This is a genomic window from uncultured Jannaschia sp. (assembly GCF_947494055.1).
In the GTDB taxonomy this organism is placed as follows: Bacteria; Pseudomonadota; Alphaproteobacteria; order Rhodobacterales; family Rhodobacteraceae; genus Jannaschia.
Genome location: NZ_CANLTR010000029.1, coordinates 1 through 43,651 on the forward strand (window position 1 = coordinate 1; position 43,651 = coordinate 43,651).

Genomic DNA, 43,651 nt, shown 5'->3' on the forward strand with positions numbered 1-43,651 from the left:
GGCCGGTGCCCTTCGTCGGGCGATCCTTCCACTGGAAGGCTCGCTGATCCTCCTCAGTCTCGACGCTGTCTTGGCGGTAAAAGATGCTGGCCGTGCAACTGCCCCACCGCGGCAGCGGCGGCCCGCTGCATCTGCTGATCCCCCTCTCGGGACATTGCTTCGCAATGCCCTGCCGGGCAGTGGACAGGACCGATATCAAGGTGCGCGGTGAGGGCGAATGGCACGCTCGCAAACATGGTGGGGCGCGCAGGCGGGTTTGGCGCAAGGTCCACCTTGCCGTCGACGAGAGCACGCTCGAGGTTCGTGCAGTCGAGATCACCGGCAGCGGCGCGGGCCCCCTTTCAGCAGATTGCTTCGCAATCGCCTGTCGGGCAATGGATGCTTCCGTGCTTCCGTGCTTCCGTGCTTCCGTGCTTCCGTGCTTCCGTGCTTCCGGACCTGCTTGGCCAAGTCCCTGAGAGCGAGCCGATCGCCTCGGTCACCGCCCCTCTCGGGATCATGCGTCGCATGACCCTGCCGGGCAGTGGACGGCGCCTACGACACCCGCGCCTGCCGCGACGCCATCGCGAACCGCGGCGCGGACGCTGTCATCCCGCCCCGGCGAAACGCCAAACCCTGGAAGAGGGACAGCCCTGGCGCAGGAGCGAGGAACGAGGCTCTGCGCACCATCAAGCGCCTCGGCCGCACCGACTGGCGACGATGGAGCGGCTATCACCGCCGCAGCCGCGCAGCGACGAAGCCTCTCGGGACATTGCTTCGCAATGCCCTGCCGGCCAATGGATGAACTGCATGAAGCTGCTCGGCCAGAAGCACATGGCCCGAGACTTCGACCGCCAGACAGCCGAACTCCAGATCCGCATCGCCATCCTGAACCGCTTCACTGCCCTCGGCACCCCCGCCACTCAACCCGTCGTCTGACCTCGGCCGGGAAAAGGGGGAGCTCGGCCTTCAGACGTCCCGTGCAACAGAGCCGGCCGAGACCTTACGGATGCTGGTCGAAAAGATCGTGCTCACTCCGGGGCAGGAACGCGGCGAAATCTGCGCGACACTGCATGGAGAATTGCGCACCATCCTTGAATGGACGGAACGGCAAAGATTGCCCAGTCCAGCCCCTCGGCGACGAGCGCCCGACCGACATCTATACAAATCACCCCGATGCAGACGGAGACCAACCGATCGTAGGCATCGACGGACTGGACCTCGACAAACTCAAAGCCCTGCAGAAGGACGTGAACAAGGCGGTCGAGGAGTACGACGAACGCCGCAAGAAGGAAGCCCGCGCCGAAGTCGAGGCCAAGGCCCGTGAACTAGGCTTCTCGTTGTCCGAACTCGCCGACGGGACCGGTAAGGCCGGGAAGAAGGCGCGGACGCCGCAGCCGGCCAATTACCGTCATCCCGAGAACGCGTCCCTGACCTGGAGCGGCCGCGGCCATCAGCCCGGGTGGATCAAGGAGGCGCTCGCGAACGGCACCTCGCTCGACGAGTTTCTGATCGAGCCGAAGAGCTCGTCCTGACGAAGCATCAGGCGACGAACCTCATGGAAGGGCAGGCCGACGGATGCCGCCGACCGACGACCAGCAGGAGGTGTTTCCGACGCGGCTGAAGCTCCGGCGGATCGACCCGGCGCGCAACATGCGGCGCTTCTATCTCATGCAGGTTTAGCCAGACCTGTTCGGCGGCGTGAGCCTGATCCGGGAATGGGGCCGGATCGGCTCGGGCGGGCGGACCCTCGTCGAGCATCATGCCGACGAGGGAGCGGCGATCACCTCGCTGCTGAAGATGGCCAAGACGAAGGCGCGTTGCGGATACGACGACCACTGGTGACCGTCGCAATCTGTGTCGGGATCGCCGTACAAGTTCCGGGCAGATCGTCAGACGTATGAGACGTATTGCAATCCAGAATGGAACGGGCCTTCGGCCCGTTCAAGATCGTTTTAACACGAATTACGGATAATGTTCAAAAGTGGTAAAGGATTTCGAGGTAACCTTCATCGTGGGTGAAAGTTCGTTCCGTGACTGCGCTCCGCAGATCAAACCTCCTATAATTTTACGCGGTAGGCTGCGTGTCCGTTGTCATCATAGGCGTCCGAGTTGCCATGGAAACGAAGCGAGTTCCGTCAGCGATGCGATCACCTGATCGGCGTCCACGAGATGACCCATATCAGGCGAACGTCGTAAGCCGATCGCCACGAATCCGCCTGCGCGGGCGGCGGCGAGACCGGACACGGAATCCTCGATCACGAGACAGGCTTCCGGGGGCAGCCCGAGATGCCGCGCTGCAAGCAGAAACGCGTCCGGCGCGGGTTTGCCGCACGCCACGTCGTTCCCGCCGACGATGACCACGAAGCGCGATTCGAGGCCCGCGAGACCGAGGATGTGCGACGCGAGAGAACTGCTCGACGCGACGGCCATCGGCACGCCCTGCCGACCGAGACGCTCCACGACGTCGCGGGCATCGGGAAACACCTCGAACCGTCCGGCATCCACACAATCGCGGTAGAGCCGCTCCTTCATCTTCACCACGTCGTCGATGTCCTTGTCCGTCGCCGTCGGCATCACCGCGCGCGCGCCGTCCCGGGCAAGCCTGCCGTCGACGAGCTGCCGGTATGCGGCGGGATCGAAGCCGTACCCATGCGCCGCGAAGCTTTGCTGCCATGCCTCGTAATGAGCCGGAACGGTATCGAGCAGGACGCCGTCGAGATCGAAGATGATGCCGGACGCACGCATGGGACCTCGACGTCTGAATGGGCTGCCAGCGTTTGGTATCAATCTCTGGACAGAACCGCGGACTGGAATAATCATGCAAGTTATGAATGTCGAACCCTGCTTGGTCGGTCCGTGACTGCAACGGCGTCGCTGCGTGATGCGTCCTACGAGCGAAGGGCGCGCTTTGCGGCCTATCTGTGGTCGATGCACGACATGCCGCAAGCCGAGATCGGTGGCGTTCTCGGGGGGGTATCTCAATCCCACGTCTCCCGCCTGTTGTCGCACGCCGAACGTGCCGGCTATCTCGTGATCGAGCGCCGCTTCGTCGACAGTGCGCTCAGCGACGAGGACCGGCGCGACCTGCGGGATCTCCTTGCGCCCTCGGGCCTGGTGGAACGGCTGGAGGCGTTCTGCGCGCGCCATGACCTGCCGGTGCCGAGCCTCGACGTGCACCAGAGCGGCCCCGGCGCGACGGCGGGCGCGATGGCGCTGCGCCGTCGGCGGTTCGGCCGGGCAGCGGCGGGGGGCATCCTCGCGCGACTGCGCGATCAGGCGACCGTCGGGGTCGCGTGGGGGCGGACCATCGGCGCGGTGATCGACGGCATGGCTCAGTCCAAGGCACCCCGGCCCCCGCAGGCCGAGGTGGAGGTCGTGCCGGTCTGCGCCGAACTGCTTCTGACCTCGCAGAGGGAGCTGTCCTCCAGCCGGATGGCCGAGCGGTTGAGCGAGGTACTCTGCGCTGCGCCGCATCAGACGCCGCAGCTGACCGGGTTCCCCGCCTACGTTCCCCGCCACTACGATGGCGCCGGGCGGGACGCGATCTGGCACCTTATTCGGAATGCCCCGAATTATGCGCGCATCCTGCACGGCCCCGACGCGCTTGTCGGGCGCATGGACGCCCTGATCACGAGCGTCGGCCATGCCGCGCTTCCGGTCCTCGGCGGGTTCGACGACCTGCTTCGCGCGGGCGGGATTGACGCGGAGGACCTGAAATCCCTCATCGTCGGAGATATCGGCGGCCTGTTGATCCCCCGGCCCGAGGCGAGCGACGCGGATTGTCGGCTCATCGAAGAGCTGAACGGCATGTGGACGGGAATTTCGCTCGCGCAGGTTTCGACGATCGCCGCACGGGCCCGGAAAACTCCGCTGCGGGCCGGGGTGATCGTGCTGGCGCTGCGTTCGGAGCGGGCGGCGACGCTTCTCGAGACAGTCCGGCACGGACTGGCGTCACACCTGGTGATGGATCACGATGCGGCAGAAGGTTTGAAGGCGCAGCTCGACCGACAGTCGCCCAATCACGTGGCGTAGGCGTCGGCGAGGCAGGCCTCCGCCTCCGCGAGCGTGCCGTAGGCATCGAGCGCCTGGCTAACGCAACGCCGGGCCCCGGCATAGTTCCCGAGCCGGGCCGCCATAAGGTGATCTCCGTGCAGCAGGTAGCCGAGCACCATGCCCGCTGCGAAGGAATCCCCGCATCCGGTCGTGTCCACGACGCGATCGACCTGCACCCGCGGCACGACACGTTCGCGCAACCGCCCGCGCACGCGGTCGTAGACCACGCATCCATGTTGATCGAGCGTCACGTAGAGCGCGCGGACCCCGCCCGAGAGGCAAATCTCCGCGAGGCGGGGCAGTTCGTCCATCGTCGGCTCGCCCTCGTCCGTCCGTTCGAACCAGACGTGACGCGCTTCCTCGAGGTTCATCTTTAGAAGGTCGATATGCGGCAGCCACACGTCGCGGTCGATCCAATCCTGCCGGAACCGCGTTCCGTCGGCGGCGCAGCCCATCGTCGGCCCGTGCGCATCGAAGGCGATCAGTCCGGTCGAGCGGGACCGAAGCGCACGCAGCGTCGCGAGGGGGACCTCGAAATCCGTGATCGGCACAACGATGAACGCGTCGTATCCTTCGAGACCGTCCAGATCGGTGCCCTGGATCGGCGTCATGCACCCGACCTGTGTTTCGTCGCGCCGGTTGTGGTCGCGATACTGCAAGCGGATCGCGGTTCCCTGGTCCTGCCGGTCCGAGATGCGGGAGGGATCGACAGCGTCGAACCCGGCGAGCAGCGCGCGGATGTCGGCAAGGTTCGCGGCGGAGACGTGCGCGACGGGATGCACGCGCACACGGCCAGCCCCCAAGGATGCGAGCGCTGCGGTGGTGTAGAGCGCCCCGCCGTATCTCTCGTCGGTCTGCCCCTCGCAGGTCACGATGACGTCGCGAGGGATCGGACCCAGCACCGCCACGCGCATGCCCCCTCCCGGTCGCCGAACGGGGCGAGCCTAGGCGCCGCTGCACCGCCTGGCAATCGGCGTGAAGGCCTGCACTGCGCGCAAGGCGGGGCTGTCGATTTGTGCGTTCCGCCGAGCGTCAGGCACGCCTAGATCTGTTCCCGATACCGAAACCGTATTCGATACCGGAGACTGACATGACCCGCCTGACCCGCCGCTTCGCCCGCGCCTTTGCCGCCCTGGTCCGCGAGGCCGCCCACGCCGCCCCGCGCATCGACGCCAGCCTACGCGACGGACGGTGACTTCGAACGGACACGGGCGGCCCGAAGGCCGCCCGTGTCCCGGCGTATTCTCCGCGTCAGGTAAAGATGAAGTAGGTTGAGACCACGATCGCCACGATCGCCGCACCCACGGGCTTGGCCAAGGCCCAGGGCGTCATGTCCACCGCGAGGCTGTCGCGCGGCACGAAGGCGCTCTCCCGCGGGCGGGCCCGTCCGATGGCCAGCATGATGCAGACGTTCAGGACGAACAGCAGCGCCATGACATGCAGGAAGTGCGGATAGTCGTCGGCTCCGACGACGAACTTCAGCCCGAACTGGCTCAGGATGTAGAGCCCGACGCCCGAGGCCAGCCCGACCTTCGCGGCCAGCGGCGGCACCCGGCGCGTGAAGATGCCGACGAGGATGATCGTCAGGATCGGGATGGAGTAGCAACCGTTCACCTCCTGAAGGTACCCGAACAGGCCTTGCGGCGCGTTCGCGATGAACGGGGCGATGATCATTGATGCGATCGCCAGGACGATGCCGAACTTCTTGCCCGCCGACACGACCTGCCTGTCGCTGGCATCCGTCCGGACGTACTGGCGATAGATGTCGATGCCGAAGAGCGTCACCGAGCTGTTCAGCGCGGAGTTGAACGAGCTCAGGATGGCACCGAAGAGCACCGCCGCGAAGAACCCCCTGAGCGGGAACGGCAGGACTTCCGAGACGAGCCGCGGATAGGCCTGATCGGCGACTTCGAGCTCGCCGTTGAACAAGTGCCAGGCGATGATGCCCGGCAGCACGACGATGATCGGCCCCAGTATCTTCAGGACGCCGGCGAAGAGCAGGCCCTTCTGTCCTTCCTTAAGGTCCCGGGCCGCGAGCGCCCGTTGGATGATGGCCTGGTTGGTGCCCCAGTAGAACAGCTGCACGAGCATCATGCCGGTGAAGATCGTGGCGAAAGGGACGCTCGCGTCGGGACCGCCGATCGCGTCGAACTTTTCGGGGTTGTCGGCGAACAGGGTGGAGAGTCCCACGAACGGATTGCCCCCGCCGATCGCCATGAGACCGAAGAGCGGAACCAGCAATCCCCCTGCGAAGAGGCCCACGGCGTTGATCGTATCGGACACGGCGACCGCCTTGAGGCCCCCGAAGATCGCATAGATCGAGCCGATGATGCCGATGGCCCAGACCGTGATCCAGAGCGCGGCCGTGTCGCTCACGCCGAGCAGTGCGGGCACGTCGAACATTGTGGAAAGGGCAAGCGCGCCCGAATAGAGGACGATGGGCAGCAGGACGATCACGTAGCCGGACAGGAAGAGCAGCGATACCGCCGTCTTCGTCTGTGCGTCGTAACGTTCCTCGAGGAAGCCCGGGATCGTCGAGATACCCGATTTGAGATAACGGGGAAGAAGGACGAGCGCGGTCACCACCATCGCGATCGCGGCGAGCGTCTCCCAAGCCATGACGAGGATACCTTCGGAATAGGCCTGCCCCGTCAGGCCGACGATCTGTTCCGTCGACAGGTTCGTCAGGAGCAGCGAGCCGGCGATCACGGGCGCGGTCAGAGATCGACCGCCCAGGAAATACCCATCCGAATGCTCCTCGTCCGTCCCCCGCGTCCAGACATAGGACAGAACCGCGACGAGCGCGGTAAACCCAATGAATGCGAGCCAGTTGAAAACGCCCATGATCACCTCCCTGATCACTTACTGATGGAGTAAGGATTGGCGAAAAGCGTTTATGATGGGTATGAAAATTGATAGCGGGCATACCTATGTCGCAGCTCAAGCTTCCGCTTAAAAGGCTCTCGGTCTCCCAATGTTGCTTGGCCTGCCCCTATCGGGTGGTCCGGTTTCAGTCTTAGTGCATGACGGGCCTTGGTGCCATCGTCGTTGCCTGAGGCGGAGACGAACCACCGCCGCGTGAAGGCAAGTGGACGGCTTCCGGCGCGGGCGGCCGATATCCCAGCGACGAGTGTGGCCGCGCGGTATTGTAATGGACGCGCCACGCCTCGATCACCACGCGGGCTTCGGCGAGGGAGTAAAATATCTCCCCGTTTAACAGCTCGTCCGTTGCCCGGCAGGCGATTGCAGAGCAATCTGCCGAGAGGGGCGGAGCTTCGAGTTGAAGCTTTCGCAGTAGCCGTTCTCCCATGCACTGCCCGGCAGGGCATCGCATGGCGATGTCCCGAGAGGGGGCTGCCGGGCTCGATGAACACCCTCTTAGCCCCCACCGCGTCGATCCAGCCCCGTACCGCCTTGGCGATGAACTCCGGCCCATTGTCCGATCGGACGTGACCGGGCACGCCTCGAAGGATGAACAGATCGGTCAGGACATCGATTACGGCGGTCGAGTTCAGCTTCCGGTCGATCCTGATCGCCAGGCATTCCCTGGTGAACTCGTCGATGACGTTCAGCATACGGAACTTCCTCCCGTCATGCGTCCGGCCCTCGACGAAGTCGTAGGACCAGACGTGGTTCGGGCGCTCGGGGCGCAGACGGATGCACGATCCGTCACCCAACCAGAGCCGGCCCTTCTTCGGTTGCCTCGGACGGCACTTTCAGCCCCTCCCGTCGCCAGATCCGCTCGTCCGTTGCCCGGAAGGCGATTTGCAACGCAAATCTGCCGGAAGGGGCGTTTCACGTTCACGGCCCAGCCGGCATCATGCAGCATGGCCGCGACCCGGCGGTAGCCGTAGCGTCCGTATTGACTGGCGAGCGCGACGATGTCCGCGGTCAGCGCGTCTTCGTCGGGGGCGGCCCCGCGGCATCTTCCGCTGTGTCGAACGATGCTGCCCAAGAACGCGGCAAGCGAAGCGCTCCGAGACGGAGAACGTTTGACGGACGTGATCGATGCAGGCACGGCGGCGGGCGGGGCTCAGAAGTTTTGCTGACGCAGACCTTCGGTTCCCGAGGCAGCCTCCTTCAAGATCAGCTTCTCGAGCGTGAGATCGGACACGGCCTTCCGCAGCCGTTCGTTTTCCTTCTCGAGTTCCTTGAGGCGCTTCACCTGGTCGGTCTTCAGGCCCCCGAACTCCTTGCGCCATCGGTAATAGGTGAACTGCGTCACGCCGATCGAGCGCACCGACTCGGCCACCGATCGGCCTTGCGATACCAGCACGTCGACCTGCCGGAGCTTCGCGACGATTTCCTCCGGCTTATGCCTCTTCTGTCCCATTCCTTCGTCCTCCATCTGGCTCGAAAGCCTACTTCAGGGAGGACCACTTTTCAGGGGGCAGACCAGCCGTATCTCGGGCCGATGCGGTGAGCGGGAAGCAATGCCGGATAATCGTCGGACTTCGTCGAATTGACGGCGATTGCCACGGTGACGATCTCGGGGTGCCGCGGTTTGGCCATTCGGTCTCGTCAGTTCGCCGCGTATGCTTCTCGACCTGCTCCGATACCACCGATATCGGTGAAAAAGGCCGGGCACGAGATGTGGCTTTGTTGCGTTCGCAATCGTCGTGACGACGGTTTCAACAGCCTGCCATCCAGCGATCCGCTTCATCAAGTCTTCCGACCGGGCACGGAAGCCGGGAAGGGACGTATCATGCGGGAGTGTCAGTCAGGCATCAAATCGAGTGCGTCGCCCTCGAGAATTTCGCCCGTTCCTGCGCTTTCCCCGTCTTTCATCCATTCGAGCAACGTCCCATCGATGGTCGCCTGGTAACAGCCGAACTCCGTATCGGGGTAGCAGACGCCATCGTCGGTGATCTCGTATCTGCCGGACGTCGAGGCATCGTGGTAGGTGCCGTTTTCGCCGAAGTAGCTCGAATAGCCACCCCCGCCCATGTCGCCCTGGAACGTGTTGCCGACCAAAGCGTCCTGCAGTTCCTGCTGCGTTGCCGCGTTGACCGAGAAAGCTAGACAACTCGAAGCCGCTGCAGCGGCAATGCGCATGATCGTCATGGTGGATCCCTTTCTTCGGACGTGAGTGTCAGACAAGCTAGCGGCCAACAGGGCTGCGGTTAGTTGGGTTCGCGGAATAAACTTCCGTAGTCTCGTCGCGGATCAGAGAATGAACACGTCCTCATCATAGCTGCCTGCGGCTCGCCTTCCATCCTCCAGGAGGACGGTGAAATCCGCGGCGATGTTCCGGTCGACGTTGCACATCAGCATCGTGCCGGAGCCGGCTTCATCCTCTTCCAGCCAGAGCGCGCCGGGCCCCGCCTTGCGGACCTCGCGCGCCGAGGCCAGGCCGAGGAAGACGAAGCTATCGTCGCGCGCCGAGCCCACGCGGGCGTCCAGTACCGAGAGATCGATACGGTCCGTCCGCGGGTCGAAGTCCAGGACGACGTCCATCGCATCGGGGGTCGAGTCCGCGACATCGGCGAAGCAGAACGTGTCCTGCCCCTTGCCGCCGAACAGAAGGTCGGCTCCGCGCCCGCCTTCGAGCGTGTCGTCTCCCGTACCGCCGCGCAGCCGGTCGGCGCCGCCGCCACCCTCGAGACCGTCCTGGCCGGCATGTCCAAAGAGGACGTCGCGGCCAGCCTTGCCGTCGATGCGATCGGCCTCGGCCGAGCCTCGGATCATGTTGGCTTCGCCATCGCCGCGCAGGACGATCCGCTCCGCTCCGTTCTCCCAGTTCCGGAACTCCCAGTCTTGCAGCGAAACATCTGCGTCCGCTTCGGATTGGACGCGCAGGACCAGGGTGTCGCTGCTGTCGGCGGCTTCGTTCCCGACGACGATCATGTCGTCGAACCCGCGGGAAGCCTCGAGCGTCGCGGTCGAGAGGATCAGGCGCTTGTCCTCGTCGGCGCCGGTGGCGAACCGGAACACCTCGACGGACCGGGCGGACAGGCCGGAGAGATCGTAGCGTCCGTCGCCCTCGAGGAGGATGCGGTCGAAGCCCTTGTCGCCGTAGAGTACGTCCGCGCCGTCCGCGCGGTCGACATCGCCTGCATACCGGAAGGTGTCGCTGCCGCGCAGGCCCCAGAGCTCGTCCTGCCCGTCGCCGCCGGTCAGGACGTTGCGGGCGGCGTTGCCGACGATCAGGTCGTTGCCACGCCCGCCGATGGCGTTCTCGATCCGTGAGGCGGTGTCGCCCTCGTGAAGCGCGGCGTTGTAGATGTTGCCGCGGGCACGGATGTCGTAGCCCTCATCCAGTTCGGCGAGCTGCCTGTCCCTGAAATGGGAAAACCTGGCGGGCCGCAGATCGAGCGACAGATCGCTCCGGTAGGCGCTCAGGTCGTAGGTGTCGGTTCCGCCGCCATCCCAGATCGTTGCGAAGATGCGATTGCCACCGGGCCGGATCGCCACTTCGCCGTCGACCAGCGTCTCGCCCGAAGAGGGCGACCAGGAATAGACCGTGTCCCCGGCGTTGATGTCGTAGTTGGCGCCGTAGAGGTACTGAAGAGCGGCGATGTCGCCCATCATGAAGGTCTGGGGACTGCTCCAACCTTCGATGCGATTGTCGGCGAACGGGTCCTCTCCCTCATAGTTCCGGTAGGACATGACCGAGTATTCAACCCAGTCCCACTCCTCGGCAACGGTCTCGATCCAACCCGCTTTGTCGTGCGGATGCTTGAGGCCGAGACCGTGGCCGGTCTCGTGGAGATGCGTGAACCATCCGAAGTTGCCGGCCTCGGGCTCGCGATAGCCGCTGTAGCTCGGCCCGAACCAGATATCGCCGTCGTCCTCAGCTGTCGGGGTTATGAGGCCGCCCGGAAAGTCGGCGACCATGGCCGTGCCGAGTTTTTCGCTTCCGGTATTCGCAAAACGGAGATGGGCGGGTTGCTCGTTACCGGACGACGTCTGCTCCGACACGTTCAGTCTGGTGAAGCCCTCGACGGCGACCGCGGCACTGGCCTTGGGACCGACATCCGCGTCTAGGGCGAACGCGACCGCTGTCTCCTGCTGCGCGGTGATGGGCTCGAACTCGCGCAGCACTTGCCTGTGCGCGACCTTGACCCTGTCGGTCCCGGGCGATGTGTCGTCGGGCGTGTAGGCGTATTCGGACCGGCTGTCGGGGAACGCGTAGGTGATCTCGCTCCCGACCCATCGCGTGCCCCAGAGGAGCCCATTGAGGAATGTCTTGACCGTATCGTCATACGGTCCGACCTCGTCCATCGGCCGCACCCGCTCCACGGGATGAAACGTCCCACTCATTACCACTTTCCCCCCACACGAGCGTCCTCCGCCAACGGGTAAGACGCTTCACAATGACCCTAGGTCATCTCAATTTTGAGGATTCAGGCAAGCACGAATATCGTCAGGGCTGCAGATCGCCCTGCTTTCTGTCTTGCTCCCGCAGACGCTACTTGTCCGCCGCCGCCCGGGCCGCATCGGCCCTGAGCGCGGTGTAAAGGGCGGACTTCCCGACCTTCACCCGTGCCGCGGCCTCGCGGACGGTGAGGCCCTGCGCGATCAGGCGGCGGGCACGGGAGACCTTCTCGAGCGTGGCGGCTATTGGTCGGCCCCCCTTGCGACCACGGGCAGCCGCGGCGGCGAGGCCGGCCCCGGTACGTTCCCGGATGAGGTCGCGCTCGAACTGCCCGAGCGCGCCGAAGATGTGGAAGACGAGCCGCCCCGTGGGCGTGGTGGTGTCGATGGCCTCGGTAAGCGAGCGGAAACCCACGCCCCGTGCTTCGAGGTCGGCGACGGTCTGCAGCAGATGCGTCATGGAGCGTCCCAGACGATCCAGCTTCCAGACGACAAGGGTGTCGCCCTCGCGCAGGTAGCGCAGCGCCTCCGTCAGGCCCGGTCGCTCGGCCTTCGCACCCGACACGCCGCGATCCTCGAAGACGCGTGTCGTACCCGCAGCGGCAAGGGCGTCGAGCTGCAGGGCGAGGCTCTGCTCGGCGGTCGAGATGCGGGCGTATCCGATGAGGGACATGGGAAAGGTTCGAAAAGGGGACGTCGGCGCCATCCGTCCACAAACCCGTCCGGCAATCAAGTTGTCCGACATCTCGTCGCCTAAGGTATTCTCGGACATATTTGTCGCGGCTCCGACAAATGTCGGTTTGCCGGACGCCGTCGTCACCGGACCAGGAAGGTCCGCAGGCGTGTCCCCGCCGCGGCTTGTCCGATTACAGAGCACCCGGCATCGTCCTCTTCCGGGTGGTCTGTGGGATGTCGGACCGCGATCCAGATCGCACCGTGTTGGACCGTATCGACGAAATGGTACGTTCGTGCGTCGGAGCAGGCTTGAGCATTCCGCCTGTGATAACACTCACTGTGAGGCGGGGGATCCAGCTAGAGTCCGATTTCGAGCTCTTCGGCGATTGCGGCGAGACGGCGATCCCGTGTCCAGAGCGACGAGCCGGGTGCCAGAAGACACGACGCGACGAGAGACGCGTCGACATACCCGATGCCGCGGCTGAACAGATGCCGGGCGTCGATCAAGGTCCGTACCTCATGGGCCTCTGCCACGGGTAATCCGGGCAATCGGTCGAGAAGGGTCAGCACGCCGTCCCGGTCCCGCAAGGAACCGAGGGCAATTTCGGCGACCACGAAGGGATGGCAAGCAATCGCTCCCGTAGAAAGCCGACGCGCCAGCTCGGCGTCGCCAGCCCTTAGATGATCGATCCAGATCGACGTGTCCGCCAGGATCACGCAGGCGGCCTGTGACGGGGCGCTGCTTCGATCTCCGGCTCGGTGCCGCCTAGCCGGGCCAACCGCCTGGCGCTCTCGCGCTCGATCAGCGCCGTCAGAGCCTCCCGAAGGAGAACGCCGCGCTCGCGGACACCCGTCAGCTGCGTTGCCTGATCAAGAAGCTGATCGTCGAGGGTCACCGTCGTACGCATGGCAAGCTCCGCATTCAGATAAGTGTCATGTGATGCACAAATCCGTTCACGGCAAGCGGTCCGTACCGGTCGCCGAAAACCTCCCAGAACTGTCAGAATTCCGAACGGGGTTTCTGGATAGACTAACCCACTGATGCTGCAGAACCGATCAAACGCGCCACAACCGGCGGTCCGTGGTACGAATGAAATTCGACGCAAAGTGTGTCGCAGTCACAGCAGCGCAGGGTCTGCGCGATCAATAGCGAAAGAAGCAGTCGCGAGGCTGGGTCAATGTCGCGACCTGACAGGATGGCAAGGTCCGGCTGCACGGCACGTACCGCGTAACCTCACTCGGGCCGATCGAGGCTTTGCACATCTCGCCCTGGGGCGGGACTGTCCGAACGGGTGGTACGGACGGCCGGGCGGGAGCGAGGATGTCCTGGCGCCGTCCATTTCTTGAATCTGCGTCGAAAACCTGCATCTGACCCTGGTTTCGCCGAAGCAGCGTCGCACGAACCTGCGCGTTGTTTTCAGTCTCCTCGTTCGGTGCGCCTGCCGCTCGCGTAAGGGGGACAGGATCGCTCGTCGACGCTGCGGTCGGTGCGACCCTCTGTTCCGTCGCAGGTTGGCATCCCCCGACGAGTGTCACGGCAAGGACGTGGAACAGGACGTAACGCATACCGGAGGACACCTTGTGATCTTTTCCGACCGAACCGATTGATCTACAGCAACCAACGGCGAAGTCGCAGAGAATGAGTTCGATAACTGCGAGATTCCGGGACGCTCGGTAGCGGTACGATACGGAAGTCGACGAAAGAACAATCGCATTGAGGGAGTAGAGCACGAGGCGTGGATCGCCACGTCCCCCATCACGCCGTAGCGCAACGCGCGCGCCCATGAAGTCCCACGCGATCCGCGCCCGCTTGGTTGCGGATACTTCTGCGGACAGGTGAACGGCAAAACCCTGGTGTATGCTCGGCCACTGCCCTTGCGAATGGCGATTGAAGGCTGACCATATCAAGATGGAAACTAGAGGCTATCGCCTTCAGTGACTCGTCTCGTCGGGCGGGCGACAAGGACAAAGTTACTTCGCCATTACCGAAGGGTCGCCTTCTTCTGGTTCCGGGTTTTACCCCCCAGCCACCAGATCACCAAGGCCGCGGCAATCGCGAGGCCGATCCACGTCAGGACGATGAAGAGGTCCGTGCCAAACCCTGTTTCGAGCCGGATCTCCGCAGCGCGCTCTGTCGCCCAATGCAGCGCCTGATGGCCGGTGAGGACGGAGATCACCAATATTCCAGCCCTCTCCATCCCCGGGGTCCGGAAGATCGATGCAAGGAAGGGCACGGCGACGGCCAAGAGGAGAACCTGCCCGATCTCGATGCCGACGTTGAAGAACATGAGGGAAATCACGAGATGAGAGCCGGCGAACTGTACGACGTCTGTCAGCGTGCTCGCGAAGCCGAATCCGTGTACGAGCCCGAACCCGAAGGCGAGACGCCAGCGGAACCGGCTGCCGAGGCCCAGGGCGTTCTCGATAGCCATGTAGAGGATCGATACCGCGATGAGCATCTCGACGAGCGGAAGGAACCAGCTCGCCGAAGGGGCAAACCCTAATGCTGCGGGAACCAACGTAGCGGAATGGCCCAGCGTGAAGGCCGTGACCACGCCGAGGAGCCGCCGAAGATCGCGATAGAGTGGAAGGATCAGGCAGAGCAGGAACAGCAGGTGATCCGTGCCGATCAGGATGTGCTCGACGCCTTTGGTAAGGAACAGGAAGCCACTCTGGTACCATGCGGGATCGAGGGCGATCTCTTCGACGGAGCCGTCGATGTCGAGGACGTTGAGTGCACCATCCTCGCCGACGATGCTGATGGAAATCAGAATGCGATCTGTCAGACCCTGTGGCAGGTCCATCCGCAGCGCATAGCGGGCCGCAACACCGACAGCGGGATACTGCAAGCGAATGTCGAAGAACCCCTGATTCCAGAAGATATTGCTCTCCGCGGGCAGCGGCGGGCCCATGATCGCCTCGGCGGCGCTCTCTAACGTTCCGAAGGTTCGCTCGGACGGTTGCGATATGCGGCTCTGCACCTCGACCGGCGTTAGTATCCGGTCTGCCGACGCGATCGCAAAGGCGGAGGTCACGGCCCTCTCGGCGCGCGCCATCCCGTCGTCGAGTTTCGCGAGGTCGAGGTAGCCCGGCCCGCGCTTCGCCAAGTTGACGTTCGTCAGGAGAACCAGCGGCACGCGCAGGACGAGTTCCGGCCTGTCCTTTCGTGCATCGAAGAATCCCGAGACGAGAATTTCTCCCGGCAGATCGTGCGCCCGCCCTGCGGCCGGCAGAAGCAGGAGCACGATGGCGAGGACGAATGAGACGAGGCGCAGCATCCGGATCTCCTTCGCAGGCGTCCGGCCGCTTCGTTCCGCGGCCGGACGTTCCGCACCCTATTGTGAAACGAGTTCGAACTTCTGGGCGCGCTTTCCCGTGTCCACTTCGGCCGTGTAGATGTTCCCGGACGAATCCAGTGCCAGGTTGTGGACCCAGTGGAACTGACCGGCGTAGCGGCCATGACGCCCGAAGCGGTCCACCAGCTCACCGGCCTCACGGTTGATGGTCTGGATCTGGTTGTTCTCGCCGTCGGCATTGTGAAGCCAAGTCTGCGCGTCGTCCGGGGAGAGGTCGAGATCCCAAATCGAGCCGTTGCCGAGAGTTTCGCGGTTGAAGACGAACTCCTCCACGAATGTTCCATCCTTCTGGAACACCTGTATGCGGTTGTTCACCCGGTCGCAGACATAGACCAGACCGTCATCGGCGATCCTGACACAATGAACCGGATTGCCGAACGTGTTCACGGGCTCAGCCTCGGGATCATAGGCAGCGAGTTCACCGTCGTTTGGCTCCTCCCCGTAGGCGCCCCAGTGGCGAAGGTATTCCCCGGTCTCGCCGTCGAACACGATCACGCGCCGGTTCTGGTAGCCGTCGGCGATGTAGGCCTCGTTTGTCTCGGGATCGACCTCGATATCCGCGGGCCGTCCTAGAAGCTCGGTGTCGTTGCTCCCGCCGGTTTCGCCCGGGCGGCCGATCTGCAGGAGGAACGTGCCGTCACGGCTGAACTTCAGCACCTGGTGATCGTTTTCGCCGTTTCCGGCGATCCACACGTTGTCGTTCTGATCGACGAAAATGCCGTGCTCGTTTTCAGGCCAGTCGTAGCCCTCTCCGGGGCCGCCCCATTGCTGAACGACGTTGCCGTCCTGATCGAACTCCACGACCGGGCTCATCGGCACGCAGCACGTGGAACGCGGGGGATTCTGGGCGGCGCCGGCCTCGTCCTCCGTAAGGGAGGCGGGCCTCTGGACGATCCAGATATGGTCCTGTCCATCAACCGCGATGCCCGCGACCTGACCAAGAATTTCTCCCTCCGGCATGGTCGGCCAGGATGGATCCACTTGGTATTCGGGCGGCTCCTGCGCCAAGGCCTGGCCGGTGAGAGCCATGCCCGACAGGGCAAGCGCCACTAGCCCGGCGGCTATGCCGCCGGTTGTCTGATCGATCCGTGTCATGTCAGCTCCTCCCAAAGCCTGCGCAGGAACTTACCGACGGGTCAGACTGGCAATCCGGGTGTTATTCCCTGCGCACGGATCGATTGTGTAACGAATTTGTGATTCGATCAACGAATAAGCAAGATTGTTTCCTGTAAAGTCGCAGCGGTTAGCGGTTAGCGGTCCGCCCTACGCCGCTGTCGGTGAACTCGACAGCGCGAACCTCGAGCGTCGCCTCGTCGATGGCGAGATGGACCTTGCGCCAGACGCGCCGCCGAGCCCCGCCGTGCTTGCGCGCGTGCCATTCGCCCTCGCCCCGGACCTTGATGCCGGTGCTGTCGATCAGCAGATGGAGCAATCCGCCCGAGCCCCGATAGGGCAGCTGCACGGCGAGCGTCTTCTGACGGCGGCACAGCGTCGAGAAGTCCGGCACTGGCCAGTCCAGGCCCGCCAGCTTCAGCAGGCTCGCCACGAAGCCGATCGTCTGCCGGAGCGGTAGGCCGAACAGCACCTTGATCGTGAGGCAGGTCTGGATCGCGGCGTCCGAGAAGGTCTGCTGACGGCCGCGCTTGCCCGACGGCGCCGCGTGCCAAGTCATGCCAGGATCGAACCAGATCGTCAGCGAACCGCGCTCACGCAGCGACGCGTTGTAGGACGACCTGTTCAGGGTGCGGTAGCGTGTGGGTGCAGGCTTGGACATCCCGCCCAGCTATGCCGCCGGACTCCCGATGTGAATCCCGAGAAGGCTTTGCGCAACAAGGCCTCCCGCCAGGGGAATCCTGAATCCAATCAAGAGCGACACGCTCTAGAGCCGCGAGGTGATTGCCGCCGCTAGATCGGTCCGCTCCCAGGAGAAGCCCCCGTCCTCGTCCGGCGCGCGGCCGAAATGGCCGTAGGCCGCCGTGCGCTGGTAGATCGGCTTGTTGAGGCCCAGATGCGTGCGGATGCCGCGCGGTGTGAGGTCCATCGCCCCCGCTACCGCCCGCTCGATCGCGGCGTTGTCGGTCTCTCCGGTCCCGTGCGTATCTACGTAGATCGAAAGCGGCTTCGCCACGCCGATCGCGTAGGAGAGCTGCAACGTCGCGCGCGTGGCCAGCCCCGCCGCCACGATGTTCTTCGCGAGATAGCGCGCGGCATAGGCCGCCGAACGGTCCACCTTGGTCGGGTCCTTGCCCGAGAAGGCCCCGCCTCCGTGCGGGGCCGCGCCGCCGTAGGTATCGACGATGATTTTGCGCCCCGTGAGGCCGGCATCCCCGTCGGGACCACCGATCACGAACTTGCCGGTCGGGTTGACCCACCATTCCGTCGAGGCGTCGAGCCACCCCTCCGGCAGCACTTCGCGAATATAGGGCTCGACGATGGCGCGCACGTCGTCGGAGGTCAGGTCCTCGTCGATATGCTGCGTCGACAGGACGAGGGACGAGACGCCGACGGGGCGGCCATCCTCGTACCGCAAGGTCAGTTGCGACTTGGCATCCGGCCCGAGCATCGGCTCGCGGCCGGATTTGCGCGCCTCTGCCAGCCGCCGCAGGATGGCATGCGCATAGTGGATCGGCGCGGGCATCAACTCCGGCGTCTCGGAACAGGCATAGCCGAACATGATCCCCTGATCGCCGGCGCCCTCCTCCTTCTCGTTCGTCGCCACGACGCCGGCCGCGATATGCGCCGATTGTTCGTGCAGGAGGTTCGTCACCTCGACCGTCTCGTGGTGGAACTTCTCCTGCGCGTAGCCGATGTCGCGGATGCAGTCCCGCGCGATGCCGTCGATCCGGCCCATCATGTCCGCGAGTCGCGACGGGTCGGACAGCCCGATCTCGCCGCCGATCACCACGCGGTCGGTGGTCGCGAAGGTCTCGGCGGCTACCCGCGCCTCGGGCTCCTCCGCGAGCAGGGCGTCGAGGACGGCGTCGGAAATGCGATCGCAGACCTTGTCCGGATGCCCCTCGGAGACGGATTCCGAGGTGAAGGAATAGTTCTTGCGGCTGCTCATGGGGTGCTCCGATTGATGGTCACGCCCCGTCAGGAAGCCGTTGGAGCGACCGCTATCGACTAGGGACGATCGGGGAGACGCACAACTCCGATTCGTCCGGAAAAGATGACACAGCATGCCGCGAGCAAGAAAAGGGTTATCAGCGCCGCCCAATCCCCGGTCGCAAGGTACGGGGTCGGCGGAAGCGCCGGCGGGAGGGCGGCGTCGAGATGCCCGTGGACCTGCAGCGGCAGGCTGGCCAGCACCGTCCCGCGCGCGTCGATCGCCGCCGAGATGCCGGTATTGGCCGCGCGCAGAACCGGGAGCCCAGACTCCGCGGCGCGCAGCCGCGTGAGCGCGAGATGCTGCTGCGGCCCGAAGCGCCGCCCGAACCAGGCATCGTTCGTCAGATGCAGAATCGCGCGCGGCCGGTCGACGCGCGCGATGTCCTGCGGAAAGATCGCCTCGTAACAGATGAGCGGCAGAACGGGCCCGACCCCCGGCGCGTCGAGGAGCGCTGGCCCGTCCCCCGGCGCGAAGGTCCCGGCGAGTCGGCTCGCCAGCGGGCCGATCCCGACAAGGTCGAACAGGCCCTGCATGGGAAGGAACTCGCCGAAGGGGACGAGCCGGTGCTTGTCGTGGATCGCCGCGACCTCGCCCGACGGGCCCTCAAGAAGCGCAGCCGAATTGCGCGGGTGCCCGTCCGGGCCGTAGCGCTGCACGCCGATGAGGAACGGCTCGCCCCCCGCCGCGTCCGCAAGGATCGGCCGGAGGTCGTCGGGCGCCGCTGGCAGCGACACGCCGTAGAACAAGTATCCCTGACCGAGGACCAGCAACGCAACAGTCCTCCGTGCCGTCCCTGCCGCATGATGCGACGCCCGAGGAGATGCTGGCCTATCACCAGCGCTTCAGCAGGCTGGCTCACGACCTGTAGAACTGCCTCGAGCTTGAGCACGACCGATTGGGAAAACGGTGTCTTCTCGGAGGCGGTCGCGGAGGGGCGAACGCGCGAGGTATTCGACGCGAAGATCCCCCCTTTCGGCAAGCCCAGTGCCGATTTGGACGCGCTCCGCGGTCGGGCCTGGGACGATGTCCTGCATGTCTGCGCCCTCTAGAGGCCGAACAGAAAGGTGGACACCTCCGCTTGCTGACTCGCAGCAGCGCTCTGAGCTTGGCGGGGTGCATGATACGGCCCTGGCGAGCGGCCTCGGACCGTCTTTGGCGTTTTATAAGGCCGGATCGCCCGCCCTTTCCGGTCAGGCGGGTGCAGGTCGGCTGTCGATCCACCGCCATCGGGTCATGTTGTAGACGAGATTGGCGAGCGTGATCGTCGCCTAGGGGCGCTTCAGCCCGATCGTGCAGATGATTATCCCCATGCGGGCCTTCTGCTCGTCAGCCGACTGGCCATCCTTGATCGCCGCCTTCTCCCCCTCGGTGTTCCGCTGCCGGGGCGCCGCGGCCAGGCTCGCGTTGACGATCTGGCTGCCCCGCGGCGGGTAGCCCGCGGCCGTGATGGCCTAGTCCAGGCGCTTGAAAAGATTCTCCAGCGCGCCGGCGCAACCAACGCCTCGCGGAGGTCCCATAGGGTATTCGCGTTAGGGACCCGGTCTTCCGGCCCGAACTGGCAGAACCGCATCCACGACAGCTGGTCCCGGACGAGATACTCGGTCTGGTCGAGTGAGAGCCCGTGCAGCGATTGCACGACCAACTTCCGGAACTTCAGCACTGGGTCGAACGGTGGCCGGCCGCCCTTCCAGCGCTGCGGCCGACCGAGGGCACCTTCCAGCACCGGCCGGAACATCTCGAACTCCATCGTCGCGGCCAGCGTCTCCAGCAGATCACCCTGCGCGGAGATCTCCGCCAGCCGCTCCGTGATCGACCAGAACCCAGCTGACGCGTCATCGCTACGCCCCTGTTTCTCGGAAACGGAGTGAATCACGAAACCCTGCTCAGAGCGAGGTTTCCGGAGGTGTCCAGCGCTCCGCCGGGTGTTCGGCGACAGCCACTACGGCATACCAATATGCAAAGCGCATCCCGTGCGAGCGCGAGGGTCGGATGCACGACGACATTCGCATGGCCGGCGTCGAGGAGACCTTATTATCGCGCCGCAGGACGCCGGACTGGGCAGGTCAGACATTGGCGCGGGACGGAACACTGCCGGGCCGGGCGCGCGCGAGCGCGGCCGTCAGCATGCCCGCGATTGCCGCTTTCAGAAGGTCTCCGGGGATGAAGGCCGCAGTGAGGAGGGCCGCCTCGGCCAGCGACCGGTCCAGCACCACCGCCATCCCGACGACGCCGAACGCATGGTCGATTCCGATTCCCCCGACCACGGCAGCGAAGCCCGCGACCAGGGCGAGGTTCGCGCCCCGCCAGTGTTCGACGATCCAGCCGGTAACAAAGGCCGCCACGGGGAAGCCCACGAGATAGCCCACGGTGGGCGAGGCGAAGACGCCGAGGCCGCCGCGCCCGCCGGCGAGAAGCGGCAGGCCTAGGGCGACGAGGCCGACGAAGAGCAGGACTGCCATCACCCCACGCCGCGCGCCCAGGACGGTGCCGGCGAGCATCACCCCCAGCGACTGCGCCGTAACCGGGACGCCGAAGGCCAGGATGATCGGTGGAACCAGGCCCAGAACGGCGATGAGAGCCGCGAAGAGCGCGATCATGGCCACGTTGCGTTCCATTCAGGTCTCCTTGTTGGAAATGAGGCCGCCCCGCGCCTTCAGGGCCTCAGACACACGCTCGGCGTCGTCGAAGGCGAGAAGAGTGAAGGGCAGGATGATGCGCCAGCCAGGTCGGCGGCGCGAGCGGGCTCGCCACGCTTGCATGAGGTCCTCGGCCCGATCAAGGAGGACCGGCGTCATCCGGATCACCAGGGCGATGGCGATCTCGAGTGCCCGGGTCTGTAGGCCGAGGCGGCGGAACGGCCGGCATAGGAAGGCGACTACGTCGACCATGTCGGTGAGTCGCGTGGTCATGGTAACCAGATTGGCCAGCGCCACGGCGGAGATCATGCGCAGGGCAATTCCAAGCCCGTGAGCGGGGCGTCCCTCAATCGCTGCCCAGGCGATGACGACGATCAGAAACGGCCAGAGCCTCGCTAGGCGCCGCAGGCCCGACGCCATAAAGGACCGACCCGGGAGTGAATAGAGCGTCAGGATTAGGACCGCGACCGCAGCGATCAGCGCTAAGCTGTCAAGATAGAAGAGTGCCGCCGTGGCCAAACATAGCCCGCCAAGCTTAGCGCCGGCCGGCCATGCATGGGCTCGGGTTTCAACCGGGGAGGTCAGCGAGATCATGGTTCCGCCCTAGGTCATTCATAGCAGCGATGTACTCCGGCAGGACCTGTTCGGCAGGTCCGACCATGCAGATCCGGCCCTCATCCAGCCACAGCACCCTGTCGCAATCGCCGAGATCGGCCGGATCGTGGGAAACGTGGAGGACGTTTCCCTCGAACCGTCGCAGGTGCCGCGACAACTGCATCTTCGTCGGGATGTCGAGTCCGGCGAACGGCTCGTCGAGAACGAGAAGTCGGGGGGCCATGGCCACGACCGAAATCAGGCAGACAAGGTGCTTCTGACCATGTGACAGGGTCGCGACGGAGGCGCCGGCCCAATGGACACGCCCAAATTTCTCCAGCATTCGGCGCGCTTCCGCCTCCGCCTCGGCGCGGGAGAGGCTCTGCTGGCCGAGACCGAAGGCGATCTCTTCCAAGACGGTGGGAAAGATCAACTGGTGGTCGGGATTCTGGAACAGGATGCCGACCTCGGCCAAGGCCGCCCGGCGATCCGCGGCTGGGTCGATCCCGTTCAGCCGCACGGTCCCGGAAGTCGGACAGACGAGTCCCGCCAGAAGCCGCGTTAGCGTAGACTTGCCCGATCCGTTTCTCCCCACCACGCCCAGTCGGCCGACATCGAGGTCGAGATCGAGAACACCGAGCACCCGACGGCCCTCGCGAACGAGGCCGATGCTCGAAAGTTCGAGCCGGCTGCGCCGCTCGGGGTGATCCATTCCTTGATCGCCAGGCGAGAGGGTTTCTAGTGTCATCGTCTGAACGGGCACTGCTTCGCCACCGATATATTTCGGCGCGGTGCAGCTCGCCGGTACCGGCGAGGGCGTGCGCGTGCAAGAACTCGACCATCCCGCATCACCTTCGGCAGGCGATCTGCCGCCCCACGCCATGGCGGCGAGGCCGGAGGTTCGGGCGAGCCGGCCGCGCTGCGCCACGTGCCGTTCCCTCACGGCGATCACGCAGGTTCGGGACGGAGCAGTATCTTGCCCCGGTGATCCGCGGCCTCCATGGTGGCATGGGCCTGTGCGGCCAGGTCGAGCGGTAAGACCCGATCCGTCAGCGTCTTCAGCTTGCCCGCACCGAAGAACGGCCAAACCTGCTCTTCGAGTTCTCGCGCGATCTGAGCCTTGAACGCCGGGCTGCGCGACCGAAGCGTTGAGCCAGTGAGGGTGAGCCGCTTCAACATAAGCGGCATCAGGTCGATCTCGATTTTGGAGCCCTTGTTGAACGCGATCTGCACGAGACGCGCATCGGCCCGCGCCGCCTTGATGTTGCGGGCCACGTAATCGCCGCCAATGATGTCGAGAATTGCGTCGGCGCCGCCGGCCTCCCGGACGATCTGCACGAAATCCTCGCGGCCGAAGTCGATTGCACGCTCTGCGCCGATCTCGCGGCAGAACGCGCAATCCGCCTCCGCCGCCGTGGTAAAGACCCGCAGGCCCATGGCCTTGCCGATCTGGATCGCGGTGGAGCCGATCCCGCCCGCTCCGCCGTGGACGAGGAGGATGCCGCCCTCGGGCAGGGCGCCGGGATGGAAGATGTTGCTCCAGACTGTGAAGTAGGTTTCCGGAAGACCCGCCGCGTCGGTTTCGTCGACCCCGTCGGGGATCGGCAGGCAATGCTCAGCGTCCACTGCCACGTACTCTGCGTAGGCCCCGCCGTTGGTCAGTGCGACCACACGGTCGCCGACCTTCCAGCGTCCGACCTCCTTGCCAACGGCCACGATTTCCCCGGAGGCCTCAAGCCCCAAAAGGTCGGATGCCCCTTTCGGCGGCGGGTAATGGCCGCGCCGCTGGACGAGATCGGGGCCGTTGACGCCGGTCGCTGTCACGCGCAGGCGAACCTCGCCGGGCCCCGGCTCGGGAACGAGGCGGCGGCCGGTTGCAAGGACTTCGGGGCCACCGGGTTCGGAGATCTCGATGACGGTCATGCTCTCGGTCATATGTGTCGTTTTCTCTCTGCTGAGTGCTGGCGGGATTTAGGCGGCGATCATTGAGCGCAGGGCGGCCGCGAAGGCCGTTGGCCGTTCGTGCGCAACCCAGTGCCCGGCGCCCGGAATGACGGTAATCGGACAATCCGGGTCGACTTGCCGTAACAGGGCGATGCGGTCGGCCATATCGTTCGCTGCGATCGCGTCCTTCTCGCCCCATATCAGGCCAAGCGGTCGGGGAGTGCGGTGCAGACTGTCGATGAGATACGGCTGAGCGGAGATTGCGCGGCTGTCGAACCGCGCCGCGGCGGCGTTCGCCGCGTGAATTTCCAGTGTCTCAGCATCGAGGGTCGAGGTGTCGGAGATCATGAGCGTGGCGAGGTTGTGACGATAAACGGACGCTTGGTCCTCCGGCGGTAATGATCGCCAACGCCGAAGCGGAAGGCGTCTTGACCCCGGAAGGCCAAGCCCGCTCGTCCCCACGAGCACGAGTCGGCCCAAGCGCTCGCCTATACCCTCTGTCAGAAGGCCCGCAACGAGCCCTCCGAAGGAGAACCCGACCACGTTCAAGCGCGACGCCTCGGGCATGAGCACGTCGAGGGAGGCGCGCAGCGTATCCACGAGGCTCCGTACGTCTGCGGTGTGCGGCGGCAGGTCGGAGGCGCCAAAGCCCGGCAGGTCGGGCATCAGCAGTCGGTACTGGTCGGAGAGCTCGGGGATGACGCGGCGCCAATGCGACCACGATCCCGTTCCACCGTGGACGAGCACAATCGGGGGGCCGCGTCCCGCCAGATGCCAGGTGACCCAACCGCCGCCGGCCGCGACCTCCCGGCATTCGATAGCGTAACGCTCCGCGCTGTTCATTGCGCGCCGAGCCTGCGGATAAAAGCTGGCAGGACGCCGCCGCTTCTGATCATCTCCAACTCGTCCGGAGCCATCAATTCCAGTACCGCTGCGAATCGGTCGGAGCTGCCGTCGCCCCGGCGCACCGACACCGCGACGGGGGCCTTGATGGCCAACCCCTCTGGAAGTTCGATGTCGATTTCGGCCCTAGCGTCGAGCACAAGGTCGCACCGCGTCGCGCCATCGGCCAAGGCGATCGGCAGGAGGCCCATGCCCACAAGGTTGGAGCGGTGAATGCGCTCGAAGGTCTCCGCGATCACCGCGCTTACACCCAGCAACCGCAATCCCTTGGCCGCCCAGTCGCGCGACGAGCCCGCGCCGTAGTTGCGGCCCGCGATGATCACCAAGGGCGTGCCGTGCGACATGTAGGTCCTGGACGCCTCGAACACGCTGACCGGCTCCCCGCCGTCTGCGGGAAGTGCAAAATTGCCGCGCTTCCCTTGGACGAGCTCGTTCTGGAGAAGCGCGTTGTCGAACATCCCGCGCACGCAGATTTCGGCATTGCCGCGCCGGGTCCCGTAATTGCCTAGTCGGGCGGGTTCGGCCCCCGTCGCGATTAGGGCGCGGCCCGCCGGGCCGTCGGGGCGGATCGCCCCGTTCGGCGCGATGTGGTCGGTGGTGATGGCGTCGCCCAAGACCAGAAGGAGCCGCGCGCCCCGGATCGGCGCCTCAAGGTCGAAGGCCGGTCCCAGCCCCGGGAAGGGCGAGGGTCGGATGAACGAGCTCTCCGGATCCCACGGGAAGCGCGTGCCCTCCGGCGTCTCGAGCGCCTCCCATTCGGGCGTTGTCTCCATCCCCGCGCCGTAGGACCGCCGGAAGTTCTCGGCGCTGACGAAGCGGTCCACGTGGTCCGCGATCTCCTCTGGATCAGGCCAGATGTCGCGCAGGCGGACGGGGCGGCCCTCCAGGTCCGACCCGAGCGGCTCAGTCGTCAGATCGCGGCGGACCGTCCCGGCGAGGGCCATGGCGACCACCAGGGGCGGCGAGGCGAGATAGGCTCCGGCGACGAGGGGATGGATACGACCCTCGAAGTTGCGGTTGCCGGATAGGACGGCGAACGTGCAGAGTTCGCCCTTCTCAATTGCCTGTGCAACCTCGGAGGCGAGCGGGCCGGAGCTGCCGTTGCAGGTGGCGCAGCCGTAGCCCACGAGGTGGAAGCCCAGCGTGTCTAGGGGCTCGGCCAGCCCCGAGGCGGCGAGGTAGTCGGTGACCGTGCGCGAGCCCGGGGCGAGTGATGTCTTCACCCAAGGCTTCGGACGCAGACCAGCGCGCACCGCGTTCCGCGCAAGAAGCCCAGCGGCCATCATGATCTCGGGGTTCGACGTATTGGTGCAGCTCGTAATCGCCGCGATCGTGACCGCGCCGTGACCGATGGCGTCGTCCGCACCCGGCGGCGTCTCGGGTCCCCGCAGCTCCGCAAGCCTGTCGTCGAAGGAGGCCGGCACCGCATGAAGCGGCCGCCGCTCGTCTGGGCGGGTCGGTCCCGCCATCGATGGCTCGACCTTCGCCAAGTCGAAGACGTGGTCCTCGTCGTAGGCGGCGGCCGTCGGTGCCGCTGGGTCCTGCCACAGCCCCTGCGCCCGCGTCACGGCCTCGATAAGGCGCAGGTGGTCGTCGTCCCGCCCCGTCATCCGGAGATAGTCGATCGTCACCCCGTCCACAGGGAAATACGCGCAGGTGGCGCCGTATTCCGGCGACATGTTCGCAATCGTGGCGCGGTCGGCTAGGCCGATCCCTGCCACCCCCTCGCCGTGGAACTCGACGAACGCGCCGACCACGCCGACGCCGCGGAGGAATTCGGCCATGTGCAGGACGAGATCGGTCGCAGTGGCGCCGCGTGGCAGCGCGCCGGTCAGCCGGACGCCCACCACCCGAGGCGGCTGGAAGACCAGGGGCGTTCCAAGGATTGCCGTCTCTGCCTCGATGCCGCCCACGCCCCATCCCAGTACGCCCAGGGCGTTGACCATCGGGGTGTGGCTGTCAGTGCCGATCATGGTGTCGGGGCGCGCCACGTCCGCTTGGGGTCCGTGCAGCGCTACGACGTGGCTTAGCCATTCGAGATTGACCTGGTGCATAATTCCGCGGCCGGGCGGAATTATCCGTACACCTGCAAAGGCCTTCCCGCACCACTTGATGAACTGAAACCGCTCGTGGTTGCGCTCCATCTCCATTCTGCGGTTCCGCTCTAACGCGTTAGGGTTTCCTGAGAAAAAGACGGTCAGCGAATGGTCAACGACGAAATCTATCGGGATCCGTGTATTCAGCCGTGAGGGATCGTCGTCGGCCGCGGCGAGTACGTCGCGCATGGAGACCATGTCGGCCATCAGCGGAATTCCCATAAAATCCTGGAGGAGCGCGCGCTGCGGCGCGAAAGTGATCGGCCGGGTCGTATCTCGCTCTACCAGCGCCTCGACCTGGGATCGCGCTTCGTCGGATGGCAGGCGGTAGAGGATGTCCTCGGCCAGGACCCGGACTGCGCGCGGCTGCCGGTCCAGCCCATCAATGCCTACGGCTTCGAGGTTCAGGCAATCGGGCAGACCGGCCCCGGCGGGGCGCAACAGTCCGGGATTGGCGCAGGGCACGTCGGAGACGTGCCGCGGATGTGGCTGCTTCTGATCGCGTGTCTTTCGAAGCTGCATGTCGTTACCTTCTCAGAACAGAACGAGTAGGGCAGTTGCGAGCGCGGCGAGGAACACAGTCTGCGTGAGTACTATTAGCGTATGGCCTGGACCGCCTTCGAACATTGCCTGCAGCGACGTCTTGATCCCTAAGGCCGCGATCGCCGCGACCAGGAGCCAGCGCGAAACATCCACCATAACCGCCTGCAGGAGCCCCGGGATGAGGTCGAGGCTGTTCGCCGCCAGAATCAGAACGAACACGAGGGCGAAGACCGGCATCGGCGCGCGGGCGCCCGATCGGCGGCTTACCAACAACACCAGTACCAGCACCACTACCGGCATCAGCGCGACCCGCAGGAGTTTGACTAGTGTCGCCGCGTCGCCTGCTTCGGCGGAGACGGCATAGCCGGCCCCGACCACCTGGGCCACGTCGTGGATGGTGGCGCCGAGAAGTATGCCGATGGTGATCTCATCGAAGCCGATCGCTGCGAACAGGATCGGGTAGAGCACCATAGCGATAGTAGACAGGCCGGTTACGGCGACGACGGTGAAAAGGGTATCGCGCTCGCGGGTCTCTGAGTGCGGCAGAACCGCCGAGATCGCCAGCGCCGCCGACGCCCCGCAGATCGCCACCGAACCCGCCGTGAGCATGCCGAACGACCAGCTCCGGCCCATCACCCGGGCAAGAAGGAGCCCAAAAGCGATTGTGGCGGTGAGGCAGACCAGGACAAGGGCAATCGGAGTAGCGCCTAGCTCCGCCACCTGTCCGAAGGTGATCCGCGCTCCCAGTAGAGCGATGCCGACCCGCAGAAGCCTCTTGGCTGTGAAGTCAATTCCCGCGGCGGCGCGCGGATCGGTAGCGAGGAAATGCAACGCCATGCCGATCAGCAAGGCGAAAAGCATGACCGGCGCGCCGTAATGCTCGCTGAGGAATGTTGCTGCCGCTGCCACCACGAAGGCGAGGACGACGCCAGGGGTGAGGCCTCTCACCTCGGATCCACCGGTGACAATACGGGACGGCAGTAAATCTCTCGTCGCCGTCCTCATCGCGCCCGACCAGTCACGGATTGCGGCGGCTGCAATCCGGTCCGGTTACCGTCCAAGCGTGGATTCTGCCGGCCATCAGATTGCCTCCAAGGCCTCGCATGACCTGGTATAGGGCGACGAGCGCTGCATCGACCGCAACGGCCTGCGCGGTCAGAACCATTTCCGCCGTTCCACCGGTGGCCGAGGATAAGAGCATCGTCGAGGGGTCGAGCCCGAACATGGCGGCGAGCGATAGCCCAACCATGGCCATCACCAGCCCGTTCAGGACTAACACCGCCATGCCAGCCGTCAGCGCGCGTGGCAGCCGCCGAACCGTAGCCCGACGAAACCGCGCGCCGAGGCTCAGGCCCAAGATCACCTGGGCCGCGGCCAGCAGCGGGGTGGGCTCGCTTGCCGAGAGGGCTCCCACTGCCGAGAGGGCGGCCACGCCAACCATCGACCCGACGATGAAGGCGCTCGGCAGGCCGAGCCAGTTCCCTGCGACGGCCGAGGCTGTTCCCGCCGCCAGCGCCAGCAGCAGCGGCAGGTCCCAGACTCCCTGCGGGCGACCGGCCGCGAGGAGTAGCGGATCGCCCAAATGATAGATGACCACGGGTAGGATGCAGACGACGAGGAACACCCGCGCCGCGTGCAGCGTGGTCACCACGCCGGTATCGGCTCCCTTCGTCTGGGCAAGGTCCGCCATTTCGGAGATCCCTGCGGGCACGAGGGCGAAGAACGCCGTGGAACGATCGATATTCCCTGCCCGGACGAGAAGCGGAACCATCGCCCTTCCCAGCAGAATTGAGATCCCCGCGATTAGTGGCACCAAATAGAGATGCAGTCCGATTCGGTCGAACACCGACGCGTCCACGGTCAGTCCGACCGAAACGCCCACCACCACTTGCCCGCCACGATAGAGGCGACGGGGAACCGTCGGGGCACCGAGTGATAGGCTCAACCCGGCACAGACCAAGGCCGATCCAATCAGCCAAGCCAGTGGCAAGCCGAACTGGAACGCTACCCAACCTCCAAAGGTGGACATCGCTGCCGATGCAAGAAGTCCGGCCGCCCTCATGCAGATCTCCTTCATTCATGCCTTTCGCCTCCGGGCGAGAAGCGGTGAGATCAGGACTAGGAGGGTTAGGAACAACAGTCCGGCGGCGATCGGCTTCGACAGGATGGCGAAAAAGCTATCGTTCCCGGCGATCAGGGCACGGCGCAGGTTCGCCTCCAGCATGTAACCCAGCACGAGGGCGAGCACGATCGGCGCGGGATGGATGTCCGCCTTTCGCAACAAGTAGCCGATGACGCCAAAGACCGCCGTCACAATCATCTCGAACGAACTATTTGCCGAGGCGTAGGCGCCTAGCATAGCGATGCTGATGACCACGGTCGCGACCACCGGCCGCGGCACCCGTATCATCCGGACCCAGAGCGGAATGCCGATGAACCCGACGATCACCATGAACGGCAGGCCAACCATCAGGGCGATGATGATAGAATAGGGCACGGTGGGATCGTTGGCAAAGAGCATTGGCCCTGGCTGCAAGCCGTGGATCGTAAGGCCGCCGATCAGCACCGCCGCGCTGGCTGAACCCGGCACGCCGAGGGCGAGGAGCGGCGCGAGCGCCCCCGAGACGGCCGCGTTGTTCGCCGCTTCCGAGGCCGCAATGCCTTCGGGATTGCCGCGGCCGAAGCTGTCCCCCGTAGGGGAGAGCTTCTTCGCTACGCCGTAACTGATTAGGGAGGCGATCGTTGCCCCCGCGCCCGGAATGACTCCAACGGCATAGCCGATGAAGGACGACCGGAGGATTGTTCTGCGGAACGGCCAGACGTTCCGGAACGATGCCTCCCGCCTAGTGGAGATCGCCTCGGGCATCGCCTTCCGGCCCTGCTCGATCATCAGGAAGACCTCGGAGACCGCGAAGAGGCCGATCAGCGCGGGGAGGAAAGGGATGCCGTCGATCAGGGACCAGTGGAACAGGTACCGCGACGCGCCGCTGATGGGGTCGATGCCGATCGTGACGACCGTCAGGCCGAACACAAGCCCGACGAGCGACTTCAAAGCCGACCCCGTGCTGAGGACCGCAATTAGGCTGAGGCCTACGGCGGCCAAGGCGAAGTACTCCGCCGGCCCGAACACGAGCGCGGCCGAGGCCATGGCCTGGGCGGAGACCATCAGGAGTATTGTGCTAATGAAGGCGCCGATGAGCGAGCAGACGAGCGAGATGCTGAGCGCCTTCCCCGCCTCGCCACGCTGGGTCATGACAAAACCGTCGAAGGCCGTGACCGCGGCGGCCGGCTGTCCTGGGGCGTTGACGAGGATCGCCGGAATGGCGCCCGCGAAGTCGGCCGCCATGTAGATCGTCACCAGCATGGCGATGGCGGCGATCGGATCCATGCTGAAGGTAAACGGGATGAGAAGGGCCATGCCAATCGAGGAGGTCAGGCCAGGCATGGCGCCCACGACGTAACCCACGGCGATGCCCGCCGCGATGCCGAGCAGCACGTTTAGGGTAAAGACGTAGCCGAGGCTCTCGGCGAGATGCGCGATCATCGTGTCAACCTTAGGGAAGCGGCGTGCCGAGAATCATCTCGAACACGAACCGGGCCAGGGCGAGCACCCCGACCGGGACGAGCAGGACGGCGACCCACGAGCGGGAGCCCGCGATCCAGGCAAAGGCCGGCACCCAGATCGCCGCGGTCGCGTAGTATCCCAACGCGTCCATTGCGATCGGGAACAGCACCACCATTACCATGGCGATCAGCACCGGGAAGGGCCGCTCGACCTCGACCTCAGGCGCGGTGCCGCCCGTCCGGACGGCCTGCACCGCCCCGATGGCGCAGAGAAGGACGAGAAGCCCGCCGGCGATCATCGGCACGGTGCCAGAGTCGATGGCGTCGTCGTCTTGGGACAGGCCGAAGGCTCCGACGAAGAAGACGAGGCCCACGCCGCCGAGGGCGGCGTAGACGACGAGGTCGTATAGGATGGAGGACACGTTCAGCAGTGATTCCGGGGCGGGTCGGCGCGCCGGATCGACGCACCTCTCTTCGCTGCTCGTGACCGGACGGGTAGCCATTACTGCGTCCAGCTGGTCGACAGCTCGTTCTGTGCGTCGACAAAGGACCGGAACTCTTCGGGCGGCATGAAGCCAGGGACAAGTTCGGCGTCGGCAATGTACTGCTCCATCGCAGGCGTCTGCATGATCGTCTCGACGGCGTCGCAGACGGCATCCTGGATCTCGATTGGCGTCTCGGACGGCATGATGATCCCCCGGAACTGCTGCCAGTTGGTGTTCACGTCGTATCCGGCCTCAGCGTAGGTCGGTGCGTTGGGCAGCATGTCGAGCCGCTCGTCGGCCATGACTCCGAGCACCCGCAGAGTCCCTGCCTCGACGTGCTGCCGCACGAGGCCCGGATAGGCGATGACCACCTCGCTATGGTTGCCGAGGGTGGCTACGACCGCGTCGCCCACGCTGTCATAGGGGATCCAGTTGACGGTGCCGTCCTCGAGGCCCGCGGCCTCGCGGAAGATCATCCAAGCGACCTGGCCGCCGGAATTCTGGCCAAAACCCGCGATCGAGAGGTTGCCTGGGTTCTCTTGGGCCTTAGCCACGAGATCCTCGAGGCTCTCGATGTCGCTGTCGTCGCGCACCGCGAGGAGGTAGGGATCGAGGATCACGTTGCAGGCCCATTCGACCGAGTCGATGTCAAACTGACCGGTCTGCTCGAACATCCCCAGATGGGAGGCCGTCACCGAGCCGATCGTCTGGCCGTCGGGCCGCGCCCGCAGGAGCTGCGCCATCTGCCGTGCCCCGCTGCCGCCGGGCCGGTTCTCGACGACCACGTTCACCCCGAGCTCCTGCTGCATGCCGCTCGATAGCTGGCGGGCCAAGACGTCGGTCGCACCTCCGGGCTCGACGTGCAGAATGTAGGTGACGTCGCCATTGGGCCAGCCCGACCCGTCTTGCGCCGAGGTAGGCGCTGCGCAGGCCGCCGCGGCAGCGGCGAACGCGGCCGTTCTCAAGAAAGCCATAAATGTTCCTCCCCTGTGTTGTTGTCGCCTCCCCCGGCCCGCCACCAATCCGGGCTTGCAGAGCCGAAGTGGACTTGGCAAAGGTACAAAGACGTAGTAGTGAAAGCAACTACTATTTCTGACAAAGCCGCAGACTGGTTCGGGGCTGTTTTGAAGTGAGGATGCGACGTGACAATGATCGCCAGTGTGACGGTGCGCCGGCTCGACCTTCCGCTCATGCGGCCCTATCGACTGTCCTACCGAACCTTCGAGACGTTTGAACCCTATCTCGTCGAGGTCGTAGACACGGAGGGTCGCACCGGCTTTGCCGACGCCCACATCTCGCCCGGCTCCAGCGCCGAGACGCGGGAGGGTGGCTGGGCCTTTCTGGCCGAGCAAGCACCCGCCGCCGTGGGCCGTGATGCGGCTGAGGCGAAGGCAGCGCTACTCGAGGTGGCAGATCGCTCGAAGGTCGCGGCGACGGCCATCGTTACCGCCATTGAGGTGCTGGAGGACCACCCGCTCCTCGACGGGGACGCCGACGCAGTCTTGCCGCTCCTCGCGCCGGTCAACGCCACCGAGCCAGATGCGATCCGCCAGGAGATCGCGGCCGGGATCGCGGCGGGGTTCCGCACCTTCAAGGTGAAGGTCGGCAAGGACGTGGAGACCGATCTGGCGCGCCTCGCGGCGGTGCAGTCCGCTGCGGCGGGCCGCGCGACGCTCAGGCTCGACGCCAACCGCGCGTTCTCCCGCGAGGCGGCGCTGCGCTTCGTCGCGGGTCTCGACCCCGAGGGCATCGAGCTCTTCGAGCAGCCCTGCGACGCCGAGGACTGGGAGGCCAACAGGGCCGTGGCGGCGGAATCGCCGGTCCCGCTCATGCTCGATGAGCCAATCTCGACTTTGGCTGACATCGAGCGGGCGGGGACGATTCCGAACGTCGGGTTCTGCAAGCTGAAGCTAAAGCGCTTCGTGAGTCTCGAGAAGCTCCGCGAGGGCCTCGAGGCGGTGCGCGCCCACGGGATGGAGCCCGTGCTGGGCGACGGCCTCGGCAGTGAGGTCCATTCCTGGCTCGAGGCGAGCGTCGCCCGGTCCACAATCCGCAACGCCGGCGAGTTCAACGGCTTCCTTAAACCGCGCGACCGCCTCTTTGCCGATCCGCTAAAATTTATCGACGGGGCCGTCCGCCTCGATGCCGGCTGGCGTCCCCGTCTCGACGCCGCGGCGGTCGAGCGCCACACCGCCGCGCGCGCAACCCACAGCTGACCAGGAGTTTCCATTGATGGCCCATGAAGACATTCTCGACGAGCTTGATCGTCGCCGCGCGGCGGCGTGTGCGATGGGCGGCGAGGAAAAGCTCGCCCGACGGCGTGAGCGCGGTACCCTGAACGCTGAGGAGCGCCTCGACGCACTGATCGACGAGGGCAGCTTCTACGAGACGGGCTTCCTCGGCCGCTCGAGCTTCTCGGCGCAGGCGGCCGGGAAGTCCCCGCGCGACGGCAAGATCACCGGCTTCGGGACGATCGACGGCCGCGACGTGGGCGTGGTGGTGAACGACTTCACCACGATGGGCGCCTCCACTGGAGCCACCAACTCCAAGAAGATCGGTTACATCCGCAAGACTTGCACCGAGAAGGGCATGCCCTTCGTGCATGTGGGGGAATCGACCGGGGCGCGGCTACCCGACGCGATGGGATCGCGCGGCATGGGCCAGATGCTGGGCAACGACACCACCCAGTTCCGCAGGATGCGGGAGTCGCCTTGGGCGGCAGCCGCGCTCGATACGTCCTTCGGCTCCTCGGCCTGGCTCTGCTGCTGTGCCGACTTCGCGGTCATGAAGAAGGGCTCGATCATGTCGGTGTCGAGCCCGCGCCTTGTCTCTATGGCTATCGGCGAGAAGGTCGAGCTCGAGGAGCTGGGCGGCTGGCGCATCCACGCCGAGCAGACCGGTCTCATCGATCAGTTCGTTGACACTGACGAGGAGGCAATGGCGGCGCTGCGCCGGTTCCTCTCCTACATGCCGGGCCACAACGGCGAGCTTCCCCCAACGGCGCCGGTGGCAGAGGGCTCGGGCGACGACCAAGAGCGAATCCTCGACATCCTTCCCGAGACCCGAAACCGCGTCTACAATATGAAGAAGATCATCGATGTGATCTTTGACGTCGGCAGCGTCTTCGAGTTCAAGCCCCGGTTCGGAAAGTCGGCGGTTGTGGCCCTTGCCCGGCTCGAGGGCAAGGTCGTGGGGGTCGTCGCGAATAATCCCCAAGTGGGCGGCGGCGCCCTGTCCGCCGAAGCCTGCCGCAAGATCATCGACTTCACCGTCCTCTGCGACAGCTTCAACATCCCGATTGTACGCCTCATGGACACGCCTGGATTCGTCGTGGGCACCGACGCCGAGCGGCGCGGCGCGCCGGGTCATATCATGAACTTCATGAACGCGACCTGCCTGACGACCGTGCCGCAGGTCACCGTGATCTGCCGCAAGGCCTATGGCCGCGCCTACGTGGCCATGGGCGGCGGGGCTCACAACGATTCCATGATCGCCTGGCCGATGGCGGAAGTCTCGTTCATGGATCCGGTTTTCGCCACCAGCATCGTCCACAACCGCACCCCCGGCGACGAGGGCTTCGAAGATGCGCTGATCGAGATTCAGAAAGACCTTGAGATCTGGGACATGGCGACGATCTTCTCCGCCCACGACGTGATCAAGCCGCAGGAGACCAGGAGTTCCCTTATTCGGATCCTCGACATCCACCAACGCCGACGCTCCGGCGGCATTGGAGACCACCTGATGCGCAGCTGGCCGACGAGCTATTGATGGAGACGCCCGTGACGAACGCACGCCCCGTCGACGACATTGTCGATCACGCCCTCGAAAACGGTCATGCTGCCCTGGACGAAGCCTCCGGAAAGGCGCTTTTGTCCCAGTTCGGAATCCGTACGCCCCGCTCTGAGGTAGTCGACGGCGCTGAGGCGGGCGCCCGGACCGCAGCGCAGATGCGAGGACCCTTCGTGGTCAAGGTCGTTTCTCGCGAGATCTTGCACAAATCCGACGCGGGCGGCGTTACGCTCGGCCTTGCCGACGCCGACGCCGTGGCCGCCGCGATCCACGAGATGGAGGCGAAACCCGCCATTCGGGCCGCCGAGGTCGACGGGTGGCTAGTCGAAGAGATGGCGCCCGCTGGGCGGGAGGTCGTGGTCGGCGGTCTGAACGATCCCGAATTCGGACAGATTATCATGGTCGGAATCGGCGGAATCTTCGTCGAACTTCTAAAAGACGTCGCCTTTCGTATCTGTCCAATCGACCGGAACGACGCCTTGGCCATGCTCGCCGATCTAAAGGGAGGGGCGCTCCTGCGCGGAGCCCGCGGCGAAGCGGCCGTCGACGAGAACGCGCTCGTCGAGGTGATGCTCGCGCTTGGCGGCGCAGATGGGCTGCTCATGCGGTATTCGGATCGGATCGCCGAGGCTGACCTCAACCCGGTCATTGTGTCGGCGCAAGGCGCCGTCGCAGTCGACGCACGGTTTATCCTGACGCAGGATCGGCGCCTCGCTCCGGCCCCCGAGGTCGATGGCGCGTCGGCCGCCGAGACGTTCCGACCCCTCTTCGAGCCGCGGACGGTCGCCGTGCTCGGTGCCTCCACCAAAGACGTGTCCATCGCCAACACGTTCATCCGCCGGCTTCGGACTTTTGGCTATGCAGGTCCCATTTACCCGATCCACCCCAAAGCGAAGGAGATCGAAGGGCTCGCAGCTTATCCGTCCCTCGCTGATACGCCCGAACCGGTCGACTACGCCTACGTGGCAATCGGCGCCAAGCGCATCCCCGACGCTCTGGCTGCGGCGAACGGACGTTGCCGCATCGCGCAGGTGATCTCCTCGGGCTTCGGCGAGATCGAGGAGGGTAAGGATCTAGAGCGTGAGCTGGTCAAAAAGGCGAATGCGGGCGGGGTCCGTGTACTGGGGCCGAACTGCCTCGGCACCTATTCGCCGCGGGGCGGGCTCACCTTCCCGTCGGACGCACCGAAGGAGGTTGGCCGCATCGGCATCGTGTCGCAATCGGGAGGGCTGAGTACCGACATCATTAAGCGCGGTCAGTGGCGCGGCCTGCGGATGAGCGGCCTCGTGACCGTGGGCAACAGTGCCGACGTGAAGCCCCACGAGCTTGTAGAATACTACTTCGATGATCCGCAGACCCGCGCCGTGGGGCTATACATCGAAGACGTGCGCGAGGGTCGGGCCTTCTTCGAACTTCTGCGCCGCCATCCCGCGCCCAAGCCGGTTGTTGTACTGAAGGGCGGCCGCACCGCGCAGGGCCGGATGGCCGCCGCCTCCCACACGGGTGCGCTGGCCGGCGACGACCGTGCTTGGGAAGCGCTGGCCGCGCAGCTTCCCGTGGCGCTTGTCACAACCGTTGACAGCTTCATTGATGCGCTCCTCGCGCTGCAGCATTATGCGCTTCGCCCTGCAAAGCCAACGAACTCAGTGGTGCTGTTCGGCAACGGAGGCGGCGCGAGCGTATTGGGAACCGATGCCTGCGTCGACTACGGCCTGTCCCTGCGCCCGTTCGAGGGACGGACGCTCTCTCTGCTCGAGGGGATGGGCCTGCCGCCTGGAACCAGCGTGCTCAACCCCATCGATACGCCGGTGCGCACCCTGCAAGAGAAGGACGGATTCGTCGCGGGCGAAATCCTGGACACGGTTCTCGAGCACGGCCGGCCTGACGCGGTCGCCATGCATCTGAACCTGGCCGCCTTCGTGGGACGGGGCACGGTCGATCCCATCGGAAACCTCTTCTCGATGATCGAGGAGGCGATGGAGAAGTTCCCCGGCACGGCCCACATGGCGCTCGCCTTGCGCAGCGACGGCTCGCCCGAGCTGGACGAGACGCGCCGCGCCTACCGCGCGCGCGCCGCCGCGATCGACTTGCCGATTTTCGACGAGATCCCGGCGATGGCCCAGGCGCTTGCCACGGTTGGTCACTTGGAGCGGCGTCTGGGCGCGCGGGCCGGATCTCCCGTGGGCACCTGAGACGTACAGATCCGGGCGGCGCCGGACGCCTGCTTGGATCTCAAAGACCGGTTTTCTGCCGGAAGGTCTCTGCCTGTTCGGGGGTGAAACACGCTAGGCGCAAGTCGCGAAGGTACGGGCCGAAGGCCGCTTCGATCTCTCCGCCGAAGCGCGTACAGATTTCCGCCATGTAGTAATCATGGCGAATGAGGGATTCCGCTAGGTTTACGATCGGCCGATTGGAGGTATGGACCGCCCGTACCTGTTCTGTGACGTGGGCTGTTAACATCGAACCGTGATCGACGGCGATGGTGAAGAGGTTGTCCGTACTCCCCATTCTCAATCCGTTGCCCTCGTGGATGTAGGTTCGGCAGCGCGGTCCGAAGGTGAACCGCTTCGCATCCGGCCCGTAGACCACGATTAGCATCTCCACGCCGCGCTCACCGGCCTCAGTCAGGCTGTCGATATGACGGGCGAGAATATCGTCGGCCGCCTTGATCATCAGCGACTCGCGGGCGTTGACGATCAGTCGGTTGACTTTTTCATGGATCGAGCTGTCGCCTGTCAGCGACCAGACCAACTGATCGTCGACCGGCGCCGCCATCTCCGATAGACGAACGCTTACGTCGTTGCAGAGCGCCGTAGTCTCCCGTGCGATGGACCCCAGCAATTCCTCGGGCGGCGTCGCGACATAGCGGGCGGGGCTTTCGCTGACGGCGAGCACGGCGCCCCGTTGCGCGAGCGCCTCCAGCGCGTTGTAGGTGTTGGGCCGCGGCACGCCGGCATTCTTCGACAGCTCGTACGCCGTGCCGGGCTTTCCCTGTCGGACGAGCTCGATGTAGATGCGCCCTTCGTAATCGGTGAACCCCAAGCGCCGCAAATCCGCCATAAGATCGTCGGGCGCAGCTTGTACGCGCAATGCCAAGTTGCTGCTCACATGGACCTCCACGTCGTATCAGATCTACTGAAAGAATAGCATTCCATTACCGTACAACGCCCAGATCGCGGCGGGAGGCAAGAGCGCCGTGCGCGAGGGCAGAGAGCCCGCCGCCGTCGGTCTACCGGATCGGAAACCCGTCTCTCATCCCTTCGCGGCGGTCAGCCTCTTGACATTGTCGTCGACGAAACCGGTATAGACGGCGCCGCTGCGGAACCCCGCATCCTCTAAACAGGCGATCAGGAAGTCCCGGTTAGTGTGGATACCCTCGACCCGGACGGCGCGGAGCGCCGCTAGCGCCGCCTCGCAAGCGGCCATCCGGTCCGGGCCGTGAACGATCAGCTTCGCCAGCATCGGATCGTAGTAGGTCGTGACCACGTCCCCTGCTCGGTAACCGCTTTCGATCCGGAGATCTTCGCCCGCCTCGGGCAAGTCGAACACGTCGAGCGGGCCAGGGCTCGGCATGAACATCTTCGTCGGGTTCTCGGCATATAGGCGGCATTCAATAGCGTGGCCATGCATCTCGATCTCGGCTTGGTCGATGCCGGTCAGAGCCCCGCGGGCCAGATCAATCTGCATCGCGACGAGATCGCGATCAACGATCATCTCGGTCACCGGATGCTCAACCTGGATGCGTGTGTTCATCTCGAGAAAGAAAAACTCGAAGCTGTCGGCGTCGACGATAAATTCGATCGTGCCGGCGCCGCGGTACTCGGTTTCCTTGCAGAGCGCGAGCGCCGCCTCAGCCATCGCGTCGCGCGTCTCTGGGGGCAGGCCGGGGGCAGGGCTCTCCTCGATCACCTTCTGGAATCGCCGCTGCACCGAGCAGTCGCGCTCGAAGAGATGGATCGCCGTGCCGTCCCCGAAACCGAAGACCTGGATCTCGACATGGCGGGCCTTGGGCACGAACCGCTCGAGAAACACTGTCCCGTCGCCGAACGCTTTCTGCGCCATGGACTGCGTGGCGGTGACGGTCTTCTCTAGACTCTCTGGCCCGTCGACTCGACGCATGCCGATCCCGCCGCCCCCGGCGGAGGCCTTCACTAGAAGCGGATAATCGATGACGGCGGCGGCCCTGTCGAGGTCTTGGATATCACCGATGGCGAAGCGGCGGCTTCCCGGAACAACGGGCACGCCTGCCCGTTCGGCGATTTCGCGTGCACGCTGCTTGTCGCCCATGGCGCGCAAGGAGTCCGGATGCGGGCCGATCCAGATCAGACCCGCCGCCTCGACCGCTTCGGCGAATTCGGCGTTCTCTGACAGGAACCCATATCCCGGATGCACCGCGTTCGCGCCGGCCGTCCGCGCTGCGTCGATTACCCGGGCGCCGTCGAGATAGCTGTCACGGGCAGGCGCGGGTCCGATCGGCACGGCAGTGTCGGCGTCGGCGACATGGGCCGACCCCGAATCTGCCTCCGAATAGACGGCCACAGTCCGCAGCCCCAACTCGCGCGCGGAGCGGATGATGCGGCGCGCAATCTCGCCCCGGTTTGCGACAAGCAAACTCTGCATGTTCATTAGACCTCGATCCGGGCGACGACAGTTCCTTCCGTGACGACATCCTCCGGCGACACCAGGATCTCAACCAGCGTCCCGTCTTCGGGGCTGGCGACCGGAATCTCCATCTTCATAGATTCGAGGATCATGATCGGGTCGTCCTCGCTTAGAGCTTGGCCGATCTCGGCCTCGATCTTCCAAACATTCCCCGTGATGTCTGTCTTGACGTCGATGGTGGGCATCGCTTGCTCCTGAATCGGCAAATTCCCGGTTGACCTCCATAATATCAATCCCTGATAGTTGTTGCAAGTGCAACTACCCTAGGGCGGCATTTTCGCAGCTGCTGAAAGGAGGAACGCCGCATGGCTCTGAAGAGTATCCTAGCCGCCTATGTCGGGGACGCTGCTGGCTCGGGTGGGTTGATGTTGGCAAGCCACATGGCCCGGAAGTACGATGCACATCTGACAGGAGTCGTTTGGCACGGACCAAGTCCGCTCGAACACCGCTTCCATCGTTACATCACTAAAGAAGTTAGAGATGCGATCAGCTCTCGCGAAGACGAGATCGTGGCCGGCATACGAGCTGATTTTCAGTCGAGGATCAGCGATGAGGGGCTCGACGGCCGGGCGCATTTCATCGACCTGAGAAGCGACAGCGATTTCAGCTTGGCGAGCTGCGCGCGCAAATACGACATCACCGTGATCGGTCACCGCGCCTCGGCGCTCGGGCGCAACCAGTTCTCAGTCCGGCCCGACGTCGTGGCGCTCCGCAGCGGCAAGCCGGTCGTCGTGGTCCCTCCGGCCTTCGACCCTGCGAAGCTCGGAACGCGCGCCCTTGTCGCCTGGGATGGCAAGCGGTCGGCCGCGCGGGCCCTCGGCGACGCACTCCACATCCTGGCCACCAAGGAACAGGTCACCGTCCTCACGATCGGCGAGCCCCCGGCCGACGAGTTGGGCGACGGACCGGTGGACCTACTCGCTCGCCACGGCATAAGCGCCGAACGGCTCATTCGCCCCGAGGCCTCGGGCGGTGTCGCGGCGACCATCCTCGCAGCCTGCGCCGAGACACGGGCGGGCCTTCTAATTATGGGTGCCTACGAACACAGCAAGTTTGCCGAGGATCTCCTTGGAGGTGTCACACGGAATATCCTCAACGCTGCCGAACTGCCGATCCTCATGTCTCATTAGGAGACGTCGAACTGATTTAACACCAATATGGCAGAAATGGCGATCTCGCTTAGATGGCGCCTATTTGAGAGGCTGTGTACGAAGTTACGAAAGGCGCCGCTTGTTAAAGCTGTGCTGCGCCGGCCTAGACACGTAAGAAGTCCGTCCTGAACATCACGCTGGGTGCGCGATCTGACGGTTTGGCGGGGTGAGAATCGGGGTTGCGTCGCCCATGAGGCAGAGCAGCGTGGCGAGGATTTCGGCCAGAAGAGCCTGGAGGTGGGCGAGGATCAGGCGGATGTTATGGCCTGCCCCGCAAAGCACGGCGTGGAGCGCATCGCCGATGGTACCCTCGAGGGGCGAGCGCGACAGGCGGCCGTCCGTCTTCATGTGGCCGATGGTTGGCTCGATGGCCGACCGTCGGCGCAGGGCCCGTCGGAGCGCGCGGGTCATGCCGCGGCGCTGGCCGGAGATGTAGACGGTGGTGCCGGTGGCGGGCTCGATGCCGTGACCGCGGTAGCCGCGGTCGACGAAGACGCGCCGGGGGCGGGCGTCGGCGAGGATCTCGACCTGTTCGACGGCCTCGTGCAGCGTGTGGCCGTCGTAAGGATTGCCGGGCATCGAACGCGTGCCGACGACGAAGCCCTCGCGATGGGTCGTGGCGACCGAGACCTTGCAGCCGAACTCGTAGCGCTTGTGCGCCTTGCCCTTCGAGATGCAATCCACGTCCGGCTCGTGCAGCGCGTAGAGCTTGCGCGTGTCGCGGGGCTTCTGGCGCAGCAAGCGGGCGACGAGGGCGAGCTGTCCTTCGATCCGGGCACGCAGGGCGTCGTCGGTGACGGTGTGCAGCCTGCGGGCGACGTCGCGCATCACGCGGCCGGTGTAGCCCTTGAGGGTGCGCAGCCCCTTCCTCATCCGCTCGAACTGCCGGGCATGGGCGTAGCGGCCAACCTGCCGGGCCAGGCGGGGGCCAAGGCGGGCATAGCTCTGGCGCAGCTCGATCCCCGCCTCGCGCGCCAGGCCCACGAGGCGCAAGCGAGCGCGCTTGTGGAGCCGGGTGTCGGTCGGATGCGCGATCGCCTTCTCCATCACGGTGGTATCGACGATCACGTCGCGCGTGCTGCGCGTGTCGATCACGCCGGCACGCCGACCGGCCTCGATGGTCTGCGTCAGCAGCCACTCGACACCCTCCTTTCCGATGCGGCCCCGCCAGCGGGTCGGCGATGACGGATCGATCGGTGGGCGATGCTGAAAGAACACCTCGCCACAGAAGTGCTGCCAGTAGGGGTTCTCCGACCATCGCGCGACGACGGCCTCGTCGGAGAGCGCGTGGGCGTGCTGGAGGTAGAGCAGCCCCGCGACTAGCCGGGGCGACGTCGCGGGTCGACCCGTGTGCGACGGGAAGAACCCTGCCCACTCAGCCTCGAAAAACTCCCAGTCGATCAGCGCCTCAAGCCGCACCAGCTCGTGGCGCATGTCGATCAGATCGGTAAGCCGGGGGCGAAGCAGGTCGTCTTGGTCAGGCGCGCGAGGTTTGGGCTTCATCGGGCCTCCGAAATCGCAGGGCTCCGGGCTCAAGAATACCAAACCCTGCGAAACCAGCACAGCGAACGTCGGTTCGTGGCGTGAAATCAGAACGCTAGACGTTGTTCAGAGCGGACTAAGTATGAAATAACCGGCATTGCCCTCGGTCCGACGCATGACCCGATCTACGGATTGCACGACGTCAATCAGCGGATCCTGCGAAGACAGCATCCCGAGCACCCTTCTCAAGGGGTATCTTCGCGGCGAGAGGACGACTGCGCCGCGTAGGCCTCATCTGCAACGATGATCACCGAGAGATGCGCGAATGCACCGCCTTAATCGGACAAGCCCGCCGAGGGCGGCGTAATTGACATACCGCTTTTGAAGCCAAGGTTAGGGCGGACCGGGAAGAGGGAGCCGAAACCGTATGGCCGGACCGCTGCAGGGTATCCGTATCGTCGATGCGACCTCGATGATTGCGGGGCCGCTGGCGACGATGATCCTCGGCGATCAGGGCGCCGACGTGATCAAGGTCGAGAACCCGAAGGGCGGCGACCATTCGCGTCAGGTCGCGGGCCGCCGCGCTGGCTGGTCGGCGTCCTTCCTGCAGAACAACCGCTCCAAGCGTTCCATCGCGCTCGATCTGAAACGCGCGGAGGGCCTAGAGGCGCTTCACGCGATCCTCGGGACGGCCGACGTCTTCGTGCAGAACTGGCGACCGGGCGTCGCCGAACGGCTTGGCCTGTCGGAACAGGCGGTGCGGGCGCTGCGGCCGGACATTGTCTACGTCTCGATCGCCGGCTTCGGCTTCGAGGGGGACTGGGCCGACCGGCCGGTCTACGATCCGCTGATCCAGGCGCTGTCCGGCCTCGCGGCGGTGCAAGGGCAGGGGCGGGGCCGCCCCAATCTCGTCCGCACCATCGTGCCCGACAAGGTCACCGCAATCCAGGCGAGCCAGGCGATCACAGCCGCCCTCCTTGCCCGCGCCCGCACCGGTCGCGGCGATCACGTGCGCCTGTCCATGCTCGACACCGTCGTCGCCTTTCTCTTTGCCTCGGACTTCACCGGTCAGACCTTCATCGGCGACGAGGCGGAGGAGGAGACGTGGGACGAGGACGGCGCGGGGCAGGATTACGTGGAGCTGATCTACGAGACGGCGGACGGCTTCATGGCCGTCAGCGCGCATACGGACGCGACTTGGCAGGGCCTGTCGAAGGCGGTCGGACGGCCGGACTGGCTGGAGGACGACCGGTTCGCCAGTGTCGAGGCGCGGGAAGTGAACAAGGCGGCACGCCTCGCGCTGACGCAGG

The 43,651-nt window shown here is 65.2% G+C and carries 36 protein-coding genes, 4 pseudogenes and 1 riboswitch; of the genes and pseudogenes, 9 read left to right on the forward strand and 31 right to left on the reverse strand.

What is annotated here, in order from left to right:
* Positions 1–59: 59 nt before the first annotated feature.
* From Q1A87_RS17100 to Q1A87_RS17110, 3 genes and pseudogenes are all read left to right on the forward strand, one after another.
* Positions 60–918: pseudogene (locus tag Q1A87_RS17100) on the forward strand (transposase); the annotation flags it as partial.
* A gap of 134 nt (positions 919–1,052) precedes the next feature.
* Positions 1,053–1,514, forward strand: coding sequence for an H-NS histone family protein (locus Q1A87_RS17105; protein ID WP_363323015.1), 462 nt, complete (start codon positions 1,053–1,055; stop codon positions 1,512–1,514).
* 43 nt (positions 1,515–1,557) lie between these two features.
* Positions 1,558–1,824: pseudogene (locus Q1A87_RS17110) on the forward strand (WGR domain-containing protein).
* 252 nt (positions 1,825–2,076) lie between these two features.
* On the opposite strand, the gene Q1A87_RS17115 reads toward Q1A87_RS17110, so the two are convergent.
* A complete protein-coding gene (locus tag Q1A87_RS17115) occupies positions 2,077–2,727 on the reverse strand; it encodes a beta-phosphoglucomutase family hydrolase (protein WP_299653993.1) in 651 nt (216 codons plus the stop codon).
* A gap of 111 nt (positions 2,728–2,838) precedes the next feature.
* Between Q1A87_RS17115 and Q1A87_RS17120 the strand changes: the two genes are divergently transcribed.
* Positions 2,839–4,014, forward strand: a complete 1,176-nt coding sequence (locus tag Q1A87_RS17120) for a sugar-binding domain-containing protein (RefSeq protein ID WP_299653996.1) — start codon at positions 2,839–2,841, stop codon at positions 4,012–4,014.
* On the opposite strand, the gene Q1A87_RS17125 is transcribed toward Q1A87_RS17120, so the two are convergent.
* The 26 genes and pseudogenes from Q1A87_RS17125 to Q1A87_RS17245 all read right to left on the reverse strand — a co-directional run bounded on the left by Q1A87_RS17125 (position 4,002) and on the right by Q1A87_RS17245 (position 32,231).
* Positions 4,002–4,949 carry a PfkB family carbohydrate kinase gene (locus Q1A87_RS17125; RefSeq protein ID WP_299653999.1) on the reverse strand — a complete coding sequence of 316 codons (948 nt, stop codon included), beginning with the start codon at positions 4,947–4,949 and terminating at the stop codon, positions 4,002–4,004. The genes Q1A87_RS17120 and Q1A87_RS17125 overlap by 13 nt on opposite strands.
* 337 nt (positions 4,950–5,286) lie before the next feature.
* A complete protein-coding gene (locus tag Q1A87_RS17130; protein ID WP_299654002.1) occupies positions 5,287–6,879 on the reverse strand; it encodes a solute:sodium symporter family transporter in 1,593 nt (530 codons plus the stop codon).
* Positions 6,880–7,051: 172 nt separating this feature from the next.
* Positions 7,052–8,368 (reverse strand): annotated as a pseudogene (locus Q1A87_RS17135) (IS3 family transposase).
* 50 nt (positions 8,369–8,418) lie between these two features.
* Positions 8,419–8,547, reverse strand: a complete 129-nt coding sequence (locus tag Q1A87_RS17140; protein WP_299654005.1) for a hypothetical protein — start codon at positions 8,545–8,547, stop codon at positions 8,419–8,421.
* A gap of 204 nt (positions 8,548–8,751) precedes the next feature.
* Positions 8,752–9,099, reverse strand: coding sequence for a hypothetical protein (locus Q1A87_RS17145; protein WP_299654008.1), 348 nt, complete (start codon positions 9,097–9,099; stop codon positions 8,752–8,754).
* A gap of 102 nt (positions 9,100–9,201) precedes the next feature.
* Complete coding sequence (locus tag Q1A87_RS17150; RefSeq protein WP_299654011.1) at positions 9,202–11,298, reverse strand: M10 family metallopeptidase; 2,097 nt, start codon at positions 11,296–11,298, stop codon at positions 9,202–9,204.
* A gap of 148 nt (positions 11,299–11,446) precedes the next feature.
* Positions 11,447–12,025 (reverse strand): recombinase family protein, encoded by a 579-nt coding sequence (locus Q1A87_RS17155; RefSeq protein ID WP_299654014.1) that lies wholly within the window; start codon positions 12,023–12,025, stop codon positions 11,447–11,449.
* Positions 12,026–12,384: 359 nt separating this feature from the next.
* Complete coding sequence (locus Q1A87_RS17160; RefSeq protein WP_299654017.1) at positions 12,385–12,744, reverse strand: type II toxin-antitoxin system VapC family toxin; 360 nt, start codon at positions 12,742–12,744, stop codon at positions 12,385–12,387.
* Complete coding sequence (locus Q1A87_RS17165) at positions 12,741–12,935, reverse strand: type II toxin-antitoxin system VapB family antitoxin (protein WP_299654020.1); 195 nt, start codon at positions 12,933–12,935, stop codon at positions 12,741–12,743. The genes Q1A87_RS17160 and Q1A87_RS17165 overlap by 4 nt, the downstream gene beginning before the upstream one ends.
* Positions 12,936–14,009: 1,074 nt before the next feature.
* On the reverse strand, positions 14,010–15,305 hold the full coding sequence (locus tag Q1A87_RS17170) for a HupE/UreJ family protein (protein ID WP_299654023.1): 1,296 nt from the start codon (positions 15,303–15,305) through the stop codon (positions 14,010–14,012).
* A gap of 57 nt (positions 15,306–15,362) precedes the next feature.
* On the reverse strand, positions 15,363–16,478 hold the full coding sequence (locus tag Q1A87_RS17175; RefSeq protein ID WP_299654029.1) for a hypothetical protein: 1,116 nt from the start codon (positions 16,476–16,478) through the stop codon (positions 15,363–15,365).
* A gap of 166 nt (positions 16,479–16,644) precedes the next feature.
* Positions 16,645–17,157 (reverse strand): annotated as a pseudogene (locus Q1A87_RS17180) (IS5 family transposase); the annotation flags it as partial.
* Positions 17,158–17,262: 105 nt separating this feature from the next.
* A complete protein-coding gene (gene metK, locus Q1A87_RS17185) occupies positions 17,263–18,447 on the reverse strand; it encodes a methionine adenosyltransferase (protein ID WP_299654032.1) in 1,185 nt (394 codons plus the stop codon).
* Between the two features lie 4 nt (positions 18,448–18,451).
* A riboswitch (SAM-SAH riboswitch) is annotated at positions 18,452–18,499 on the reverse strand.
* A gap of 7 nt (positions 18,500–18,506) precedes the next feature.
* On the reverse strand, positions 18,507–19,262 hold the full coding sequence (gene lnt, locus Q1A87_RS17190) for an apolipoprotein N-acyltransferase (protein ID WP_299654035.1): 756 nt from the start codon (positions 19,260–19,262) through the stop codon (positions 18,507–18,509).
* Between the two features lie 530 nt (positions 19,263–19,792).
* Positions 19,793–20,239: a transposase gene (locus Q1A87_RS24240; protein ID WP_363323016.1), complete on the reverse strand. Its 447-nt coding sequence runs from the start codon at positions 20,237–20,239 to the stop codon at positions 19,793–19,795.
* A gap of 316 nt (positions 20,240–20,555) precedes the next feature.
* Positions 20,556–21,107 carry a biotin transporter BioY gene (locus tag Q1A87_RS17195; RefSeq protein WP_299654038.1) on the reverse strand — a complete coding sequence of 184 codons (552 nt, stop codon included), beginning with the start codon at positions 21,105–21,107 and terminating at the stop codon, positions 20,556–20,558.
* Complete coding sequence (locus Q1A87_RS17200; protein WP_299654041.1) at positions 21,108–21,722, reverse strand: energy-coupling factor transporter transmembrane component T; 615 nt, start codon at positions 21,720–21,722, stop codon at positions 21,108–21,110.
* On the reverse strand, positions 21,697–22,434 hold the full coding sequence (locus tag Q1A87_RS17205) for an ABC transporter ATP-binding protein (protein ID WP_299654044.1): 738 nt from the start codon (positions 22,432–22,434) through the stop codon (positions 21,697–21,699). The genes Q1A87_RS17200 and Q1A87_RS17205 overlap by 26 nt, the downstream gene beginning before the upstream one ends.
* A gap of 236 nt (positions 22,435–22,670) precedes the next feature.
* The gene (locus Q1A87_RS17210; RefSeq protein WP_299654047.1) at positions 22,671–23,657 is read right to left on the reverse strand and encodes an NAD(P)H-quinone oxidoreductase; all 987 of its coding nucleotides are present in this window, start codon (positions 23,655–23,657) and stop codon (positions 22,671–22,673) included.
* 36 nt (positions 23,658–23,693) lie between these two features.
* Positions 23,694–24,509: an alpha/beta hydrolase gene (locus Q1A87_RS17215; RefSeq protein WP_299654050.1), complete on the reverse strand. Its 816-nt coding sequence runs from the start codon at positions 24,507–24,509 to the stop codon at positions 23,694–23,696.
* Complete coding sequence (acnA, locus tag Q1A87_RS17220; RefSeq protein WP_299654054.1) at positions 24,506–27,187, reverse strand: aconitate hydratase AcnA; 2,682 nt, start codon at positions 27,185–27,187, stop codon at positions 24,506–24,508. The genes Q1A87_RS17215 and acnA overlap by 4 nt, the downstream gene beginning before the upstream one ends.
* 12 nt (positions 27,188–27,199) lie before the next feature.
* Entirely contained in the window at positions 27,200–28,156 is a 957-nt protein-coding gene (locus Q1A87_RS17225; protein ID WP_299654057.1) for a putative sulfate exporter family transporter, read from the reverse strand.
* A gap of 70 nt (positions 28,157–28,226) precedes the next feature.
* The gene (locus tag Q1A87_RS17230) at positions 28,227–29,285 is read right to left on the reverse strand and encodes an AbrB family transcriptional regulator (protein ID WP_299654060.1); all 1,059 of its coding nucleotides are present in this window, start codon (positions 29,283–29,285) and stop codon (positions 28,227–28,229) included.
* The gene (locus Q1A87_RS17235; RefSeq protein ID WP_299654063.1) at positions 29,286–30,752 is read right to left on the reverse strand and encodes a tripartite tricarboxylate transporter permease; all 1,467 of its coding nucleotides are present in this window, start codon (positions 30,750–30,752) and stop codon (positions 29,286–29,288) included.
* A 10-nt stretch (positions 30,753–30,762) separates the two neighbouring features.
* Complete coding sequence (locus Q1A87_RS17240) at positions 30,763–31,194, reverse strand: tripartite tricarboxylate transporter TctB family protein (protein ID WP_299654066.1); 432 nt, start codon at positions 31,192–31,194, stop codon at positions 30,763–30,765.
* A gap of 80 nt (positions 31,195–31,274) precedes the next feature.
* Entirely contained in the window at positions 31,275–32,231 is a 957-nt protein-coding gene (locus Q1A87_RS17245; protein ID WP_299654069.1) for a tripartite tricarboxylate transporter substrate binding protein, read from the reverse strand.
* Between the two features lie 174 nt (positions 32,232–32,405).
* Between Q1A87_RS17245 and Q1A87_RS17250 the strand changes: the two genes are divergently transcribed.
* The 3 genes from Q1A87_RS17250 to Q1A87_RS17260 are packed head-to-tail and all read left to right on the forward strand — an operon-like array spanning position 32,406 to position 37,238.
* Complete coding sequence (locus Q1A87_RS17250; RefSeq protein ID WP_299654099.1) at positions 32,406–33,473, forward strand: enolase C-terminal domain-like protein; 1,068 nt, start codon at positions 32,406–32,408, stop codon at positions 33,471–33,473.
* 16 nt (positions 33,474–33,489) lie between these two features.
* On the forward strand, positions 33,490–35,025 hold the full coding sequence (locus Q1A87_RS17255; RefSeq protein WP_299654072.1) for a carboxyl transferase domain-containing protein: 1,536 nt from the start codon (positions 33,490–33,492) through the stop codon (positions 35,023–35,025).
* A complete protein-coding gene (locus Q1A87_RS17260) occupies positions 35,025–37,238 on the forward strand; it encodes an acetate--CoA ligase family protein (protein WP_299654075.1) in 2,214 nt (737 codons plus the stop codon). The genes Q1A87_RS17255 and Q1A87_RS17260 overlap by 1 nt, the downstream gene beginning before the upstream one ends.
* 40 nt (positions 37,239–37,278) lie before the next feature.
* Here Q1A87_RS17260 and Q1A87_RS17265 read toward each other — a convergent pair whose 3' ends face one another.
* The 3 genes from Q1A87_RS17265 to Q1A87_RS17275 all read right to left on the reverse strand — a co-directional run bounded on the left by Q1A87_RS17265 (position 37,279) and on the right by Q1A87_RS17275 (position 39,893).
* The gene (locus tag Q1A87_RS17265) at positions 37,279–38,154 is read right to left on the reverse strand and encodes a TrmB family transcriptional regulator (RefSeq protein ID WP_299654078.1); all 876 of its coding nucleotides are present in this window, start codon (positions 38,152–38,154) and stop codon (positions 37,279–37,281) included.
* A 144-nt stretch (positions 38,155–38,298) separates the two neighbouring features.
* On the reverse strand, positions 38,299–39,666 hold the full coding sequence (locus Q1A87_RS17270; RefSeq protein ID WP_299654081.1) for a biotin carboxylase N-terminal domain-containing protein: 1,368 nt from the start codon (positions 39,664–39,666) through the stop codon (positions 38,299–38,301).
* 5 nt (positions 39,667–39,671) lie between these two features.
* Complete coding sequence (locus Q1A87_RS17275) at positions 39,672–39,893, reverse strand: acetyl-CoA carboxylase biotin carboxyl carrier protein subunit (protein WP_299654084.1); 222 nt, start codon at positions 39,891–39,893, stop codon at positions 39,672–39,674.
* Positions 39,894–40,013: 120 nt separating this feature from the next.
* On the opposite strand from Q1A87_RS17275, the gene Q1A87_RS17280 reads away from it, so the two are divergent.
* Positions 40,014–40,838 (forward strand): universal stress protein, encoded by an 825-nt coding sequence (locus Q1A87_RS17280; protein ID WP_299654087.1) that lies wholly within the window; start codon positions 40,014–40,016, stop codon positions 40,836–40,838.
* 153 nt (positions 40,839–40,991) lie between these two features.
* On the opposite strand, the gene Q1A87_RS17285 is transcribed toward Q1A87_RS17280, so the two are convergent.
* Complete coding sequence (locus Q1A87_RS17285; RefSeq protein ID WP_299654090.1) at positions 40,992–42,362, reverse strand: IS5 family transposase; 1,371 nt, start codon at positions 42,360–42,362, stop codon at positions 40,992–40,994.
* Positions 42,363–42,768: 406 nt separating this feature from the next.
* On the opposite strand from Q1A87_RS17285, the gene Q1A87_RS17290 reads away from it, so the two are divergent.
* Positions 42,769–43,651, forward strand: an 883-nt coding sequence (locus Q1A87_RS17290; protein ID WP_299654093.1) for a CoA transferase, incomplete at its 3' end; no start/stop codon positions are given.

Bases quoted from the DNA above. Each gene is read 5' to 3' on its own strand.
- Q1A87_RS17255 (WP_299654072.1), top strand. From the start codon at position 33,490: ATGGCCCATGAAGACATTCTCGACGAGCTTGATCGTCGCCGCGCGGCG.
- Q1A87_RS17230 (WP_299654060.1), bottom strand. From the start codon at position 29,285: ATGAAGGAGATCTGCATGAGGGCGGCCGGACTTCTTGCATCGGCAGCG.
- Q1A87_RS17140 (WP_299654005.1), bottom strand. From the start codon at position 8,547: ATGGCCAAACCGCGGCACCCCGAGATCGTCACCGTGGCAATCGCCGTC.
- Q1A87_RS17155 (WP_299654014.1), bottom strand. From the start codon at position 12,025: ATGTCCCTCATCGGATACGCCCGCATCTCGACCGCCGAGCAGAGCCTC.
- Q1A87_RS17245 (WP_299654069.1), bottom strand. From the start codon at position 32,231: ATGGCTTTCTTGAGAACGGCCGCGTTCGCCGCTGCCGCGGCGGCCTGC.
- Q1A87_RS17270 (WP_299654081.1), bottom strand. From the start codon at position 39,666: ATGCAGAGTTTGCTTGTCGCAAACCGGGGCGAGATTGCGCGCCGCATC.
- Q1A87_RS17115 (WP_299653993.1), bottom strand. From the start codon at position 2,727: ATGCGTGCGTCCGGCATCATCTTCGATCTCGACGGCGTCCTGCTCGAT.
- acnA (WP_299654054.1), bottom strand. From the start codon at position 27,187: ATGCAGCTTCGAAAGACACGCGATCAGAAGCAGCCACATCCGCGGCAC.
- Q1A87_RS24240 (WP_363323016.1), bottom strand. From the start codon at position 20,239: ATGGAGTTCGAGATGTTCCGGCCGGTGCTGGAAGGTGCCCTCGGTCGG.
- metK (WP_299654032.1), bottom strand. From the start codon at position 18,447: ATGAGCAGCCGCAAGAACTATTCCTTCACCTCGGAATCCGTCTCCGAG.
- Q1A87_RS17285 (WP_299654090.1), bottom strand. From the start codon at position 42,362: ATGAAGCCCAAACCTCGCGCGCCTGACCAAGACGACCTGCTTCGCCCC.
- Q1A87_RS17195 (WP_299654038.1), bottom strand. From the start codon at position 21,107: ATGGAACGCAACGTGGCCATGATCGCGCTCTTCGCGGCTCTCATCGCC.
- Q1A87_RS17165 (WP_299654020.1), bottom strand. From the start codon at position 12,935: ATGCGTACGACGGTGACCCTCGACGATCAGCTTCTTGATCAGGCAACG.
- Q1A87_RS17210 (WP_299654047.1), bottom strand. From the start codon at position 23,657: ATGACCGAGAGCATGACCGTCATCGAGATCTCCGAACCCGGTGGCCCC.
- Q1A87_RS17200 (WP_299654041.1), bottom strand. From the start codon at position 21,722: ATGATCTCGCTGACCTCCCCGGTTGAAACCCGAGCCCATGCATGGCCG.
- Q1A87_RS17260 (WP_299654075.1), top strand. From the start codon at position 35,025: ATGGAGACGCCCGTGACGAACGCACGCCCCGTCGACGACATTGTCGAT.
- Q1A87_RS17175 (WP_299654029.1), bottom strand. From the start codon at position 16,478: ATGACACGGATCGATCAGACAACCGGCGGCATAGCCGCCGGGCTAGTG.
- Q1A87_RS17235 (WP_299654063.1), bottom strand. From the start codon at position 30,752: ATGATCGCGCATCTCGCCGAGAGCCTCGGCTACGTCTTTACCCTAAAC.
- Q1A87_RS17250 (WP_299654099.1), top strand. From the start codon at position 32,406: ATGATCGCCAGTGTGACGGTGCGCCGGCTCGACCTTCCGCTCATGCGG.
- Q1A87_RS17145 (WP_299654008.1), bottom strand. From the start codon at position 9,099: ATGACGATCATGCGCATTGCCGCTGCAGCGGCTTCGAGTTGTCTAGCT.
- Q1A87_RS17205 (WP_299654044.1), bottom strand. From the start codon at position 22,434: ATGGATCACCCCGAGCGGCGCAGCCGGCTCGAACTTTCGAGCATCGGC.
- Q1A87_RS17215 (WP_299654050.1), bottom strand. From the start codon at position 24,509: ATGAACAGCGCGGAGCGTTACGCTATCGAATGCCGGGAGGTCGCGGCC.
- Q1A87_RS17275 (WP_299654084.1), bottom strand. From the start codon at position 39,893: ATGCCCACCATCGACGTCAAGACAGACATCACGGGGAATGTTTGGAAG.
- Q1A87_RS17150 (WP_299654011.1), bottom strand. From the start codon at position 11,298: ATGAGTGGGACGTTTCATCCCGTGGAGCGGGTGCGGCCGATGGACGAG.
- Q1A87_RS17125 (WP_299653999.1), bottom strand. From the start codon at position 4,949: ATGCGCGTGGCGGTGCTGGGTCCGATCCCTCGCGACGTCATCGTGACC.
- Q1A87_RS17130 (WP_299654002.1), bottom strand. From the start codon at position 6,879: ATGGGCGTTTTCAACTGGCTCGCATTCATTGGGTTTACCGCGCTCGTC.
- Q1A87_RS17170 (WP_299654023.1), bottom strand. From the start codon at position 15,305: ATGCTGCGCCTCGTCTCATTCGTCCTCGCCATCGTGCTCCTGCTTCTG.
- Q1A87_RS17280 (WP_299654087.1), top strand. From the start codon at position 40,014: ATGGCTCTGAAGAGTATCCTAGCCGCCTATGTCGGGGACGCTGCTGGC.
- Q1A87_RS17105 (WP_363323015.1), top strand. From the start codon at position 1,053: ATGGAGAATTGCGCACCATCCTTGAATGGACGGAACGGCAAAGATTGC.